Source organism: Eubacterium coprostanoligenes (assembly GCF_900167205.1).
GTDB lineage: Bacteria > Bacillota > Clostridia > Oscillospirales > Acutalibacteraceae > Eubacterium_R > Eubacterium_R coprostanoligenes.
On record NZ_FUWW01000006.1, the window covers coordinates 1 to 56,902 of the forward strand.

68 protein-coding genes and 1 other annotated feature (1 of these 69 cut by a window edge) are annotated in these 56,902 nt (G+C 41.5%); of the genes, 3 read left to right on the top strand and 65 right to left on the bottom strand.

From position 1 onward, the window contains the following. Positions 1-167: 167 nt before the first annotated feature. The 11 genes from leuB to B5D29_RS03495 all read right to left on the bottom strand — a co-directional run bounded on the left by leuB (position 168) and on the right by B5D29_RS03495 (position 13,491). Entirely contained in the window at positions 168-1,238 is a 1,071-nt protein-coding gene (gene leuB / locus B5D29_RS03450) for a 3-isopropylmalate dehydrogenase (protein ID WP_078768186.1), read from the bottom strand. 28 nt (positions 1,239-1,266) lie between these two features. Beyond that, positions 1,267-3,003: a 2-isopropylmalate synthase gene (gene leuA, locus B5D29_RS03455; RefSeq protein ID WP_078768187.1), complete on the bottom strand. Its 1,737-nt coding sequence runs from the start codon at positions 3,001-3,003 to the stop codon at positions 1,267-1,269. A 59-nt stretch (positions 3,004-3,062) separates the two neighbouring features. Next, positions 3,063-3,291: a binding site (T-box leader), on the bottom strand. Positions 3,292-3,421: 130 nt separating this feature from the next. Then, positions 3,422-4,063 (bottom strand): type I phosphoribosyltransferase, encoded by a 642-nt coding sequence (locus B5D29_RS03460; protein ID WP_078768188.1) that lies wholly within the window; start codon positions 4,061-4,063, stop codon positions 3,422-3,424. A 310-nt stretch (positions 4,064-4,373) separates the two neighbouring features. Then, positions 4,374-4,532 carry a hypothetical protein gene (locus B5D29_RS08680; protein ID WP_159443388.1) on the bottom strand — a complete coding sequence of 53 codons (159 nt, stop codon included), beginning with the start codon at positions 4,530-4,532 and terminating at the stop codon, positions 4,374-4,376. Between the two features lie 19 nt (positions 4,533-4,551). Then, the gene (locus tag B5D29_RS03465; protein WP_078768189.1) at positions 4,552-6,801 is read right to left on the bottom strand and encodes an alpha-crystallin domain-containing protein; all 2,250 of its coding nucleotides are present in this window, start codon (positions 6,799-6,801) and stop codon (positions 4,552-4,554) included. Positions 6,802-7,355: 554 nt separating this feature from the next. Next, on the bottom strand, positions 7,356-7,712 hold the full coding sequence (locus tag B5D29_RS03470; RefSeq protein ID WP_078768190.1) for an endonuclease domain-containing protein: 357 nt from the start codon (positions 7,710-7,712) through the stop codon (positions 7,356-7,358). 206 nt (positions 7,713-7,918) lie between these two features. After that, positions 7,919-9,451 (bottom strand): 2,3-bisphosphoglycerate-independent phosphoglycerate mutase, encoded by a 1,533-nt coding sequence (gene gpmI, locus B5D29_RS03475; RefSeq protein ID WP_078768191.1) that lies wholly within the window; start codon positions 9,449-9,451, stop codon positions 7,919-7,921. A gap of 143 nt (positions 9,452-9,594) precedes the next feature. After that, positions 9,595-10,362 (bottom strand): triose-phosphate isomerase, encoded by a 768-nt coding sequence (gene tpiA, locus B5D29_RS03480; protein WP_078768192.1) that lies wholly within the window; start codon positions 10,360-10,362, stop codon positions 9,595-9,597. A gap of 73 nt (positions 10,363-10,435) precedes the next feature. Beyond that, positions 10,436-11,632, bottom strand: coding sequence for a phosphoglycerate kinase (locus B5D29_RS03485; protein WP_078768193.1), 1,197 nt, complete (start codon positions 11,630-11,632; stop codon positions 10,436-10,438). 75 nt (positions 11,633-11,707) lie between these two features. Next, entirely contained in the window at positions 11,708-12,649 is a 942-nt protein-coding gene (locus tag B5D29_RS03490; RefSeq protein WP_078768194.1) for a transketolase family protein, read from the bottom strand. A 2-nt stretch (positions 12,650-12,651) separates the two neighbouring features. After that, on the bottom strand, positions 12,652-13,491 hold the full coding sequence (locus B5D29_RS03495) for a transketolase (protein ID WP_078768195.1): 840 nt from the start codon (positions 13,489-13,491) through the stop codon (positions 12,652-12,654). A gap of 204 nt (positions 13,492-13,695) precedes the next feature. On the opposite strand from B5D29_RS03495, the gene B5D29_RS03500 reads away from it, so the two are divergent. After that, entirely contained in the window at positions 13,696-15,276 is a 1,581-nt protein-coding gene (locus B5D29_RS03500) for a hypothetical protein (protein WP_078768196.1), read from the top strand. 10 nt (positions 15,277-15,286) lie between these two features. Further along, on the top strand, positions 15,287-16,219 hold the full coding sequence (locus B5D29_RS03505; RefSeq protein ID WP_078768197.1) for a glycosyltransferase family 2 protein: 933 nt from the start codon (positions 15,287-15,289) through the stop codon (positions 16,217-16,219). 116 nt (positions 16,220-16,335) lie between these two features. On the opposite strand, the gene B5D29_RS03510 is transcribed toward B5D29_RS03505, so the two are convergent. From B5D29_RS03510 to B5D29_RS03760, 51 genes are all read right to left on the bottom strand, one after another. Next, positions 16,336-18,117, bottom strand: a complete 1,782-nt coding sequence (locus B5D29_RS03510) for a phosphoenolpyruvate carboxykinase (GTP) (RefSeq protein ID WP_078768198.1) — start codon at positions 18,115-18,117, stop codon at positions 16,336-16,338. 179 nt (positions 18,118-18,296) lie between these two features. Next, positions 18,297-19,310 (bottom strand): tRNA (adenosine(37)-N6)-threonylcarbamoyltransferase complex transferase subunit TsaD, encoded by a 1,014-nt coding sequence (gene tsaD, locus B5D29_RS03515; protein WP_078768199.1) that lies wholly within the window; start codon positions 19,308-19,310, stop codon positions 18,297-18,299. 16 nt (positions 19,311-19,326) lie between these two features. Then, positions 19,327-19,749, bottom strand: a complete 423-nt coding sequence (gene rimI / locus B5D29_RS03520) for a ribosomal protein S18-alanine N-acetyltransferase (RefSeq protein ID WP_078768200.1) — start codon at positions 19,747-19,749, stop codon at positions 19,327-19,329. 2 nt (positions 19,750-19,751) lie between these two features. Beyond that, positions 19,752-22,343, bottom strand: a complete 2,592-nt coding sequence (gene polA / locus B5D29_RS03525; RefSeq protein ID WP_078768201.1) for a DNA polymerase I — start codon at positions 22,341-22,343, stop codon at positions 19,752-19,754. Between the two features lie 107 nt (positions 22,344-22,450). Beyond that, positions 22,451-22,792, bottom strand: a complete 342-nt coding sequence (gene rplQ / locus B5D29_RS03530; RefSeq protein ID WP_078768202.1) for a 50S ribosomal protein L17 — start codon at positions 22,790-22,792, stop codon at positions 22,451-22,453. A gap of 14 nt (positions 22,793-22,806) precedes the next feature. Further along, positions 22,807-23,763 (bottom strand): DNA-directed RNA polymerase subunit alpha, encoded by a 957-nt coding sequence (locus B5D29_RS03535; RefSeq protein WP_078768203.1) that lies wholly within the window; start codon positions 23,761-23,763, stop codon positions 22,807-22,809. Between the two features lie 63 nt (positions 23,764-23,826). Then, entirely contained in the window at positions 23,827-24,453 is a 627-nt protein-coding gene (rpsD, locus tag B5D29_RS03540) for a 30S ribosomal protein S4 (RefSeq protein WP_078768204.1), read from the bottom strand. A 20-nt stretch (positions 24,454-24,473) separates the two neighbouring features. Continuing rightward, on the bottom strand, positions 24,474-24,869 hold the full coding sequence (gene rpsK, locus B5D29_RS03545; RefSeq protein ID WP_078768205.1) for a 30S ribosomal protein S11: 396 nt from the start codon (positions 24,867-24,869) through the stop codon (positions 24,474-24,476). Between the two features lie 19 nt (positions 24,870-24,888). Continuing rightward, a complete protein-coding gene (gene rpsM, locus B5D29_RS03550; RefSeq protein ID WP_078768206.1) occupies positions 24,889-25,257 on the bottom strand; it encodes a 30S ribosomal protein S13 in 369 nt (122 codons plus the stop codon). A 32-nt stretch (positions 25,258-25,289) separates the two neighbouring features. Next, positions 25,290-25,403 (bottom strand): 50S ribosomal protein L36, encoded by a 114-nt coding sequence (gene rpmJ / locus B5D29_RS03555; RefSeq protein WP_021951166.1) that lies wholly within the window; start codon positions 25,401-25,403, stop codon positions 25,290-25,292. 19 nt (positions 25,404-25,422) lie between these two features. Further along, positions 25,423-25,641: a translation initiation factor IF-1 gene (gene infA / locus B5D29_RS03560; RefSeq protein WP_078768207.1), complete on the bottom strand. Its 219-nt coding sequence runs from the start codon at positions 25,639-25,641 to the stop codon at positions 25,423-25,425. 90 nt (positions 25,642-25,731) lie between these two features. Further along, entirely contained in the window at positions 25,732-26,481 is a 750-nt protein-coding gene (gene map, locus B5D29_RS03565; RefSeq protein ID WP_078768208.1) for a type I methionyl aminopeptidase, read from the bottom strand. 1 nt (position 26,482) lies between these two features. Beyond that, on the bottom strand, positions 26,483-27,115 hold the full coding sequence (locus B5D29_RS03570) for an adenylate kinase (RefSeq protein ID WP_078768209.1): 633 nt from the start codon (positions 27,113-27,115) through the stop codon (positions 26,483-26,485). 17 nt (positions 27,116-27,132) lie between these two features. Continuing rightward, positions 27,133-28,485 carry a preprotein translocase subunit SecY gene (secY, locus tag B5D29_RS03575; RefSeq protein ID WP_078768210.1) on the bottom strand — a complete coding sequence of 451 codons (1,353 nt, stop codon included), beginning with the start codon at positions 28,483-28,485 and terminating at the stop codon, positions 27,133-27,135. Then, complete coding sequence (rplO, locus tag B5D29_RS03580; RefSeq protein WP_078768211.1) at positions 28,486-28,929, bottom strand: 50S ribosomal protein L15; 444 nt, start codon at positions 28,927-28,929, stop codon at positions 28,486-28,488. It lies immediately after the preceding gene. 14 nt (positions 28,930-28,943) lie between these two features. Continuing rightward, positions 28,944-29,114 carry a 50S ribosomal protein L30 gene (gene rpmD, locus B5D29_RS03585; RefSeq protein ID WP_078768212.1) on the bottom strand — a complete coding sequence of 57 codons (171 nt, stop codon included), beginning with the start codon at positions 29,112-29,114 and terminating at the stop codon, positions 28,944-28,946. 15 nt (positions 29,115-29,129) lie between these two features. Beyond that, positions 29,130-29,633, bottom strand: a complete 504-nt coding sequence (rpsE, locus tag B5D29_RS03590; protein ID WP_078768213.1) for a 30S ribosomal protein S5 — start codon at positions 29,631-29,633, stop codon at positions 29,130-29,132. A 19-nt stretch (positions 29,634-29,652) separates the two neighbouring features. Beyond that, entirely contained in the window at positions 29,653-30,012 is a 360-nt protein-coding gene (gene rplR, locus B5D29_RS03595) for a 50S ribosomal protein L18 (protein ID WP_078768214.1), read from the bottom strand. A gap of 18 nt (positions 30,013-30,030) precedes the next feature. After that, complete coding sequence (gene rplF / locus B5D29_RS03600) at positions 30,031-30,573, bottom strand: 50S ribosomal protein L6 (protein ID WP_078768215.1); 543 nt, start codon at positions 30,571-30,573, stop codon at positions 30,031-30,033. Positions 30,574-30,588: 15 nt separating this feature from the next. Then, the gene (gene rpsH, locus B5D29_RS03605) at positions 30,589-30,987 is read right to left on the bottom strand and encodes a 30S ribosomal protein S8 (protein WP_078768216.1); all 399 of its coding nucleotides are present in this window, start codon (positions 30,985-30,987) and stop codon (positions 30,589-30,591) included. Between the two features lie 36 nt (positions 30,988-31,023). Next, positions 31,024-31,209 (bottom strand): type Z 30S ribosomal protein S14, encoded by a 186-nt coding sequence (locus B5D29_RS03610; RefSeq protein ID WP_078768217.1) that lies wholly within the window; start codon positions 31,207-31,209, stop codon positions 31,024-31,026. Positions 31,210-31,221: 12 nt separating this feature from the next. Continuing rightward, complete coding sequence (rplE, locus tag B5D29_RS03615) at positions 31,222-31,764, bottom strand: 50S ribosomal protein L5 (RefSeq protein ID WP_078768218.1); 543 nt, start codon at positions 31,762-31,764, stop codon at positions 31,222-31,224. A 19-nt stretch (positions 31,765-31,783) separates the two neighbouring features. Then, positions 31,784-32,089: a 50S ribosomal protein L24 gene (gene rplX, locus B5D29_RS03620; RefSeq protein WP_078768282.1), complete on the bottom strand. Its 306-nt coding sequence runs from the start codon at positions 32,087-32,089 to the stop codon at positions 31,784-31,786. Between the two features lie 14 nt (positions 32,090-32,103). Continuing rightward, the gene (rplN, locus tag B5D29_RS03625; RefSeq protein WP_078768219.1) at positions 32,104-32,472 is read right to left on the bottom strand and encodes a 50S ribosomal protein L14; all 369 of its coding nucleotides are present in this window, start codon (positions 32,470-32,472) and stop codon (positions 32,104-32,106) included. Positions 32,473-32,584: 112 nt separating this feature from the next. After that, complete coding sequence (gene rpsQ / locus B5D29_RS03630; RefSeq protein WP_078768220.1) at positions 32,585-32,839, bottom strand: 30S ribosomal protein S17; 255 nt, start codon at positions 32,837-32,839, stop codon at positions 32,585-32,587. A gap of 18 nt (positions 32,840-32,857) precedes the next feature. Next, positions 32,858-33,061 (bottom strand): 50S ribosomal protein L29, encoded by a 204-nt coding sequence (gene rpmC, locus B5D29_RS03635; RefSeq protein WP_078768221.1) that lies wholly within the window; start codon positions 33,059-33,061, stop codon positions 32,858-32,860. Then, positions 33,061-33,483: a 50S ribosomal protein L16 gene (rplP, locus tag B5D29_RS03640; RefSeq protein ID WP_078768222.1), complete on the bottom strand. Its 423-nt coding sequence runs from the start codon at positions 33,481-33,483 to the stop codon at positions 33,061-33,063. Before rplP ends, rpmC begins: the two co-directional genes overlap by 1 nt. Next, complete coding sequence (rpsC, locus tag B5D29_RS03645; protein WP_078768223.1) at positions 33,483-34,172, bottom strand: 30S ribosomal protein S3; 690 nt, start codon at positions 34,170-34,172, stop codon at positions 33,483-33,485. Before rpsC ends, rplP begins: the two co-directional genes overlap by 1 nt. Positions 34,173-34,190: 18 nt before the next feature. After that, entirely contained in the window at positions 34,191-34,529 is a 339-nt protein-coding gene (gene rplV / locus B5D29_RS03650) for a 50S ribosomal protein L22 (protein WP_078768224.1), read from the bottom strand. Between the two features lie 17 nt (positions 34,530-34,546). After that, positions 34,547-34,819 (bottom strand): 30S ribosomal protein S19, encoded by a 273-nt coding sequence (gene rpsS / locus B5D29_RS03655; RefSeq protein WP_078768225.1) that lies wholly within the window; start codon positions 34,817-34,819, stop codon positions 34,547-34,549. Between the two features lie 19 nt (positions 34,820-34,838). Continuing rightward, a complete protein-coding gene (rplB, locus tag B5D29_RS03660; RefSeq protein WP_078768226.1) occupies positions 34,839-35,672 on the bottom strand; it encodes a 50S ribosomal protein L2 in 834 nt (277 codons plus the stop codon). Positions 35,673-35,784: 112 nt separating this feature from the next. Continuing rightward, positions 35,785-36,081 carry a 50S ribosomal protein L23 gene (rplW, locus tag B5D29_RS03665; RefSeq protein WP_078768227.1) on the bottom strand — a complete coding sequence of 99 codons (297 nt, stop codon included), beginning with the start codon at positions 36,079-36,081 and terminating at the stop codon, positions 35,785-35,787. Further along, positions 36,081-36,704 (bottom strand): 50S ribosomal protein L4, encoded by a 624-nt coding sequence (rplD, locus tag B5D29_RS03670; RefSeq protein WP_078768228.1) that lies wholly within the window; start codon positions 36,702-36,704, stop codon positions 36,081-36,083. The genes rplW and rplD overlap by 1 nt, the downstream gene beginning before the upstream one ends. A gap of 17 nt (positions 36,705-36,721) precedes the next feature. Then, complete coding sequence (rplC, locus tag B5D29_RS03675; protein ID WP_078768229.1) at positions 36,722-37,354, bottom strand: 50S ribosomal protein L3; 633 nt, start codon at positions 37,352-37,354, stop codon at positions 36,722-36,724. Between the two features lie 66 nt (positions 37,355-37,420). Further along, positions 37,421-37,738, bottom strand: a complete 318-nt coding sequence (gene rpsJ / locus B5D29_RS03680; RefSeq protein WP_078768230.1) for a 30S ribosomal protein S10 — start codon at positions 37,736-37,738, stop codon at positions 37,421-37,423. A gap of 518 nt (positions 37,739-38,256) precedes the next feature. Further along, positions 38,257-39,072, bottom strand: coding sequence for an ABC transporter ATP-binding protein (locus B5D29_RS03685; RefSeq protein ID WP_078768231.1), 816 nt, complete (start codon positions 39,070-39,072; stop codon positions 38,257-38,259). A 66-nt stretch (positions 39,073-39,138) separates the two neighbouring features. Beyond that, positions 39,139-39,999: a hypothetical protein gene (locus B5D29_RS03690; protein ID WP_078768232.1), complete on the bottom strand. Its 861-nt coding sequence runs from the start codon at positions 39,997-39,999 to the stop codon at positions 39,139-39,141. A gap of 1 nt (position 40,000) precedes the next feature. Further along, positions 40,001-40,639: a sortase family protein gene (locus B5D29_RS03695; protein ID WP_078768233.1), complete on the bottom strand. Its 639-nt coding sequence runs from the start codon at positions 40,637-40,639 to the stop codon at positions 40,001-40,003. A 19-nt stretch (positions 40,640-40,658) separates the two neighbouring features. Then, positions 40,659-42,323 carry a dihydroxy-acid dehydratase gene (ilvD, locus tag B5D29_RS03700; protein WP_078768234.1) on the bottom strand — a complete coding sequence of 555 codons (1,665 nt, stop codon included), beginning with the start codon at positions 42,321-42,323 and terminating at the stop codon, positions 40,659-40,661. Positions 42,324-42,449: 126 nt separating this feature from the next. Then, positions 42,450-43,214 carry an EFR1 family ferrodoxin gene (locus B5D29_RS03705; protein ID WP_078768235.1) on the bottom strand — a complete coding sequence of 255 codons (765 nt, stop codon included), beginning with the start codon at positions 43,212-43,214 and terminating at the stop codon, positions 42,450-42,452. 47 nt (positions 43,215-43,261) lie between these two features. Continuing rightward, positions 43,262-43,627: a fluoride efflux transporter CrcB gene (gene crcB / locus B5D29_RS03710; RefSeq protein ID WP_078768236.1), complete on the bottom strand. Its 366-nt coding sequence runs from the start codon at positions 43,625-43,627 to the stop codon at positions 43,262-43,264. Between the two features lie 322 nt (positions 43,628-43,949). Next, the gene (locus B5D29_RS03715; protein ID WP_242941737.1) at positions 43,950-44,627 is read right to left on the bottom strand and encodes a zinc ribbon domain-containing protein; all 678 of its coding nucleotides are present in this window, start codon (positions 44,625-44,627) and stop codon (positions 43,950-43,952) included. Beyond that, the gene (locus B5D29_RS03720; RefSeq protein ID WP_242941738.1) at positions 44,599-45,585 is read right to left on the bottom strand and encodes a zinc-ribbon domain-containing protein; all 987 of its coding nucleotides are present in this window, start codon (positions 45,583-45,585) and stop codon (positions 44,599-44,601) included. The genes B5D29_RS03715 and B5D29_RS03720 overlap by 29 nt, the downstream gene beginning before the upstream one ends. Before the next feature lie 150 nt (positions 45,586-45,735). Then, positions 45,736-46,230 (bottom strand): lincosamide nucleotidyltransferase Lnu(C), encoded by a 495-nt coding sequence (lnu(C), locus tag B5D29_RS03725; RefSeq protein WP_044761252.1) that lies wholly within the window; start codon positions 46,228-46,230, stop codon positions 45,736-45,738. 215 nt (positions 46,231-46,445) lie between these two features. After that, positions 46,446-47,927, bottom strand: coding sequence for a lysine--tRNA ligase (gene lysS / locus B5D29_RS03730; protein WP_078768284.1), 1,482 nt, complete (start codon positions 47,925-47,927; stop codon positions 46,446-46,448). A gap of 372 nt (positions 47,928-48,299) precedes the next feature. Further along, positions 48,300-48,767 (bottom strand): transcription elongation factor GreA, encoded by a 468-nt coding sequence (gene greA, locus B5D29_RS03735; RefSeq protein WP_078768237.1) that lies wholly within the window; start codon positions 48,765-48,767, stop codon positions 48,300-48,302. Between the two features lie 147 nt (positions 48,768-48,914). After that, the gene (locus tag B5D29_RS03740; RefSeq protein WP_078768238.1) at positions 48,915-49,160 is read right to left on the bottom strand and encodes a PspC domain-containing protein; all 246 of its coding nucleotides are present in this window, start codon (positions 49,158-49,160) and stop codon (positions 48,915-48,917) included. A 24-nt stretch (positions 49,161-49,184) separates the two neighbouring features. Further along, a complete protein-coding gene (locus B5D29_RS03745; RefSeq protein WP_159443389.1) occupies positions 49,185-49,898 on the bottom strand; it encodes a LiaF transmembrane domain-containing protein in 714 nt (237 codons plus the stop codon). 259 nt (positions 49,899-50,157) lie between these two features. Further along, positions 50,158-51,366, bottom strand: a complete 1,209-nt coding sequence (locus B5D29_RS03750; protein WP_078768240.1) for an aspartate kinase — start codon at positions 51,364-51,366, stop codon at positions 50,158-50,160. 55 nt (positions 51,367-51,421) lie between these two features. After that, positions 51,422-52,639 carry a homoserine dehydrogenase gene (locus B5D29_RS03755; protein ID WP_078768241.1) on the bottom strand — a complete coding sequence of 406 codons (1,218 nt, stop codon included), beginning with the start codon at positions 52,637-52,639 and terminating at the stop codon, positions 51,422-51,424. Positions 52,640-52,650: 11 nt separating this feature from the next. After that, the gene (locus B5D29_RS03760) at positions 52,651-53,079 is read right to left on the bottom strand and encodes an ACT domain-containing protein (protein ID WP_078768242.1); all 429 of its coding nucleotides are present in this window, start codon (positions 53,077-53,079) and stop codon (positions 52,651-52,653) included. A 266-nt stretch (positions 53,080-53,345) separates the two neighbouring features. Here B5D29_RS03760 and B5D29_RS08895 point away from each other — a divergent pair, with 266 nt between their 5' ends. Next, complete coding sequence (locus tag B5D29_RS08895; protein WP_143406721.1) at positions 53,346-53,501, top strand: helix-turn-helix domain-containing protein; 156 nt, start codon at positions 53,346-53,348, stop codon at positions 53,499-53,501. A 106-nt stretch (positions 53,502-53,607) separates the two neighbouring features. On the opposite strand, the gene ytvI is transcribed toward B5D29_RS08895, so the two are convergent. The 3 genes from ytvI to B5D29_RS03780 all read right to left on the bottom strand — a co-directional run. Continuing rightward, on the bottom strand, positions 53,608-54,822 hold the full coding sequence (ytvI, locus tag B5D29_RS03770) for a sporulation integral membrane protein YtvI (RefSeq protein ID WP_078768244.1): 1,215 nt from the start codon (positions 54,820-54,822) through the stop codon (positions 53,608-53,610). Positions 54,823-54,935: 113 nt separating this feature from the next. After that, on the bottom strand, positions 54,936-56,831 hold the full coding sequence (locus B5D29_RS03775; RefSeq protein WP_078768245.1) for a heavy metal translocating P-type ATPase: 1,896 nt from the start codon (positions 56,829-56,831) through the stop codon (positions 54,936-54,938). 21 nt (positions 56,832-56,852) lie between these two features. Next, positions 56,853-56,902, bottom strand: the end of a protein-coding gene (locus B5D29_RS03780) for a cation transporter (RefSeq protein WP_078768246.1). Its footprint extends 169 nt past the window's final position; only the last 50 of its 219 coding nucleotides appear in the window; its start codon lies beyond the right edge, outside the window; its stop codon occupies positions 56,853-56,855.

Consider the following 56,902-nt stretch of genomic DNA (forward strand, 5'->3'; position numbering starts at 1 on the left):
AACATATGTAGTATACTTACAAAACTTTGTTTTGTTCTATACGGAATATGTTTTGACGAGGTACAGCAAAGTTCGCAAGAAAACGAAATTCAGAAACTTTCTCAACAGCCTATAACGTGTCAAAAATACTTTTTCGACAAAGTCAACTCTCTTGAAACAACTATATTTTATAATAGTTCTGCAACCTTATCGCCCATTTGCGAGGTTGTTACATGAGCGAAACCGTCCTCGAAAATGTCCGGAGTTCTGACAAGAGTGAGCGCTGTGTCAACCGCCTTTTCGATTGCATCGGCAGCTTCAGCCTCGCCAAATGTGTAGCGAAGCATCATAGCACCCGAAAGAATGGTTGCAAGCGGATTTGCCTTGCCCTGACCTGCAATGTCAGGAGCAGAACCATGGATTGGCTCGTACAAACCGAAAGTGCCCTCTGCGAGAGATGCAGAAGCAAGCATTCCGATTGAGCCTGAAATCATTGAAGCCTCGTCAGAAAGAATGTCGCCGAAAATGTTTGATGTAACGATAGTGTCAAACTGATTCGGATTGCGTACAAGTTGCATTGCGCAGTTGTCAACATACATATACGAAACCTCAACCTCCGGATAATCAACCGCAGTTTCCTCCATAACCTTTCTCCAAAGACGAGAGGAATCAAGCACATTTGCCTTGTCAACGCAGGTCAATCTCTTTTCACGCTTCATTGCATATTCAAAGCCGGCTTTGACAATTCGCTTAATTTCAGGATAAGTATATCTTTCGGTATCATAAGCACCTACAACGCCGTTTTCCTCATAAGTTCCACGGTCGCCGAAATAAATACCGCCTGTAAGTTCACGAACAATGAGAATATCCAAGCCGTCACCGATGATTTCTTCTTTAATCGGAGAAGCACTCTTGAGCGGAGCAAAAATCTTTGCAGGGCGAAGATTTGCAAAAAGTCCCAAATCCTCTCTGATTGCAAGAAGTCCCTTTTCAGGGCGATTACTGCCCGGTTGGTCATCCCACTTCGGACCGCCGACAGCACCCAAAAGCACTGCCTGCGAAGCCTTGCACGCATCTGCTGTTTCCTGCGGATAAGGAACACCTGTTGCATCAATAGCGCAACCGCCCAAAAGCTGATAGTTATAATTGAACTTGAAGCCGAATTTTTCACCTGCCCTGTTCAAAACCTTGATTGCCTCATCAACGATTTCAGGGCCGATTCCGTCGCCCTTCAACACGGTAATATTGTATTCTTTCATAGCATTGTCCTCCAAAATATTATATCAATCAGCAAACATCAAAGATGCCGGGCATGGTATCGTCACGCATTGTATCAGGCTGGTCACGGTTGATTGCACAAATAACGCCTTTCATACAAGCGTAGCCGATATTGTGACTGACACCGATACCGAAAATTGTTTTGCCCTGCGGAGTTTTGAGTTGAATATAGCTGATAGCCTTTGAATCCGAGCCGACTGCAATTGCGTGCTCATCATAATCAATAAACTCATACTCACGAAGCGGTGTTTTGTTCATAGCATCGCAGAACGCACCTACAGGACCGTTGCCGAAGCCGTCAATCTGCACAGGTGCTTCATCTTTGTATTTAAGAGTACCGGTGAAATGAACTGTTGTAAGAGCATCGTCCTCGTTTTTCTCTTCTGAAATTTTATAATTAACAAGTCTGTAAGGACCATTGACATTTCTGTATTCCTTTTGGAAAAGGTCGAAAACCTCGTCTGCGGTAAGCTCCTTGCCCTTTTCCTCGCAAGCGTTTTGAACAACTGCGCCAAATTCAGGATGCATAGCCTTTGGCATTTTGATGCCGTAATTGTTGGCAAGAATAAAGGCTGTTCCACCTTTGCCCGACTGCGAATTTATGCGGATAATCGGCTCGTATTCTCTGCCGACATCTGCCGGGTCGATAGGAAGATAAGGCACTTCCCACATATCGCTGTGGCTCTCTTCCATATACATTTTGCCCTTGTTGATTGCGTCCTGATGCGAACCCGAAAACGCAGTGAACACAAGCTCGCCTGCATACGGATGACGAGGCGGAACACTCATCTTTGTGCAACGCTCGTAAACCTCTTTTATCTTTTTGATGTCGTGAAAATCAAGTTGCGGGTCAACGCCCTGTGTCCACATATTAAGTGCAAGAGTGACAATGTCAACATTGCCTGTTCTCTCACCGTTGCCAAACAATGTGCCCTCGATTCTGTCTGCACCGGCAAGCAAGCCAAGTTCGGCAGCCGCGACGCCTGTGCCTCGGTCGTTGTGAGGATGAAGCGAGATGATAGCCGATTCTCTGTTTGGCAAATGACGGCAAAAATACTCGATTTGGTCAGCGTAGCCGTTTGGTGTTGAGCCCTCAACAGTTGACGGAAGATTGAGGATAATCGGATTTTCTTTTGTGATGTGAAGTTCCTCCATCACTCGTCTGCAAATCTCAACCGCATTGTCCATCTCTGTTCCGCTGAACGATTCAGGCGAATACTCAAAGCGAATATTTGTTTCGGGATTTTTCTTCTTTTCCTCCTCGGTCAATTCATAAATAAGTTGCGCACCCTTGACAGCAATATCAATTACGCCATCCATATCGGTTTTGAAAACAACCTTTCTCTGCAAGGTTGATGTTGAATTGTAGAAGTGAACGATTACATTTTTTGCGCCGTGGATAGCCTCAAAAGTCTTTTTGATGAGGTGAGGTCTTGCCTGAACAAGTACCTGAATCGTCACATCATCAGGAATGTATCCACCGTCAATGAGTGTGCGCAAAATCTCGTATTCTGTTTCGCTTGCTGATGGGAATCCGACTTCTATTTCCTTGATTCCGACACCAAGAATTGTCTTGAAGAATTCGAGTTTTTCCTCCAAATTCATTGGATCAACAAGCGCCTGATTGCCGTCTCGCATATCAACCGAACACCAAATCGGTGCTTTTGTGATTTGCTTGCTTGGCCAAGTTCTGTCAGGAATGTCAATCGGCTTGAAGCCAAAATACTTTTCGTAACCTTTTTTCATAATAAAAATCTCCTTTCATTTGGTGCAAAGGAATATAAAAAAGCCCCTACACTCAAAAGTATAGGGGCGTAAAATACGCGGTACCACCCTATTTCAGCAGTGAAAAACTGCCCTTTAGCATCAAACAATGCCTCAGCCTATAACGAAGCTACTCGGACAACCCTATTGATTTCTATTCAGGTCGTCGACTCCACAGAGAGCTATACATCATTTGCCATCCGCCGATTCACACCAACCATCGACTCTCTGAAGCAAGCAAACAATCTTTTTCTGCTTCCACATCTTTAAGGGTACTGTTAAGTTTTCAGTAATTTTATTATAACAAAAAGATATGATTTGTCAAGATTTTTTGAAAATAAAATTCAAACAAAATAAATCAGGCTCCCCAAACCATTAGGGGAGCCGATTATGTTTGCTGTTAAATTTTTGAATAGCCGTAGCCGTTGCTGATTGCGTCAACAGGGATACCCTTTTGACAGAATGGGCAATCGTGTGACGGATAAGATATATAACCCGGGATGTCTTTTTCGGTAAACAATGCGTTTACAGGAACATTGGCAATGCGTGCTTGCATTGAGAACGCAGCGGAAATGCCTGCAACCTTGCCACCGTAATATGCCACGCTTTCCATGGCACGCTCAATGGTTCTGCCCGAAGTGATACAAGAAATGAGGAGCAAAACATTTTTGCCAAAAATCATTCTGCGAAGATTGTCTCTGAAAATCAAGTTGCCTGCGGCATCGTATTCACTGCCGACAACAAAGATTGTTTGGTCCGGGTTCGGTGACATCATAGTTGGGCTTGAAAGTTCCATTGCCAAATATGCGCCGAGCGCCTGTGTTTCGTACAAACAGAGAACTGTGTCAACCTGAATGGCGTTTGTGTTGTAGTACTCTGCCATAAGTTTTGCCGCATCAACAGAGACATTGAGATTATGCTTGATGTCGGATGTGCCGACATAATAATTTATATGATTGTTTGCAGAGATGAAGTGTCCCGGCATAACATGAATAAACACATTTTCATTTTTAGGATTAGTTATTGTGTAGACATTGTTCATAAAAAGATCCCCTTTTTTCTTTCATTTTACACTAAATTGCTATATATTGCAAGGGGAAAACAAGATTTTTTATGCAAAATAGATAATTATTTATCAGTAAAACCCCACCGTCTGCATATAAAATGCAGACACCTTTACTGCGTAGACGCCCCCTTTTGTCTGCTTCGCAGACATTTCCCCCGATTAACGGGGGAATCACCTTACCATAAGAGGAGGCTATGTTGGTTGTGCCTCCCCTTGTTGTAAGGAGAGGCAAACATCAAAAACAAAAAGCTCCTCAATTAAGAGGAGCTGATTTTGTATTGAAATATTAGAATTCGACTTCGTCATCTACAGGTGCTGCTGAATGAGGAGCAAACAAATCGTCGAAATTAGAATCTGTAATATTTCCATAACCGCTTGATGTTGTAATCACATCATCATTCATAAACTTTACCACATTAATTTGAGGTGATTCAAACTTTTTCATTATTCAATTCCTCCTTAAATTAAGCGTTCAAGTTGACTGTTACATATTCAGGAGAGTAAATTGTTGTCTTTACTCCGTTTTGTACATATACAAGATATGCACGACCTGTGATTGATGGAACTGATGAGCTACTTGTGCCAAATCTTACAGTATATTCTTTTCTCTCTGACAATTTTTCAGCCTTTACTTTAGCTGTTCTTGTGCCATCAGGGGAGAGAACTTCAACACCCCATTCAATAGCATTTGCACCGGCAGGGAGATAGAACTTACAGTTGAAGTTAGCATACTTCTTTCCTTTTTCTTCATCTTTTTCAGCGAATGAACCTGTTACGGCAATTCTTGCTTCTGCTTCAGCATCATAAGCCTTAACATAAATGTCGCTTGTCTTTGGTGCATAGAAATCTACACCGTCAAGAACAGTGAGAAATTTTGTGTATTGTTCATCAGAATAAAGAGCATACTTTGTGCCTGCTTCTGTGTTTGGAAGATATACATAGCTGTCGTATGCATAAGCCTTGCTCCACTCACCAAAGTGAACTGTGCAGAAATCTGATGATTCTTGATTGCAAGTGTAAGTTGCCTTTACGGTGTATTCGTTGCCGTCGCCCTTTACAGAAGCAAGATCCCAATTTTCAAAATGATAGAAAGGAATACTTGGAGCGTCAACAGTTTTTGTGTCAAGTGTCATATCTTTGGCAACATATCTGATTGCAACAACCTGATTGTGTCTGCCGAGGAAAGTAACCTTTGATGAACTCTTTGAACTGTCTTCGCCTGAAAGATAAGCATAAATCTTTGCGTCCTTTGTGATTACAAAAGAAGCCTTTTGATCAAAGTTATCAATAACAGTAGATGTGTTGCCGTTGTCGGTTGTTACAACCCACTTCTTTACATTTGCCCCAGCATCGGCATCATAGGTTTTGCCATATTCAATATAGTCATTAAACTTTCCATTTTCAGTGGTTGAATCAAGATCTACTGTAACAAATACTACATTGAATTTTGCCTGAACGAGATTGCTGATTGCTGTCAAAAGTCTTGTTGTTAAGGCTTCAAGTTCTTCGTTATTCTTAACAGAATCTCTTGCAGTCTTTACAGAAGCGATTTCAACGTTCAAAGCATTGATTGAATCTGCTGTATATCTGTCAGGATACAAAGCCTTTGCTTCTGCTTCGGTAAGAGCATTGTTATACGAATCTATATAAGATTGTTCAATTTGAGGAAGTTTTTTAAGATTTTCTTTTGCAGTATTATAATTGCTAATCAAAGTTTTCATTTTGTTAGCCTTTGTTGCAACTGTGCCAACTGTAAGACCATCTGTAAGATTAAATCTGTAAAGTTCCGCAAGAGCAGAATAGTATGCCGAAACAGTTGACGCATCATATTCACTCTCATTAGCAGATACGGTGTTGAAAGTATTCTTTAAATCACCATCAACATCGTCCAAAAGATCTTTAAGCGGTTTATAATTGATAACTTTGTAATCAACTGTATAATCGGAAGTGTCAGCAGCGATGTTTTGCTTATTACCTTTACCACCTGTCCATTCCGCAAATATATCAGCTTGACACTTATATGTAAGAGTTGTTAACGAAGCATAATAGGTTTCGTCAAATGATGAGTCCGGTGTAAAAGTAATATAATTCTTCCATTGTTTAGGAGTATTTGTACCACCACCAAATAAATTCTTTTTAAAAACTTGAAAATATCCCGTAGCACTGTTTCCTCTTTCTTTATTGACAGTATCATCAGTTGAAAAATCGTGAGATGTATCACTATTGTCTCCATAATCAACCCAACTGTTTGCTCTAATCCATGTACGATTACCTAAAGAGAACTGACCACCGTTTTTCAAAGCAACATGGTCGATACCTGCATAAACTGTTATATTAGCTCCACAATAGCCATCTTTCCCTTCTACAGCTACAGGAATTTTTACATCATTAGTTCCATCGTAAACTGCAACAGCTTTATCAAGAGCGTGTGCAACAATAGAATATCCAACACTATTATCTAATGCGAATTGTGCGCTGGCTCTTTGGTCATAATTACCGGAAACCAAAATATTATTCATATAACCTGTATGGTTAGAAAGCGCATTGCCTGATATTGAGGTTGTAGTTGCATATGTCGGTGCACCGCTATTGATTTTACTTTGAATAAATGCCTTATCAGAAGCGGTATCAGCCAATGCTGTGAACGGCATTGATGAAATCGCCATTACGCCTGCGATTAAGCCCGCAATTGTTTTTTTGATAAACTTTTTCATAATCATCCTCCATTTTTTATAGATTTGAAGCAAATGCTTCCTCTGTATAATTAATGAAAAATAAAACAATTATTCATTCTGCACAACCGCAACTGCACAGAATTTTCAATTATAAATAGTTTACCATAAATATACATACATTTCAACCATTTTTTGTTGGAATAAATCATAAAATATGACAAAAAAGCGTTATGTTTTTTGTTTATATTAACAAACGATTAATATTTCGACAAGAAGTGGAGTTTTGGTTGCCTTTGTTTTTTGCAAACAATATGCAATTTGCGTTATCGTTCAAACATTCTGTTATTATATTGAACCCCTCCGTTGTTTGACCCCTCAGTCGTGCAAAAGCACGACAGCTCCCCTAACCATTAGGGGAGCCTTGACATTTGCCTCCCCTTGAAGCAAGGGGAGGTGCCGAGTGTAACGAGGCGGTGGGGTTTTACAATTTCTTGACCTCGATTTGTTTAACCCTTATAATATCTTGACCCCTCAGTCGTGCAAAGCACGACAGCTCCCCTAACCATTAGGGGAGCCTTATAGTGCTCTGTAGATTAAAGTCTTGATTGAACAACCGCATCAATATATTCACAAACATTATCAAAATTTGTATTTATTTCAATATTAGGGATACGAAGAATATGCAGACCGAATTCTTCAAGATATTCTGTTCGACTATTGTCATACTCAATTGCTTCGTCCTCAAAATGCTGTGAACCGTCAAGTTCAATAACAAGACTTGCACTTGCACAATAAAAATCAACAATATATTTTCCTATAATCTTCTGCCTTTTAAAACGAACAGAATAGTCTTTTAAAAAATCATACCAAAGGTGTCGTTCTTCCTTTGTCAAATTCTTTCGCAATTCTCTTGAATTTTCGACAAGGTTACTATTGAACTTTCTATCCATAACACTTTCTTTCCGATTTTGCCTCCCCTTGAAGCAAGGGGAGGTGGATTTTTGCGAAGCAAAAAGACGGTGGGGTTTTATCTTTTAACCCCTCAGTCGTGCAAAAGCACGACAGCTTTACTGCGTAGACGCCCCCTTTTGTCTGCGTTGCAGACATTTCCCCCGGTTAACGGGGAAATCGCCTTGCAACAAGGGGAGCCTATTAATTATTCAATAATTGACTTGCCTGTCATTTCTTCAGGTTGAGGCATAGACATAACCTTGAGCATAGTTGGAACTATATCTGAAAGTTTGCCACCCTCACGGAGTTTTACATCACCGCAGTTGCAAACGATGAAAGGAACCTCATTTGTTGTGTGAGCTGTGAACGGTGAGCCGTCAGCTTCTTTCATTTGGTCTGCGTTGCCATGGTCGGCAGTGATGAAAAGAGTTCCGCCATTGTCCATAACAGCCTGATAGAGAGAGCCAACGCACTCATCAACAGCCTCAACAGCCTTTACTGCTGCATCGAACACGCCTGTGTGGCCAACCATATCGCAGTTTGCAAAGTTGACGATGACAACATCATATTTGCCCGAACGAACAGCCTCGTTAAGTTTTTCAGAAACGAGATAAGCAGACATTTCAGGCTGTAAATCATAAGTTGCAACCTTTGGTGACGGAATAAGAATTCTGTCCTCTCCCTCGTTAACGGCTTCAACACCGCCGTTGAAGAAGAAAGTTACATGAGCGTACTTCTCTGTTTCGGCAATACGGAGCTGGGTCATACCGTTATTTGCAAGATATTCGCCGAATGTATTTTTAAGCGTCTCAGGCTTGAAAGCAACATCAACATTTGGCATTGTTGCATCGTACTGAGTCATACATACATAGTTAACCGGGAAATACTTTCTTTCAAATCCTGAAAAATCAGGGTCAACAAAAGTACGAGTAATTTCTCTTGCACGGTCAGGGCGGAAGTTGAAGAACACAACGGAGTCGCCGTCTGAAATTCTGCCCTCATTTTCAAGAGTTACAGTTGGAAGAATGAACTCATCAGTGAGGTTTTTGCCATCGCCGTCAACAGTTGCGTATGAAGCCTCGATAGCGGCAACAGGGTCTGTATTCTTGATGCCCTCGCCTAAAACGACTGCGTCATAAGCCTTTTTAACTCTATCCCAGTTATTATCTCTATCCATAGCGTAATATCTGCCCATTACAGTAGCAACCTTGCCCACGCCGATTTCGTTCATTTTTTCGATAGCTTCCGCAACATAATCCTTGCCTGAAGTCGGAGGAACATCTCTGCCGTCCATAATGCAGTGAAGATAAACCTTATCTTGACCCATTCTCTTTGCAAGTTCAACAAGTGCATAAATGTGCTTGTTGTGGCTATGAACACCGCCGTCGGAAACAAGACCCATAAGGTGAAGTGCCTTGCCTGCATCAATCGACTTTTGAACTGCGTTTTTGAGTGCTTCATTTTCGAAGAACTCGCCGTCATCAATAGCCTTTGTAATTCTTGTAAGTTCCTGATAAACAACTCTGCCGGCACCCATATTTGTGTGGCCTACTTCAGAGTTGCCCATTTGACCGTCAGGCAAACCTACGTCCATACCCGAAGCACCGATATAGGTGTAAGGATATTTTTCCATAAGCATATCGAGATTTGGCTTTTTAGCCGCCGCAACAGCGTTGCCAAAATCACTTTTATTGTGGCCGAAGCCGTCCATTATACAAAGCACATTGGTTTTTTTCATAAATAATCTCCTTGGTTTGAAATTTGAGGCGTTAGGAAACAAACCCCTCGGTCGTGCAAAAACACGACAGTTTACCTTATAAATAAGGGGCGCCTAATTAAAGGTCGCCCCTACGATTAGGCGATACCGCCTGCAAAAATATTTTATTTTGAAGCTGCCTTTACGATTACAGAGAAATCGTGAGCCTTAAGTGAAGCGCCACCGATAAGACCGCCGTCAACATTCTCCTTTGATGTAAGTTCATCGGCATTGCCTGCGTTCATTGAACCGCCGTACTGAATTGTAACACCCTGTGCGGCATCGTCGCCATAAGCCTCTGCGATAGCTGCACGAACAAAGCCGTTGCCCTCATCAGCCTGGTCAGCAGTTGCTGTTACGCCTGTGCCGATTGCCCATACAGGCTCGTAAGCGATAACAACATTCTTGAGTTGTTCTGCTGTTACATTTGTGAGAGCCATCTTTGTTTGGAACTTCAAGAGAGTTTCTGTGTAGCCAAGTTCTCTCTGCTCAAGAGTTTCACCAACGCAAACGATTGGCTTGAGGCCTTTTTCAAGAGCCTTGAGTGTGCGGAGGTTAACAGTTTGGTCTGTTTCGCCAAAGTATGTTCTTCTTTCGCTATGACCGATAACAACATATTCAACACCGAGTTCGTTGAGCATATCTGCCGAAACTTCACCTGTGAAAGCACCGCTGTCCTTAAAGTGAACATTCTCTGCACCGATTTTGATATTTGAACCCTTTGCTGCCTCAACTGCTGCAGGGATGTCTACGAATGGTACGCAAAGTACAACTTCGCAATCTGCATCTGCAACAAGTGGTTTCATTTCGTTAATCAAAGCTGTTGTCTGTGCCGGAGTGTTGTTCATCTTCCAGTTGCCGGCAATGATAGCTTTTCTCTTTGCTTTATTCATTATAATTACCTCTTATTTATTACAATTGTATTATAGGCAACCCGCCTCCCAAAAGGAGGCAGATTGTTGTTTATTATTTATCCTGAAGTGCTGCGATACCAGGAAGTTCTTTACCTTCAAGGAATTCAAGTGAAGCGCCACCGCCTGTTGAGATGTGGCTCATCTTGTCAGCGAAGCCGAGCTTTGTTACAGCTGCAACCGAGTCGCCGCCGCCGATGATTGAAACTGCGCCTGACTCTGCAACAGCGTTTGCTACTGCGATTGTACCTGCTGCAAAGTTATCCCATTCGGATACGCCCATAGGACCGTTCCAAATTACTGTACCTGCACCCTTGATAGCGTCAACGAAAACTTCCATTGACTTCGGACCGATATCAAGACCCATCCAGCCGTCAGGGATTTCATCAGAGCTAACAATCTTTGCTTCTGTGTCAGCAGCATACTCTCTGCCAACCTTGTTATCAACAGGGATAAGGAACTTAACGCCCTTTGCCTCTGCGTCAGCCATCATTTGACCTGCTTTTTCAACCCAGTCAGCCTCAAGAATAGAGTCGCCGATTGAGTGACCGAGGTACTTCATAAATGTATAAGCCATACCACCGCCGATGATGATAGTATCGCACTTGTCGATAAGGTTTGAAATTACGCCGATCTTATCAGAAACCTTTGCACCGCCGAGGATTGCAACGAGAGGTCTCTTTGGATTTGCGAGAGCGCCACCCATAAACTTGATTTCCTTTTGGATGAGGAAACCGCAAACAGCAGGAAGATAAGCCGCAACGCCTGTTGTTGAGCAGTGTGCTCTGTGAGCTGTACCGAATGCGTCGTTAACAAAGATGTCTGCAAGAGAAGCAAGCTCTTTTGAGAAGTTCTCTTCGTTCTTTGTTTCTTCTTTTCTGTATCTTACATTTTCAAGAAGCATAACCTCGCCGTCTTTAAGCTCTGATGCAATTCTCTTTGCATTTTCGCCTACAACTTCAGGGTCTTCTGCAAGTTTAACCTCTGTGCCGAGATACTCGGAGAGCTTCTTTGCAACAGGAGCAAGGCTGAACTCAGGCTTGTATTCTCCCTTTGGTCTGCCAAGGTGTGAGCAAAGGATAACCTTTGCACCGTGCTCCATCAAATACTTGATTGTTGGCAAAGCTGCAACAATTCTCTTATCATTTGTGATTTCGCCGTCCATAAGAGGAACATTGAAGTCACAACGGGCAAGAACTCTTTTGCCCTTTACATCAATATCTTCAATAGTCTTTTTGTTAAGTGCTTCCATAATAAATCTCCTTTATGAATTTTTAACAATAACATTATACAGTATCTTAATTGATAAATCAATAATAAATGTTAATTATTTAACAAATTCTGTTGTAACCTTTACAATGTTCTCGGCTGAAAGACCAAACTGCTTGAGAAGATCCTTTGCAGGGCCTGAATGACCGAATTCGTCATTAACACCGATACGCTTTACAGGAGTTGGACATTTTTCCGAAAGGCATGAGCAAACAGCCTCGCCCAAACCGCCGATAATGTTATGCTCTTCAACTGTTACAACCTTGCCTGTCTTCTTTGCAGAAGCAACGATGAGTTCGTCATCAAGAGGCTTGATTGTGGCAATGTTGATGATTTCTGCATCAATGCCGTTTTCTGCAAGAGTTTTGCCTGCTTCGATAGCCTCGGCAACCATAAGACCGTTTGCAATGATTGTTACATCCTTGCCCTCTTTAATGATTTCGCCCTTACCGATTTCAAACTTATAGCTGTCATCGTGGAACACAGGAACAGCAAGTCTGCCAAATCTCAAATATACAGGACCTTCGTATTCATAAGCAGCCTTAACAGCCTGCTTTGCTTCAACATCATCAGCCGGACAAATAACAACCATACCCGGAATAGAACGCATAAGAGCGAAATCCTCGCAACACTGATGGCTTGCGCCGTCCTCACCAACAGAAATACCTGCGTGAGTTGCACCGATTTTTACATTAAGATGCGGATAGCCGATTGAGTTGCGAACCTGCTCAAAGGCTCTGCCTGCTGCGAACATGGCAAATGATGAAGCAAACGGAACAAGTCCCATAGTGCTCATACCTGCTGCGGCACAAATCATATTTGCTTCTGCGATACCGCAGTTGAAGTGTCTGTCAGGATATTCCTTTTTGAAAATTCCTGTTTTTGTAGCAGCCGCAAGGTCGGCGTCAAGAACAACGAGTTTATCTGCTCCGCCTGCTGCAAGCTCTTTAAGTGCGTTACCGTAGCTGTCACGGGTAGCAATACATTTTACTTCGCTCATACTTACGCCTCCAATTCTGCCAACTTGGCATTCAATTCTGCCATTGCAATGTTATATTCTTCTTCGTTTGGAGCTTTGCCGTGCCAACCAACTTGATTTTCCATATAAGAAACGCCTTTGCCCTTAACAGTTTTCATAATAATTGCAAAAGGCTTGTTTGACTTGTGGAAAGCGTCAAATGCTTTTTCAAGATCGTCAAAATCGTTGCCGTCAATAGTGATAACATCAAAGCCGAAAGCCTTAACCTTTTCGTCAATAGGCTCTGCCGACATAACCTCACTGCAAGGACCGTCAATTTGAAGTCCGTTGCAGTCAATAATGATGCAGAGATTATCAAGCTTGTACTGATGAGCAAACATCATAGCTTCCCAAACCTGACCTTCTTCGATTTCACCGTCACCAAGAACAGAATAAACATTGACATCCTTGCCGAGGAACTTTGCGCCCTTTGCCATACCGACAGCAACGCTGATACCCTGACCGAGAGAGCCTGTGCTCATATCAATACCGGGAACAGTATTCATATTTGGGTGACCCTGAAGATAAGAATCAATGTGACGGAGAGTTTTTAAATCTTCAACCGGGAAAAAGCCTTTGTATGCAAGTGCGGCATACAAGCCCGGTGCACAGTGACCCTTTGAAAGAACTAGCCTGTCTCTATCGTCCCACTTTGGTTCTTTAGGGTTAACTCTCATCTCTTTTTCATAAAGATAAGCAAAAACATCTGCCGCTGAAAGCGAACCGCCCGGATGTCCTGCTTTTGCATTGTAAGTGCCTTCGATTATGCCCATACGGATTTTTGTGGCATAAATCTCAAGCTCTTTTTTACATAATGAATCCATAAAAAAGCTCCTTTGCTAATTATCTGATTTTATTTTCCCTTTTATTGTAACAAATAATTGTTAAATGTGCAAGAGAAAAGCGACGGATGGTAACCATATTGTAATCTTTTATATAACGATGTTAATTTTGTACAAATATCATATTGATTTATACTCCTAATATGTGTATAATTAACATTAAAGACATATATGCAAGGAGATAACATGGGACAGCAGTTAACCGAAGCGAAAGACAAGCAACTTTCCGAAAAGATTTTAAAAATAATAAACAAGGTCGTAATGTTTTTGCCTTTTTTATCATTGTTTATGATGAACTGGAGAACAGACTCTGACACATACTGGATTATCAAAACAGGTGAATACATCTGTAAAAACGGAATTCCGACAAAAGATTTTCTCACATTCCACACAAATATGGACCTTGTTGTTCAACAATGGCTTTCGGATATAATATTCTACAAGCTATACAGCCTTATGGGCTTTTTAGGTCCGATATTGCTTGTGTTGGTAATGTACACGGTTTTTCTTCTTTTGTTCAGAAAGCTGTGCCTTGAAATTTCCAACAAGCCAATAGTGGCAAGCGTTGCAACCTTTATTGCAGGAACTGCTATGCCGGCTTTTATGGTTACAAGACCGCAGATTTTTACATACTCAATTATCCTAATTGAGCTTATCTGTCTTGAAAAATTTATCAAAGACGGAAAATACAAGCACTTGTGCGTATTGCCTATCCTGTCCGTACTTGTTGTAAATTTGCACGCATCTATGTGGACAATGCTGTTCATTGTGCTTTTGCCGTTTTTAGCAAATGCACTGCCTATAAAAATCAAAGGCAAGTCCATAGCTTGTTGCAAGATTATGCCTCTTCTCATCACAGCAGTTATTATGGCAGTTTTCGGTCTTATAACACCTTATGGAGTAAAGGGCTTAACCTTTATTTTCACAACATCTGTTGGTGATAAAGTAAACAATTTGATAGGCGAACTCAATCCGCTCACTTTCTCATTTGACATTTCTGCTATTTCGGACTGGATGGAATTATTTGCAATTCTCTGCATTTATCTATTCTACAAAAAAGGCAAAACAAACATCAGATATGTTTTGCTTACTGCGGGCACTGCGATTATGATGCTTATGTACATCAAATTGACACCTTATTTCATCATTTGTGCTATACCTTCAACCCTCAAATATATTGACAACATCGACTTCCGTGGTATTTTTGAAAACTTAATAAAAAAAGACCAAGAAGCAAACAAAAACAAAAATAAGAAAGAATCAAAAGGACTTATCAAAGCCACAGTCGCACTTATATTTGTATTCATAGTTTTAATTGTGGGCACTCTTGGAAGCGGAATGTACAACGAAGCATCAAATTATGTAAAATATAACGGAACAAACAAATCAATGCAACGACTTGACACTGCAATTGATGCAATGCAAAATGACATTGACGAAAACAATGTTACCGATTTAAGATTATTTAACGGTTTCAATGTCGGTGGCTATCTTGAATTCAAAGGCTACACCACATATATAGATGCCCGTGCAGATTCGTTTATAGAAGAAGCCAATCACGATTTTGACTATCTTACAGAATATTTTAAAGTTGTTGACGGTAAAAAGAATTACAAAAAAGTGTTTAACAAATACAATTTCAATTATGCTTTGATTGAAAAGAAATCCGAAAAGCCGTTATATGTCAATCTCAAAAATGACAATAATTACGAACTTATATTCAAAAACAAAGAATATGCGGTGTTCAAAAAAATAAATCAGAATTAGGAAATAAACAATGAAAACAGCAGTAATTATACCATGCTACAACGAAGCAAAAACAATTGAAAGAGTAATAAAGGACTTTCGTGAACACTTGCCACACGCAGATATATATGTCTATGACAACAACTCAACTGACGGCACATATGAAATTGCAAAAAATGCCGGTGCAATAGTCAGGAAAGAAGTTCGTCAAGGCAAGGGTAATGTTGTGCGCTCAATGTTCAGAGATATTGAGGCAGATTGCTACATTATGGCAGACGGCGACAACACCTACCCTGCATCGTTTGCACCTGTTCTTGAAAAAGAGGTTCTCGAGGGCAGAGCCGATATGGCAGTCGGCGACCGATTGAGTTCTACATATTTTGAAATGAACAAGCGCCGTTTTCACAATTTCGGAAATGTTCTTGTTAAAGATATGATCAACTTCCTTTTCCACTCGAAAATCAACGATGTAATGAGCGGAGCAAGAGCGTTCAGCCGTGACTTTGCAAAGTCATTCCCTGTTCTGTGCAAAGGCTTTGAAATTGAAACAGAAATGACAATATTTGCACTTGATAACAATTTCAGAATTGTTGAAATTCCTATTGATTACCAAGACCGTGAGGAAGGCAGTGAAAGCAAACTCAACACATACTCGGACGGTTTCAAGGTGCTCAAAACCATCGGCATGCTGTTCAGAGATACAAAGCCTCTCACATTTTTCTCAATCATTTCTGCGATACTTATGGCAGTTGCAATCGCTTTCTTCATCCCTGTCTTTGTGGAATATATCGAAACAGGATTAGTTCCGAGAATTCCGACTTTCCTTGCGTCCGTTACATTAGGCATTGTGTCGGGAATGAATTTCTTTGCGGGAATTGTGCTGTCGGTTCTCCGAAAACAACACAGACAAGTATTCGAAACAAACCTCAATATAATCAGAATGCTTGACAAAAACGATAAATAAAAAACAAAACAAATTAAGGTCACAACCGAGGCGCACTTCGATTGTGACCCTTTTTATTATACAAAAAGAGGATAAGCCAAAACTTATCCTCTAATTATTAAATCAACTAATGATAATTAGTCCTTGAGTGCAGCCTTTACAGATGCAAGTTCGTCTGCAAGCTCCTTAGGAAGCCTATCGCCAAACTTAGCGTAAAGTTCATCAACACCCTTGAGTTCTTCTTCCCAAGCGTCCTTATCAACATCAAGAATCTTGTCAACTTCTTCTTCAGTCATATCAAGACCTTCAAGGTTGATATCCTTAGCATAAGGAATATAACCGATAGCTGTTTCCTGAGCGTCAACCTTACCTTCACAACGGTCGATAATCCAGTCAAGAACTCTGAAGTTATCACCGAATCCAGGCCACAAGAAGTTGCCGTCTTCGTCCTTACGGAACCAGTTAACATTGAAGATTTTTGGAGCCTTATCCTCATCGAGAGTTTTGCCGATTTCAATCCAGTGCTTCCAGTAGTCACCCATATTGTAGCCACAGAATGGGAGCATAGCCATAGGGTCACGACGAACTACACCAACTGCACCTGTTGCAGCAGCAGTTGTTTCAGAGCCCATGATTGAGCCTACGAATACACCGTTGTTCCAGCTCTTTGACTGATATACAAGCGGAGTGAGCTTCTCACGACGACCGCCGAATACGAATGCAGAAATCGGAACACCATTTGGATTATCGAATTCTGATGAAAGGCAAGGGCAGTTTGCTGTAGGAGCAGTAAATCTTGAGTTTGGATGAGCGCCCTTTTCTGTTGATGTTTGACCGTTCCAAGGATTACCCTTCCAGTCAACAGCATTTGCAGGCGGATTCTTATCAAGACCTTCCCACCAAACAGTGTTGTTGTCAAGGTTGTGAGCAACATTTGTAAAGATTGTACCCTTCATTGTTGACTTAAGAGCGTTAGGATTTGACTTCATATTTGTACCCGGAGCAACGCCGAAGAAGCCGTTTTCAGGGTTGATAGCATAAAGTCTTCCGTCCGGACCCTTCTTAATCCAAGCGATATCATCGCCTACTGTCCAAATCTTGTAGCCCTTATTTCTGTATCCTTCAGGTGGGATAAGCATTGCAAGGTTTGTCTTACCGCAAGCTGACGGGAATGCTGCACAGATGTACTTGATTTCGCCGTTTGGCTTTTGAAGACCGAGGATGAGCATATGCTCTGCCTGCCAGCCTTCGTTCTTACCAAGATATGAAGCAATACGGAGAGCAAAGCACTTCTTACCGAGAAGTACGTTTCCGCCGTATGCAGAGTTAACAGAGATAATAGTATTGTCTTCAGGGAACTGAACAATCCATCTGTTTTCAGGGTCTACATTGCATTTGCAGTGCATACCACGAACCCAGTCGTTGCTGTCGCCCAAAACATCGAGTACCTTTGCGCCGACTCTTGTCATAATGTTCATATTAAGAACAACATAGATAGAGTCTGTGATTTCGATACCGATTTTAGCAAGAGGAGAACCTACAGGACCCATTGAATAAGGGATGATGTACATTGTTCTGCCTTCGTAAGAACCTGCTGCAATTTTATAAAGCATATCGTATGCTTTGTCAGGAGCCATCCAATGGTTTGTAGGACCGGCATCCTCTTCCTTTGTTGTACAGATAAGAGTACGATCCTCTACACGGGCAACATCGTTCTCTGCTGTTCTGTGAAGATAGCAATCAGGAAGAAGCTCTTCGTTGAGCTTAATCATTTCGCCTGTTTCAACAGCTTCAGCCTTAAGAGCGTCGATTTGCTCCTTTGAACCGTCAATCCATACAATCTTTGAAGGTTTCAAAAGTTCAACTTTTTCGTCGAGCCAAGCAAGTAAAGATGGATTCTTTGTGAGTTTTGATTCCATAATCTATTCTCCTTTATATATTTTACATTTGGTCTATGGCTTTTCAGCCTAAAATCAGTTACAGTAACGCATACTGATTTGTTAGTATGATTATACTTATTATTAAGTAAAATTTCAATAGAAAAAAGCAAAATTCATTAATTTGTCACATTAATGTGTTTCAAATTGACAATTTTTTGTCAATAATGCAAATCATCAAGCGGCATAGTGGCATAAGCATTCAAATTTTCTCCTGCAACAGTGCCTGCCTTGTATTCATAACAGCCTTGTGACGCAATCATTGCAGCATTGTCACCGCAATATTTAAGTTCAGGCAAATAAAGACTCCAGCCGTGCTTTTTGCACATTTTTTCAGCCTCGCTTCTCAATTTGCTGTTTGCCGAAACTCCGCCTGCAATCACAAGTTTATTATATCCAAAATTCTCCGCCGCACTCTCAAAATGCGAAAGCAAAAGGTCAACAACACTTTTCTGAAAAGACGCTGCCAAATCGGCAATATTAATTTTCTCATTTTTCTGCTTTGAATTGTGAATAGTGTTTATAACAGCGGTTTTTAACCCCGAAAATGAATAATCATACGGCGCATCGTGAATTTTCGGCACAGGAAACTTAAAAGCGTTTTCGTCACCGCTTGGCGAAAGCCTGTCAATGCTGATACCGCCCGGATATTCAAGTCCCATGGTTCTGCCTGCCTTGTCAAGCGCCTCACCTGCTGCATCGTCACGGGTTTTGCCGATAACTTCAAAATCCGTATAAGACTTAACGGCAACAATATGACTGTGACCGCCACTGACAACAAGGCACAAAAACGGCGGTTCAATATCGCTTGAAATATAATTTGATGCAATGTGACCTCTCAAATGATGAACAGGAACAATAGGGGTGTTTGTTGCAACAGAAAGTCCCTTTGCAAAATTCACTCCGACAAGAAGTGAACCGATAAGACCCGGTGCATAGGTAACAGCTATTACGTCAATGTCATCCATAGTGCACTGTGCCTGTGCAAGTGCTTCTTCAACAACACCGCTGATGCTCTCTGCGTGTCTGCGAGATGCGATTTCCGGCACAACACCGCCATACAGTTTGTGCTCCTCCAAAGAGGTTGCTATTACATTTGACAGCACCCTGCGACCATCTTCGACAACGGCTGCCGCCGTTTCGTCACAGGAGCTTTCTATACCTAAAATTTTCATTTGTTTATCCTCAATGTCAAAATTCATATGTCATTATTATTGCGTTTTCGGTTGGGGCGGAATAGAAATTGGGGCGGATGCCGACATTTTTAAATCCGCATTTTGTGTAAAGTGAGATTGCAGGGAGGTTGCTTTCTCGCACCTCAAGGGTGATGAACGACATCTTGTTTTTCATCTGTTCCCTAATCAGTGATTCGGCGATACCCTGTTTGCGATATTCGGGCAAAACGGCAACATTTGTTACATATCCCTCACCGCCGAAAATCTGAAGTCCCATATATCCCGCAACATTTCCGTCAACCGTTGCAACAAGAAAATGTGATGTATCAAGACCGATTTGATTTTTCAAATTTTCCCTGCTCCACGGATGTGCGAAGCAGGTTTTTTCTATTTTTTCAACACCGTCAAGGTGCTTTTCTTCAAACTTTTCTATATTCATAATCAATGAGCGGTGTACCAATCCTTGCCGATTGCACCGTCTGCACGGAGCTTCACCTTCATTTGGCAAGCGTTTTCCATTTCCTCGGTTACGATTTCAAGCACTTTTTTTGAATCGGCTTCGCTTGATTCAACGATAAGTTCATCGTGCACCTGCAAAATTAGACGAGCGTCAAGTTTTTCGTCATCAAGTCGCTTGTCAACCTTAATCATTGCGATTTTTATTATATCGGCAGCTGTACCCTGAATCGGCATATTTCTTGCGATTCGCTCACCTGCCGCCTTAACCATATGGTTGGTTGCGTTGAGTTCAGGCAAATATCTGCGGCGCTTAAACAAAGTTTCGCTATATCCTTTTTCTCTTGCAAGGTCAATCACATGGGTCATATACTTGTTTACTCCGCTGTATGTCGCAAGATAATTGTCGATATATTCCTGCGCTTCCTTGCGTGAAACTCCGATATCTTTTGCAAGGCTGAACGCACCGATGCCATAAACGATACCGAAGTTGACAGCCTTTGCAGAAGAACGCATTTGTTTTGTGACAAACTCCTCAGGCATATTGAACACCTGTGCAGCGGTTGAAGTGTGAATATCCGCTCCGCTGTTGAAAGCGTTAATCATATTTTCATCATTTGCAAGATCGGCAAGAACACGAAGTTCAATCTGGCTGTAATCGGCATCAACAAGCACATCACCGTCTTTGGCAATGAAAAACTTTCGCATTTCTCTGCCGAGTTCGGTGCGAATCGGAATATTTTGCAAATTCGGTTCAAGTGACGAAATTCTGCCTGTTCGAGTTTCCACCTGATTAAATGAAGTGTGAATTCTGCCGTCCGATTGAATAGCTTTTAGCAAGCCCTCGCAATAGGTTGACTTCAATTTTGTGAGAGTTCTGTATTCCAAAATACAGTTGACAACAGGGTTTTCGTTACGCAATCCTTCGAGAACTTCTGCATTTGTTGAATAACCGCTCTTTGTTTTTTTCTTGCACGGCAAGCCTAAATCCTCAAAAAGTGCAACTCCCAACTGCTTTGGTGAATTGATATTGAATTCGTGACCAACAAAGCCGTAAATCATCTCTGTAAGTTCATCAATTCGTGTTGACAACCTTTTGCCGAAATTCTCAATGCCCTGCTTATCAACAGCAAAGCCCTCAATTTCCATTTTTGCAAGAACTCGTGCAAGAGGAAGCTCGATTGTGTTGAGAAGTTCCGTTTGATTTGCCTCTTGAAGAAGCGAATTTGTCTTTTCAAAAAGTGGCATAAGAACCGAAGCGTTGACTACTCTTTCGTCACTTCCGCCAAGAGAATTTTTATATTCGGGAATTGCAACGCCGTACTCCATGCAAAGATGGTCGATTGAATAATTGTTATCCGACGGCTTGAGAAGATACGCCGAAAGCATAAGGTCACCACATACATTTTTGCACTCAACGCCTAATTCTTTTGCAAGTCGGTGAGAATATTTTGAATTATAGGTGTATTTTTTGCAATTCTCATTTTCAAAAAACTTGCGAACAAAATACTTGAATTCGGGAGTTTCGCTCGGCATAACGATAATTTGGTCACCAAATGCAAAATACAAATCAGTTACCGAATTGTCAACAATTTCTGGATAATAATAAGCGTCATTATCGCCGATTTTTTCAAGAAGATAATCGGCGTCAACGCAGGTTAATCGTTCAAGCTCACGAGGTACAACTTCCTCCTCGGCAGCTACAACAACTGCGTCATTTGCGTTGAGGTTAAATCTGTCCATAAGGCTGAACAACTCAAGTCTTGCGAACTCGGCAGCCGCACCTTTTTTGTCACCGTCATTAAGTTTGTATTCGTTAATGTCGGTATTAATCGGTGCATCGGATACAATTTCGCCGAGTTTTAGTGAAAGATAGGCATTGTCTTTGTCATTTTTAAGTTTGTTACGAACGCCCTCTTTTATGTCGATTGTATCGATATTTTCATAGATATAATCAATAGTTTTGAAGCGAGAAATGAGGTCAAGTGCAGTCTTTGGACCTACGCCCTGAACGCCGGGAATGTTATCGGAACTGTCGCCCTGCAAAGCCTTGACTTGAATGAGGTCAGTCGGTTCAACTCCGTACTCTTCCAATATTGCCTTTTCATCCATAATATCAGTGCTTTTTGTTCTTGCAAGGAGCACCTTAACACCGTCGTGAGCAAGTTGCAGACTGTCTCTGTCGCCTGTTGCAAGATAGCAAGCGTTACCGTTTTCTCTGCAAACCTTTGCAAAAGTGCCAAGAATATCATCAGCCTCCCAGCCCTCACATTCAACGGTTTTAATGCCTAAAAGATGCAAAATATTCTTGAGCACAGGCATTTGAGAACGAAGTTCATCAGGCATAGCGTGTCTGCCTGCTTTATAAGCATCGTACATCTTATGTCTGAATGTCGGTGCGTGCAAATCAAAAGCAACTGCAACCGCATCAGGCTTGCACATATCTTCAAATCGGAGCATCATATTCAAAAATCCATATATAGCATTGGTATAATCACCCTGCTTTGTTGTGAGAAGTTTTATTCCGTAAAACGCACGGTTGATAATACTATTACCGTCAAGAACCAATAAAGTCATAGCCATACCTCAAAAAATTAATTCATAATATTATACCACAATACTGCACTTAATACAAGAAAAAGCACCCAAGTAAATTAATACTTGAGTGCCTGTATGCTTTTTAATTAAACAAGTTCAATGATGCACATTTCAGCAGCATCGCCTCTACGAGGACCTGTTTTAATTATACGAGTGTAACCACCGTTTTTATCTTCGTACTTTGGAGCAATTTCATCAAAAAGCTTTTTAACAACATCTTCCTTAGTAACATAAGCAAGAGCCTGTCTTCTTGAGTGAAGTGTGTTCTCCTTGCCGAGAGTAATCATTCTGTCGGCCATAGCACGAACTTCTTTAGCTCTAGTAACGGTTGTTTCAATTTTGCCGTTTTCAAGAAGATAAGTAACCAATCCTCTAAGCATAGCCTGTCTGTGGTCGGTTGGACGACCGAGTTTTCTGCTACCTGGCATTGAAATTCCCTCCTTTAGTCTTCTTCCTTGCTAAGTTTGAAACCAAGAGAAGCAAGCTTACCAATTACTTCATCAAGTGACTTACGACCAAGGTTTCTGACTTTCATCATATCGTCTTCAGATTTGCCAATCAAATCCCCTACAGTGTTGATGCCTGCTCTCTTCAAGCAGTTGAATGAACGAACCGAAAGGTCAAGTTCTTCAATAGTCATCTCAAGAACCTTTTCTTTTCCGTCATCGTCTTTTTCAACCATAATTTCAGCGTTGCCCATTTCTTCAGAAAGGTCAACAAAAAGGTTAAGATGCTCATTGAGAATCTTTGCAGCAAGCGAAACGGCTTCGTCTGCCGGAATAGTTCCATCAGTTTCAACATCAAGGATAAGTTTGTCAAAATCAGTTTGTTGTCCTACACGAGTATTCTCTACTGTGTAATTAACCTTTAATACAGGTGTATAGATAGAGTCAATTGCAATAGTGCCGATCGGAAGTTCCATAATCTGCTTGTTTCTATCGCAAGGAACATATCCTCTACCATTATCTGCTGTGAGTTCCATAACAACATCGGCGCCGTCATCAAGATAAGCAAGATGAAGCTCCGGATTCAAGATTTCCACGCTGCCGTCATGCTGAATGTCGCCGGCAGTGATTTCGCCCTCGCCCTTTGCATTGATGTAAAGAGTTTTAGGTTCTTCGTCGTGAATCTTAAGAATTACATTTTTGAGGTTAAGAACAATTTCAGTTACATCCTCTTTAACATGAGGAATTGTTGAAAATTCGTGTTGTACACCGTCAATCTTTACAGAAGTAATAGCGTAACCCGGAAGTGATGAGAGAAGAACTCTTCTCATTGAATTTCCGAGAGTTGTGCCGAAGCCTCTCTCGAGAGGTTCAACAACAAATCTGCCTACGCTTCTGCTTCCCTGAGTAGATAAATCTACTATTTCGATATTAGGCTTATCAATTTCAATCATCTAAAAGCCTCCTAAATATATAGCTTTGTTTTCGCTAAATAACAAACCAATATAATCAGCTTATTATTTAGAGTAGAACTCAACGATTAAGTGCTCTTCAACAGGTGTTGCAATTTCTTCTCTTTCAGGAACAGCAACAACCTTTGCTGTCATAGCGGCTGAATCTGCATCAATCCACTTTGGAACAGTACGAGAAGCATTTGATTCAACAAGAGTCTTGAACTCATCTGTTGACTTGCTTGTATCCTTAACAGCAATAACATCACCAACTTTAACGAGGTATGACGGAATATCAACCTTTGAACCGTTAACGGTGAAGTGAGCATGATTTACGAGCTGACGAGCCTGTGCTCTTGAGCTTGCAAAACCGGCTGTATAAACGATATTGTCAAGACGGCTTTCGCAAAGTTGAAGAAGGTTTGTACCTGTAACGCCTTCCTTACGCTCAGCCATAAGGAAATACTTATGGAACTGACCTTCGCTTACGCCATAATATCTACGAGCAGACTGCTTTGCACGAAGCTGCAAACCATATTCTGAAGTCTTTTTACGATTTTGACCATGTTGGCCAGGTGCATATGAGCGGCGCTCTAATGCACATTTGCCTGTATAACATCTGTCGCCCTTGAGGAAAAGCTTCTTTCCTTCACGACGGCAAAGCTTACAAGCAGGTCCTGTATATCTTGCCATATCAAGTAACCTCCAATAAATTATACACGACGTCTCTTTGGCGGACGACATCCATTATGTGGGATAGGAGTAACATCTTTAATAAGACTTACATCGAGGCCTGCTGACTGAAGTGCTCTGATAGCTGCTTCACGACCTGCGCCCGGACCCTTAACATAAACTTCAACAGTTTTCATACCATGCTCTGTTGCAATCTTAGCTGCAGTTTCTGCTGCTGTCTGTGCTGCGAACGGAGTTGATTTCTTTGAACCACGGAAACCCATTTCACCGGCTGAAGCCCATGATACTGCGTTGCCCTGTGTGTCGCTGATTGTTACGATAGTATTGTTGAAGGTTGACTGAATATGAGCAACACCACGCTCAATATTCTTCTTCTCACGTCTTTTGCGCGGAGAAGCTGTCTTTTTAGTAGCCATACTGAATATTCCTCCTACTTTACTTCTTCTTGTTTGCTACAGTTCTCTTTGGACCCTTGCGTGTTCTTGCGTTATTCTTTGAAGTCTGTCCTCTTACAGGAAGACCCTTAATGTGACGCATACCACGGTAGCAACCGATTTCTTTAAGTCTCTTAATATCGAACGCAACTTTTCTTCTCAAGTCACCTTCAACATCAAGGTTATGAGTGATGTAATCGCTAAGCTTCTTTACATCTTCTTCTGTTAAATCTCTGCAACGTGTGTCTGGATTAACGCCTGTTGCTTCGATGATCTTGTCTGAGGTTGTTTTGCCTATACCATAAATATAGGTAAGACCGATTTCAACTCTCTTGTCATTAGGTAAGTCAACACCTGAAATACGTGCCATACTACAGTTTACCTCCGATTATTAGTTCAGGATTAGCCCTGACGCTGTTTGTGCTTTGGATTTTCACAGATAACCATTACTTTTCCATTGCGCTTAATAACTTTGCATTTATCGCAAATTTTCTTTACAGAAGGTCTAACTTTCATTTGAATATCCTCCTTAAATTTACTTTGAACGCCAAATGATACGACCTTTAGTTAAGTCGTACGGTGACATTTCCATTGTTACCTTATCACCGGGAAGAATGCGAATGTTGTTCATTCTGAGCTTTCCGCTGATATGGGCTGTAATAATGTGGTCGTTTTGCAACGCTACCTTGAAAGTTGTGTTAGGTAACAATTCAACCACAGTACCTTCAACTTCTATCATATCTGACTTAGACATCATTTTACCTCGCTAATTATATTAGTATGATGTTGTTTCTATCTGGAATCACATTACGGCGTAATCGCCTGCAATTCAACTCGCCTACCGTTAAGCCCTTGTCAAGATAACCGGACCGTTTGATGTGATTGCAATGGTGTGCTCAAAGTGAGCTGCCGGTTTGCCGTCACAAGTTTTTACAGTCCATCCGTCAGAGAGCTGTTTAACCTTATAGGTTCCCAGATTTATCATCGGTTCAATTGCCAATGTCATTCCGGGTGATAGTCGGATACCACGACCTGCGTGTCCGAAGTTCGGTACGCTTGGTTCTTCATGAAGTTTTGTGCCTACGCCGTGACCGACAAAGTCACGAACCACACCGTATCCACGCTCTTCACAATATGATTGCACTGCGTGACCGATATCGCCGATTCTGTTGCCCGGAACAGCAGCCTCGATTCCCTTATACAGAGATTCTCTGGTTGTTTCCACCAGCCGCTTTACCTCGGGAGAGCAAGTCCCGCAGATAAAAGTAGCAGCATTATCGCCGTTATATCCGTGCTTTGCAGCACCCAAGTCGATAGAAACGATGTCGCCATCTTTTATAACTCTATCTTTACTTGGGATACCGTGGATTACTTCATCGTTTATAGATATACATGCGGTAGCAGGATATCCGCCATAGTTCAGGAAATTAGGGGTAGCCCCACATTTCTTTATAAAATCATAAGCGATTTTATCAATCTCCCATGTTGTGACACCGGGTTTAACGGCTTCACCTGCCACCTGTAATGCCTGAGCCGAAATTATACAAGCTTCTTTCATAAGCTCGAGTTCACGACTGCTTTTTAGCACTATCATGTTAATCCTCCAATGCGGCAAAAACGAGCTTTGTTGTATCAGCTACATCTTCCTGACCTTCAACAACCTTAAGCTTACCGAGATTCTCATAAAATCCCTTAAGCGGTTCTGTCATCTTGTGATATTCAACAAGACGGTCAAGAACAGTCTGAGGAGCGTCGTCTTTACGCTGAATTAATTCGCCGCCGCAAGCATCGCAAATGCCTTCTACCTTTGGCTTTTTGTACTCAATATGGTAGGAGTTTGCACACTTTGAGCAAACACGGCGACCTGACATTCTCTTTGTGATAGCTTCATCCGGTACTTCGATATCAATAACTTTATCAATATCTACACCGCTGTCAAGCAAAGCCTGAGCCTGCGGAATTGTACGAGGGAATCCGTCGAGAATAAATCCATTTTTACAATCGTCATCATTAAGACGATCCTTGATAATTCCGATAACAACTTCATCAGGAACGAGCTGACCGGCATCCATATAACTTTTTGCCTTAAGACCCATCTCTGTGCCGTCCTTAACAGCCGCACGTAGAATGTTACCTGTTGAAATTGCAGGAATATTTAATTTTTCACAAATCTTTTCTGCTTGAGTACCTTTGCCGGCACCCGGAGCTCCTAAAAGAATAAGTTTCATATCATAAATCCTTTCGATTAATCAAGGAAGCCTTTGTAATGACGCATTACCATTTGTGACTCTAATTGACGAACTGTTTCAAGAGCTACACCAACCAAGATGATGAGTGATGTACCACCCATTGTAATGGACATACCGCCTGTGGTGTCCGGAGCGTCGGTGAGAGGCTTGATAGCAGCATCGCAAATGAGTGACCAAATGATTGGGAACAACGCAACTACTGAAATCATCAACGCACCGATGAGGGTGAGTCTTGAGATGATTCTCAAGATGTAGTCTGATGTTGGTCTACCCGGACGAATACCAGGGATAACACCGTTGTTCTTACGAAGATTATTTGCCATTTCAATTGGGTTGTACTGAATTGTACTGTAGAAATAAGCAAAGAAAATAATCAAAATGAAGTACATTCCAGCATACCACCATGAGTCACTCTGGAAAGCTTTGAAGAACTTTTCCCAGAAAGTGCCTTCATACTTACTGCTTGAAAGGAACATTTGAACTGTACCCGGAAGAGAAAGTATTGATGATGCAAAGATGATTGGAAGTACGCCTGACATATTAACCTTGATAGGCATATGTGTGTTTTGACCGCCATACATCTTTCTGCCGACAACACGCTTTGCGTATTGAATAGGAACTCTTCTTTCAGCATTGTCGAGCAATACGATATACGCAATCATAAGAACGAAGACTACGCATACAACAGGAACGAGAACTTTATAAACAGTTCTGCCTGTTGAGATGTATTGGAACAATTGCTTGATAATTGTTGGGAAACGAGATGCAATTCCGGCAAAGAGGATGATGGAAATACCATTACCGATGCCCTGAATTGAAATCTGCTCACCGAGCCACATAATAACAGCTGTGCCGGCTGTAAGAACAGCAATAATTACTACTGCTTGGAATACAGCGTCAAAGCCTGTGTATGCAGCACCGCTTGCGTCAGTTGCAAGCAAGCTGTTGGCACGGAGATAGAAGAAATATGCAAGTGATTGAAGCAAACCAAGTGCGACAGTCAAGAATCTTGTGATTGCAGTAATCTTCTTTCTGCCTTCTTCGCCTTCCTTTTGGAGATTTTCCAAAGCAGGAATGGCAACTGCCAAAAGCTGAATGATGATTGATGAGTTGATGTACGGAGTGATTGACATAGCGAAGATAGTTCCGTATGTGAAAGCACTACCTGTCATCAAGCTCAAGTAAGTCATAATTGTGTTGCCTTTACCAACATCGATTTCGTCAACGATATTTACGAACGGAACAGGGATAACTGAACCGATTCTGAAAATAAGAATGATAAAAGCTGTAAACAGAAGCTTTTTTCTGATTTCTTGGATTTTGAATGCATTAATGATGGTTTTAATCATTTACTGCACCTCCACCGTTCCACCAGCTGCTTCAATTTTTGCCTTTGCGGACTCAGAAATTGCGTCAACCTTTACAGTCAAAGACTTTGTGATTTCGCCCTTACCGAGAACCTTTACGCCGTCAAGTGTCTTCTTAAGAAGACCACAAGCTATAAGGCTTTCTGCATCAACAGTTGCGCCTGCTTCAAATCTCTTTTCAAGGTCTGAAACATTTACGATAGCGTATTCTGTTGCAAAGATGTTATTAAAACCTCTTTTTGGAACACGTCTTTGAAGTGGCATCTGACCGCCTTCAAATCCAGGTCTTCTGCTGTAGCCTGAACGTGCCTTTTGACCTTTGTGACCCTTACCGGCTGTCTTGCCTTGGCCTGAACCTGCGCCACGACCAATTCTCTTAACTGCCTTCTTTGAGCCCTCTGCAGGAGAAAGTTCATGTAATTTCATTTGAGCACCTCCCCTTATTCTTCTACGATTGTAACAAGGTGAGAAATCTTCTTGATTTTACCTTGTGTTTGTGCGTTATCAGGTTGTTCTGTAACGTTACCGATCTTGCGTAGACCAAGTGAGTGAGCGGTAGCAATTTGATCTTTCTTGCAACCAATTAAGCTCTTTGTAAGCTTGATTTTCATAAATCAAATTCCTCCTTAACCTACTATTTCCTTAACGCTCTTGCCACGTACAGCTGCAACTTCTTCAGCAGTTCTGAGCTGGCTGAGGCCGTTGATTGTAGCTCTTACTACGTTGCAAGGATTATTTGAACGGATAGCCTTTGTACGAATATCCTTGATACCTACTGTTTCAACAACAGCACGAACAGGTCCACCTGCGATAACTCCGGTACCCTTTGGAGCCGGCATAAGGAGAACCTCGCCTGCGCCAAACTTACCTTTGATTTCGTGAGGAATTGTTGTTCCTCTAAGTGAAACCTTAATTACATTCTTCTTTGCATCCTCGATACCCTTACGGATTGCATCAGGAACTTCGCCTGACTTACCGATACCGAAGCCTACAAGTCCGTTACCGTCACCAACAACTACGAGAGCTGCGAACTTAAAAATTCTACCGCCCTTTACAGTCTTTGATACACGATTGATAGTAACTACTCTTTCTTCAAGTTCCATTGAAGATACATCAATTTTATTGTTCATAATAATTAATCTCCCTTCCTTAGAACTCAAGTCCGCCTTCACGAGCGCCTTCTGCAACAGCAGCTACACGACCGTGATATACGTAACCGCCACGATCGAATACGCATTCCTTGATGCCCTTCTCTGTGGCTCTTTCTGCTAATTTTTTACCAACAGCCTTAGCTGCTTCAACGTTACCGCCGTATTGTGCAAAGTCCTTTTCAACTGTTGAAGCCTGTGCAAGTGTTACACCTGCAACATCGTCAATAAGCTGAACATAGATATTTGCAAGGGAGCGATATACGTTAAGTCTTGGACACTCAGCAGTACCGCTGATCTTACCGCGTACACGAACGTGACGCTTCTTTCTTGCGATGTTAGAATCTTGTCTTGAAACCATTGTAATTCACTCCTTCCTTTATTTCTTACCTGCTTTACCTTCTTTACGGCGAATATGCTCTTCAGCATATTTAATGCCCTTGCCCTTATATGGCTCCGGTGGTCTCTTTTCACGAATTTGTGCTGCGAACTGACCAACAGCCTGCTTGTCTGCACCGCTAATGATGATAGCGTTTGCACTTGGGCATTCTACCTTAACTCCTTCCGGAGCTTCCATAATAACCTGGTGTGAGAAACCGAGGTTCATTGTAAGAGTATTGCCTGAAGCCGATACTCTGTAACCAACGCCGTTAACTTCAAGGTTCTTCTTGAAGCCCTCTGTTACACCTGCAACCATATTTGCAACAAGTGCTCTGTACAAGCCATGCATAGCTCTGTGCTCCTTGTTGTCTGATGGTCTTGAAAATGTAATCTCGCTGCCTTCGATTGTAACTGTGATGTCCTTGTTAACATCCTGAGTAAGAGTACCGTTTGGTCCCTTAACGGTTACAGTATTTTCTGCGTCTACTGATACTTCAACGCCGGCAGGAATTACGATAGGCTTTAAACCGATACGTGACATCCTAACTGCACCTCCTTACCAAACAAATGCTAATACTTCGCCGCCAACGTTTTGCTTGCGAGCTTCTCTGTCTGTCATTATACCTTTTGATGTTGAAACGATTGCAATACCGAGTCCCTTCATAACCTTTGGCATATCCTCTACATTTGAGTAGATTCTAAGGCCCGGCTTAGAAACTCTGCGCAAGCCGGTGATAACCTGTGATTTGTTCTCACCGTACTTGAGTGTTACACGAATAACACCCTGCTTTTCGTCTTCGATTACTTTATATGATGCGATATAGCCTTCATCAAGAAGAATCTGAGCGATTGCCTTCTTCATATTTGATGCAGGAATATCTACTGTTTCGTGTTTTGCTGAGTTCGCGTTACGAATTCTTGTAAGCATATCAGCGATTGGGTCTGTAATATGCATTGATATTTCCTCCTTATAAATTTAGCAATTCTCGATTTACCAAGATGATTTTTTAACTCCAGGAATCTCACCCTTGTGAGCAAGCTCTCTGAAGCAGATACGGCATATACCGTACTTACGAAGATAAGCATGAGGTCTACCGCAGATCTTGCATCTGTTGTATTCTCTTGTTGAATACTTTGCAGGCTTTTGCTGCTTAACTTTCATTGATGTCTTTGCCACGATAATCCCTCCTTACTCTGCAAATGGAGCGCCCATAAGTTTGAGGAGCTCTCTTGCTTCTTCGTCTGTGTTTGCTGTGGTAACCATAATGATGTCCATACCACGAACCTTGTCAATCTTGTCGTAATCGATTTCAGGGAAAATCAACTGCTCCTTGATACCCATAGCATAGTTGCCACGGCCGTCAAATGAGTTTGGATTGATACCTCTGAAGTCACGAACTCTTGGAAGTGAGAGATTGAAAAATCTGTCAAGGAATTCATACATTCTGTCGCCTCTGAGAGTTACCTTTACGCCGATTGGCATACCTTCACGGAGCTTAAAGTTAGCTACCGACTTTTTAGCCTTACATACGATAGGCTTTTGACCTGCGATTTGTGTGAGGTCATTAATGATAGAATCAACTACCTTTGAATTTTCACGAGCTTCGCCGCATCCAACATTGATTACAATCTTGTCAAGCTTTGGGATTTGCATAACAGAATCGTATTCGAACTTCTTCATCAATGCAGGAGCAACTTCAGAACTATATACTTCTTTAAGTCTTGCTGCCATTTGTTATGTCCTCCCTTTCTTAAAACTCGTTTCCGCATTTCTTGCAAACACGGATGCCGCCCTTTTTGTGGCCTACTCTTGTAGCTTCATTGCACTTAGGGCAAACTAATTGAACTTTTGAAGCGTAGAGAGCAGATTCAACCTCTACAAGTCCGCCGGTCTCGCCAACCTTTGATGGCTTGATGTGCTTTGTAACAATGTTAACCTTCTTAACGATAACCTTGTCTTCAGCCGGACTTACAGCGATAACTTCGCCCTGAACGCCCTTTGACTTACCGGAAAGTACCTGAACGGTATCTCCTGTCTTAACAAACATTTTCTTCATCTTGTGCACCTCCATTAAAGTACTTCCGGAGCGAGAGAAAGAATCTTCATGTAATCTTTTTCACGAAGCTCTCTTGCTACGGGGCCAAAAATACGGGTGCCTTTAGGAGTTTTGTCCTCCTTAATAATTACGGCAGCATTTTCGTCAAAACGAATATACTGACCATCATCACGACGTACACCTTTAGTTGTACGAACGATGACTGCTTTAACAACTTCGCCCTTCTTAACGATACCACCCGGAGCAGCCTTTTTAACAGATGCTACGATGACATCACCAATGTTGGCGTATCTTCTGCCTGAACCGCCAAGTACACGGATGCAAAGGATTTCCTTAGCGCCTGTGTTGTCGGCAACCTTCAAACGACTTTCTTGTTGTATCACAGTGTTTACCTCCTTCGTACTGCAAAATAACACTTTGCTAAGTTGCAGTTATTATTTTTTTGACTAAATTAATAGACTTTCTAATATTCTTAAAAGCTGTAAATCGTAACGATTATTTAGCCTTCTCAATGATTTCAACTACACGCCAATTCTTATCCTTGCTCATTGGACGACATTCCATAATCTGAACCTTATCGCCAACGCCGCATTCGTTTTTCTCGTCGTGCGCCTTATACTTAACAGACTTATCAACAATCTTATTGTAAAGAGGGTGCTTAACTCTGTCTTTGATAGTAACAACTACTGTCTTGTCCATCTTATCAGATGTAACAACACCAACCATAGTTTTTCTGAGGTTTCTTTCCATTAATCAGTTACCTCCTTATCAGGAATTAGCATTTTCAAGTTCGATAGCTCTCTCAACTGTCTTGATACGAGCGATATCTTTCTTGACTGCTTTAATTCTCATAGGGTTTTCGAGCTGATTGATAGCCTGCTGGAAATGAAGATTGAAAAGTTCTTCTTTAAGCTCAACGAGCTTCTTTGCTCTCTGCTCTGCAGAAAGTTCTCTGATTTCTGATGCTTTCATTACTGCTCTCCTCCCTCTTCTTTTTTAACAAACTTACATTTTACAGGAAGCTTGTTTGCTGCAAGTCTCATAGCTTCACGAGCAACATCCTCGCTAACGCCTGCAAGTTCAAACATAACCTTTCCCGGCTTAACTACTGCTACCCAGTAGTCAACATTACCTTTACCTTTACCCATACGAGTATCGGCAGGTCTTGCTGTGATTGGCTTGTCTGGGAAAATCTTAATCCAAACTTTACCACCACGCTTTGTGTAACGGGTCATAGCGATACGGGCTGCTTCAATTTGAGCTGCTGTGATCCATGCAGGTTCTGTTGTTGCAAGACCGTACTCACCGTATGATACCTTATTGCCTCTTGTAGCCACACCTGTCATACGACCTCTGTGTTGCTTTCTGTGTTTTACACGCTTAGGTAAGAGCATTATTTATTTCCCCCTTCCTTGCGATTTGTTCTTCTTCTCTTATTGCGAGATTCTCTGAGAACTTCGCCCTGATAGATCCATACCTTAACACCGAGTCTGCCGTATGTTGTAGCAGCTTCTGCTGTGCCGTAGTCGATGTCTGCACGGATTGTTTGTAGAGGAATTGTACCCTCCTTGTAAGTTTCAGATCTTGCGATTTCAGCACCGCCGATTCTGCCTGAAACCATAACCTTGATACCACGAGCACCAAGTCTCATTGTGTTTCTGATTGCACCCTTAACTGCTCTTCTGAATGCAACTCTGCGTTCGAGCTGTTGAGCAATTGACTGTGCTACCAATGTAGCATTGAGGTCCGGTTGTTTAATCTCAACAATGTTGATGAATACTTCTGAAGGATCCTTGCCGAGCTTCTTTGCACAAGTTGCCTTGAGCTTTTCAATCTCTGCACCCTGCTTACCGATAACCATACCAGGCTTTGCACAGTGAATGTTGATTCTTACTCTCTTAGTATCTCTTTCGATTTCTACCTTTGGAACACCTGCGCTGTAAAGTGACTTCAACAAATACTGACGAAGATTATAATCTTCAACAAGAATGTCGCCGAATTCGCCTTTCTTTGCATACCAGCGAGAGTCCCAGTCTTTAATAACGCCGATTCTTAAACCGGTTGGATTACATTTCTGTCCCATTTAACTTTTCCTCCTCGCTTAGTCTTCCATTTCCTTGAGTACAAGGGTAATGTGTGATGTTCTTTTATTAATTCTGTATGCTCTGCCATGTGATCTTGGCTGAACTCTCTTAAGAATTGGACCCGGAGCAACATGTGCTTCGCTTACATACAATCTTGTTACGTCCATATTGTAGTTATTCTCTGCGTTTGCCATTGCTGACTTGAGAACCTTTGATACAGGCTCTGTTGCAGCTTTTGGTGTGAACTTAAGAATAGCCATAGCCTTGTCTGCAGGTTGGTTTCTGATAAGATCAAGAACGATCTGAACCTTTCTCGGAGACATACGAACATAAGTTGCTTTTGCTTTTGCTTCCATCATAAATCTCCTTTCAATTACTTACCGGTTTTTGTGCCTGCGTGGCCTCTGAATGTTCTTGTCGGTGCGAATTCACCGAGCTTGTGTCCAACCATATCCTCTGTAACATATACAGGAACATGCTTTCTTCCATCGTGTACAGCAAATGTGTGACCTACGAATTCAGGGAAGATTGTTGAACTTCTTGACCAAGTCTTGATAACTTGCTTGTCGCCTTTTTCGTTAAGAGCTTCAACCTTCTTGTAAAGACTGTCTTCAACGAATGCGCCTTTTTTAGTACTTCTACTCATTTAATCTTCTCCTTTCCTCTTACTTGCTGTTTCTACGACGAACGATCATCTTGTTAGAAGCCTTCTTCTTGTTACGAGTCTTGTAACCAAGAGCAGGCTTGCCCCATGGAGTACATGGACCCGGACGACCGATAGGTGACTTACCTTCACCACCACCGTGAGGGTGATCGTTAGGGTTCATTACAGAACCACGAACTGTTGGTCTCCAACCCATGTTACGCTTACGACCGGCTTTACCGATTTTAACATTTGCGTGATCTGAGTTGCCTACTGCACCGATTGTTGCGATACACTGCTTTGGAACATTTCTCAACTCGCCTGAAGGAAGTCTGAGAAGTGCATATGGGCCTTCGAGAGCCATAAGCTGTGCGCTGTTACCTGCTGAACGAGCAAGCTGTGCACCGTTACCAGGATAAAGCTCTACATTGTGTACGATTGTACCAACAGGGATATTTTCAAGTGGAAGAGCGTTACCAACTACGATATCTACATCAGTACCTGCAACTACTGTTGCACCTACCTTAAGACCTTCAGGAGCTGTGATGTAGCTCTTTACACCGTCCTCATATTGAATAAGAGCAATATGAGCTGATCTGTTTGGATCGTATTCGATAGTCTTAACTTCTGCAGGAACATTGAACTTGTTTCTCTTGAAGTCAATTACACGATACTTTCTTCTGTTTCCGCCACCACGATGACGAACAGTGATTCTTCCGTATGAGTTACGACCTGACTTCTTGTTTAATGGTTCAAGAAGTGATTTCTCAGGAGCAACTTTTGAGAGAGAAGAATAATCAATAACCGACATATTTCTTCTTGAAGGTGTAGTCGGCTTATAATTTCTAACTGCCATTATAATCTCCTTACCATGAATAACTTTGCGAAAGGATGGCACCTTTCATACCTCATCATTCATTTGTTTCTGTTGCTTATATATAATAGGTATATTACTTATTATATTGTGATTACATCATATCACTGAAGAATTCGATTTCCTTTGAATCTTCTGTCAAGGTTACGATAGCCTTCTTCCAAGATGGAGTGTAGCCAACATTGTAGCCTTGTCTGCGCTTGCGACCACGAACGTTCATTGTGTTTACCTTTGCAACCTTTGTGCCAGGGAAAACTTCCTCAACTGCCTTAGCAATTTCGATCTTGTTTGCAGTCTTTGCTACCTTGAAGGTATATTTCTTTTCCATAATGCCCATCATTGAGTTTTCAGTGATGATTGGCTTAAGGATAATATCCTGTGCTGCTTTCATTATGCGTATACCTCCTCAATTTTCTTTGCTGCGTCCTTAAGAACAACGAATGAATCGCAGTTAAGAATGTCGTATACACAAAGTGTGTTTACTGTAACAACCTTAACGCCTTCGATGTTACGAGCACTCTTGTAGATTACTTCATCTACACCGTCAGTAACGATGAGTGTCTTCTTTGCAGCCTTAAGCTTTGCAAGCATTTCAACAATAGCCTTTGTCTTGATGCCTTCAAGCTCAACCTTATTTACTACCATCATTTCTTCGTCAGCAACCTTTGTTGACAAAGCTGACTTCATAGCAAGTCTTCTTACTTTCTTGTTAAGCTCAACCTTATACTTTCTTGGCTTTGGACCAAGAGCGATACCACCGTGTGTCCACTGTGGAGATCTTGTTGAACCCTGACGAGCACGACCTGTGCCCTTTTGTCTCCAAGGTTTTGCACCGCCACCGCTTACTTCTGAACGAGTGAGAGTTGACTGTGTTCCTTGTCTTTGGTTAGCAAGATAGCTAACTACTGCTAAGTGCATTGCGTCAGCATTTGGTTCGATACCGAAAACTGAATCAGCAAGCTCTAATTTGGAAGTTTTTCTTCCTTCTTGGTTATAAACCTGAACCTGTGCCATTTATACCTCTCCTTTCGTTAAGCTTTTACTGCGTCAGCAATAACAACGATTCCGCCCTTTGGACCAGGGATTGCACCCTTGATTGCGATAAGGTTTGATTCTGCATCAACCTTAACAACCTTGAGGTTTTGAACTGTTACTGCTTCGTGACCGTAGTGACCTGCCATCTTCTTGCCCTTGAATACTCTTGAAGGGCTTGAACAAGCACCAAGTGAACCTGCGTGACGGTGGTTAGGACCTGTACCGTGGCTCATACGGAGTCTTGCGAAGTTCCAACGCTTGATTGCGCCGGCTGTTCCGTGACCCTTGCTTGTTCCCTTAACATCTACAACATCGCCTGCAGCAAAAACGTCTGCTTTGAGAATGTCGCCGACATTCATTGCTGAGATGTCATCAAGACGGAATTCTTTGAGTGTTTTCTTTGGAGCAACGTTTGCTTTGTCGAAGTGACCCTTCATAGGCTTGTTTACTCTTGCAACTTTTACATCGCCGAAACCAACCTGGATTGCTTCGTAGCCATCGTTTTCCATTGTCTTCTTCTGGGTAATCACACATGGACCGGCTTCAACTACTGTTACAGGAACTGCGTTGCCTGCTTCGTCGAAGATCTGAGTCATGCCGATTTTCTTACCGATAAGACCTTTCTTCATTTGTATTTCCTCCTTTGGTTATTGGTTGGGTACCCCCAACATGACCTCAACCGTTTTTGATTTGAATTATTTTGTTTTGATTTCCAAATCTACGCCGGCTGGGAGCTCAAGACCCTGAAGAGCTTCAATTGTTTTATTTGAAGGTCTAAGGATGTCAATGAGTCTTTTGTGTGTTCTTTGTTCAAACTGCTCACGGCTGTCCTTATACTTGTGAGTAGCACGAAGGATTGTAACCTTTTCAATCTCTGTTGGAAGAGGGATAGGACCGCTTACCTGAGCGCCTGTTCTCTTTGCAGTTTCAACAATCTTTTCTGCAGCCTGATCAACAATACTGTGATCATAGCCCTTAAGTCTAATTCTAATCTTGACTTTACTTGCTGCCATTTTAATTCCTCCATTGAAATTTAGTGGTGCGAGTTCTAATCCTTAACCACGAAGCCGTGTGTTCCCACCCCTTCATTTTTAAAAGCCGAATGAAATATTCATCCGGGCGCAGAATGAGCCTACACACGCAGGCATTCGCAAGTTACCTGTCGTAGTCATAGCTTAGATTAGTTTCGCCCGTGTTTAAAACTCGGACATACTCCGTTGAAATTACCGCCGGGTTCAGCGCAACCTCCAACATCATCGCATATCATGTTGTGCAGTCAAACTGTATTAATATATAACTTCTATATATGCAGTTCACCACACGTGCGACTATTATAATATATAGGGGGTACCAATGTCAAGACTTTTTTGAAACTTTTTTAAATATTTTTCGGCTGTTTTTACAAATTTTAAATTTAAAGTTTGTTAGATTTGCACAAGGCAAATATCAACATATATATTGTAGTTAGTCAGCAGCGAAACACAATATATAGAAAAAGAAGCAGTAGAATGCCCTACCGCTTCTGTTAATCTTATTTTTTTGGACCTTTGCCGGTTTTCTCTTCGTAAACAACAGCAACTTCTTCTGCTGTGCCTTCTGCAATAATTTTGCCCTTTTGAAGAAGAATTGCACGGTCGCAGATTGCAAGAACCTGGTCAATGCTGTGAGATACGAACAACACGGTTACACCGTGGTCGAACATTGACTGAACCTTTGCAAGAGATTTGCGTCTAAATTTTGCGTCACCAACTGACAAAACTTCGTCAAGGATAAGGATATCAGGTTCAACTGCTGTTGCAATTGAGAAACCAAGACGAGATTTCATACCTGATGAATAGTTCTTAAGTGGAACATTGATGAAATCGCCAAGCTCGGAGAAATCAATAATATCCTGAATCTTTGTGTCGAGGAACTCTCTGCTATATCCGAGAATTGCACCGTAAAGATATATATTCTCCTTGCCCGTGTATTCAGGGTCGAAGCCTGCGCCAAGCTCGATGAGAGGAGCCATAACGCCGTGCTTTGTTACTTTGCCGGCTGTCGGCTTATAAACACCAACGATTGCCTTAAGGAGTGTACTCTTGCCGGCACCGTTAAGTCCCATAATAGCAAGACGCTCACCTTTTCTAACCTGAAATGTAATATCATCAAGTGCCTTAAACTTTGCGACTTCAATATTGCCCTTTATTTTGCGGATAACGAATTCCTTGAGATTATCAACCTTTTGCTTGTTGAGGATAAACTCCATATCAATGTGGTCAACATCAATAAGAACAGGACGATCATCAATCTTCTCTTCTGCCGGCTTATTATCCTGCGTAGCAGTATTGTCAATATTCTTTTCCATATTCAAACCTCTTTCTGCAAGGCTATACAGCATAGCTTTATGATAGTTTTATATTATATATAAGTATTACTGTTGACTGTCACGCTTCAGCTTTAGTGTGAAGCAGGCAAACGCAACAAAGATTATAGCGAGTATTCCCGCACATGTCAATACAGAGTTAAGCGAATCATCAACCCATCTGATAAATACATCAACAAGATAGGTAGGATAAATCACCAAATTCTTTGTTGCTTTTACTATACATACAGCCGCTGCAACAATCAAATTCATAACAGCCGCCGAGCCAAACGAATACGATATAGACCTCATTACACGATACTTGCGAGAAGTTCGCAAAGTTATTGCAACAATAAGTCCTATGCTTCCTGCCAAGCAAATGCTCAATATTATGCTGCAAACAGTTTTAGACAATTCGCAAAAACTCTTGACCTGCCTGATATATCCAAAACTTGTAGCTTTAGCAGTGTAATCAGTCACCTGCTGTGCAAAAGTTTCAACAGCGGTGTCTTTTACGGATTGCTCTATTTCAATATTCTGTGATTGAACCATCTCATTTACGCTTTCAAACACATCTTCCTTGAACTGATTGAGCAAGTTTTTATAGCTTTCCGTTGTAAATTCCAACGAAGTGCCAAACTCACCTTGAATATAGGCATTTTCTATATTATATATTTTATCATAAGTAATAGTAGATTCTATGAAATCGTCAGGCAAAGAATTATTCAGGCACATATCACGAGTATATTGCACAACATCCTCTTTGACATTTGCAACATAAGACGGCTGAGTAAATTCCTTTACAAATGTATTGGGATTTGCTGTGACCGACAAGAACACAATGCACAACGATGATAATGCAATGCACAAATACAAGAAAAACGAAAGCACCGATCTTTTTTTGCTACGAGAAACTGCATCCTTATTCATATCACTGCACCTCCCCGTCAATCAAAGAAGCATAAACATAATAATACTCATCGGCAAGGCTTGAAAACGCCTTGTTTGACTTTGTCGTTCCGAGAATCAAGGTGTCTTTATCTGCATCTTCAACCGTTGCGGACAAACCCGTTTTGTAAACCTTATACTTAAAGTTGCCAAGGTTGGACTCAACCTCAATAATATCGCCTTTTTTGATATTGTAGAGCGAGCCGAAATTAGACGAATAGCCTGCAATTTTTGTTACGCCACCCATACCAAAAAGATACGACCTGCTGTCAAGTCCTCCGCCGTTTCGCATAGAAACACGGTTATAGCCATAATAAACTTCCTCGTTTAAGCCGATTCTTTCACAACTTACATTGCCGATATAAGAGCCGATTTCGACATCATCAAGAAAATCCTCGCCGATTTTATCGCTGGTATCCTTGCCTATTTTCAGATCGTTATAGTCCATTTTAAGATAGCTTTGTGCGTCCTTGACAGTGGCTTTGGCTTCATCAAGACCAATCATCATAAGCGGAGCGAACAACAGCATGGACAAAAGGACGAACGAAGCAATGCGGTATAAATACGGATACACCGCTCCTTTAGGCTTTTTCTTATTGTTCTGTGCCTTTGACTTTTTCATAGAAGGAAATCACCCAATCTTAATCGTCCTCAAAAACAGCACCACGAGAACCCGAGGTTACATGCTGTGCATATCTCTTGAGATAACCTGTCAAATTCTGCTTAGGAGCAGTCCAATTTTTCTTTCTTTCTGCCAACACTTCATCCGATACATTTACACGAAGAACTCTTGCAGGAATGTCAATTTCTATTTCATCGCCGTCTTCAACAAGTGCGATAGTACCGCCTACCGCAGCTTCAGGGCTGACATGACCGATTGAAGCACCTCTTGTTGCACCCGAAAAACGACCGTCGGTCAAGAGTGCAACCTTTGAACCGAGTCCCATACCGATAATTGCGGAAGTAGGAGAAAGCATTTCTCTCATACCCGGACCACCCTTTGGACCTTCGTATCTGATAACAACAACATCACCGGCAACAACCTTACCGCCTGTGATAGCCGCAATAGCCTCCTCCTCGGAGTTATAGCACTTTGCAGGGCCTTTGTGTTGCATCATTTCAGGAGCAACAGCGCCTTTCTTTACAACAGCACCCTCTTCAGCAAGGTTGCCCTTAAGAACAGCAATACCGCCGTCCTTTGAGAATGGGTCATCAAGTTTACGGATAACAACGCCGTCTGCATCAGGAGCTTTTGAAATTCTGTCTGCAACAGTGCCGTTAACAGTAAGACAATCTGTGTTGATAAGTCCTCCTGAAGCAAGTTCTTTGATTACAGCCTGCATACCGCCGACATCGTTAAGGTCTGTGATAAATACAGATGAAGCCGGATTGAGCTTGCAAATCTGCGGAGTGGTGTTGCCCATTTCGTTGAGGTCTGACAAATCAATGTCGTGACCTGCTGCATGAGCAATAGCTGTAAGGTGGAGAATTGTATTTGTTGAGCAACCGATTGCCATATCGGTACGCATAGCATTTTGGATTGCTTTTTCTGTAATAATATCTGACGGCTTAATGTCCTCTTTAAGAAGGTCCATAACTCTTTCGCCTGCCATTTTTGCAAGACGAAGTCGAGCAGAATAAACCGCAGGAATTGTGCCTGAACCCGGAAGTGACATACCGATAGACTCTGTGAGGCAGTTCATAGAATTGGCTGTGTACATACCTGAACAAGAGCCACAAGTCGGGCAAGCGGTGAATGCTGTTTGCTCAAGATTTTCAAGTGACATCTTGCCTACTGCATTTGCACCGACATATTCAAACTGTTCGGAAAGTCCGATAGGATTCTTTGTTTCTGTGCTTTTACCCGGAAGCATTGGACCACCGTTGATGAATATGCAAGGCAAATTAAGTCTGCAAGCCGCAAGGAGCATACCAGGAACGATTTTGTCACAGTTAGGAATAAAAACAATAGCATCAAGAGGATGCGCAGTAAGCATAACCTCAATGCTGTCTGCAATAAGTTCACGGGAACAAAGCGAATACTTCATACCCTTGTGATTCATTGCAATGCCGTCGCAAACGCCGATTGTGTTGAATTCAAACGGAACACCACCTGCGTTACGAATACCTGCCTTAACCTGTTCTGCGATTTTGTCAAGGTGCATATGACCCGGAATATAATCGCTCTTTGAGTTAACAACAGCTACGAACGGTCTTTTCATTTCGAGTTCGTCAATACCGAGAGCTCGCAACAGAGAACGGTGAGGGGCTCTTGACGGTCCCTCTTTGATTAAATCTGACCTCATTTTTTTACCTCTTTGTTATTTGTTATAGAATAAATTATAAATGCTTATTATGTATATTATATTATTTATAAAGATTAATTTCAATATATTTTTATTATTTAATAAATTAGCAATTTCCTAAAGCGGTTAATTTCTGTTATCAAAAACATTTTCTATATGATAGCGTGGCTTGCCTTGGCTCTTGCGTCCATATTCTATTGCTTCCTTTGGGCAATAGCAAATGCACGCCATACAGTGGGTGCAATTGTTTCCCCACACAGGCTTGCCGTCAACAAGTTTGACATTGTTGAGCGGACAAAGTTTGACGCACTTACCACAGCCTATGCAATCATCGGTTACATAAAAAGCCTTTGATTTTACGAACACAGGATAAAACGCATCGTTTACAATTCCGCTGTACAGCTTGTCAATCAATGAAGTTTTCAAAGTTTTAAACGGCTTTTCGTTTTTGATTTGCTCTGCCGCTTTTTCAATGTCACGAATTGAATTTGCCACAATCTGCTTTGCCTCGTCAATCTGCGGTGCGTCAAACATTGCAATGTAATTTTCAGGCATAACAATTTGAGCGGTGCCTTTGTAATCAAAGCCCTTTTGAGCACAAAGGAGCTTATTGAATTTTTCGGCATTGCCGACTTCACCGCCACAGGTCATAACAAACCAAACGCCATTGGTGGCGGTTATATCGGTTTTTTCAATCCATTCGGTAACGACACGGGGAATTCTCCACGCATAGGTAGGTGTGGCAATAACCAGCTTGCCGTTCACAGCAATTGGGGAATGGTCGCTGTTCTTTATTTTTTCGTTCAAATCAACAACGGTATCACCGAGCTTGTCGGCAATGAATTCGGCAACATATCGGCTGTTGCCCGTACCTGAAAAGCATAAAATCATATGATGCTCCTATCTATGTAAAAATAATAACGATTAAATATATTCAGCTATGCAACAACACTTGCAAGCCGTTTTCCGCAAAACACACCAAGCAAACAAAAAGCCACGCTCAACGCAACATACAATCCGCCGAGGCAATACATTTTATTTTCAAACAAGTTGACAGCCTCAAGCGAAAAGGTTGAAAATGTTGTAAAGCCTCCGCAAACACCGGTTTTCCAAAACAGCACGGTGTTTGGAGATGTGTTTTCTTTTTCGCTGACAATGCCGACAATAAAGCCGATAGCAACCGCACCGACAATGTTTGTGACAAGAGTCAAAATCGGAAAATCCGTTTTAACGGGTATCAAACTTATGGCATAGCGTAAAACCGCACCAAGCGCACCGCCAAGTGCTACAAACAAGAAATTCATTTTAGTCTCCTTAATTATTAACAAATACCATTATACCATAAGAAAAAGTTTTATACAACCGTGACATAATTCGGTTGATTATATTCGTTTTTGATTTCTTGACATAAAAATCCCCTTCTAATGTATATTCTACATCAAGAGGGGGCTTTTTTCTATTGTCCATTTTTACCGGACTTGTTCATATATTTTATATTTTCCTCATAAAACATTCTTATTGTGTACAACAGAACCATTATAGCTATATAAGCATATTAAGTCAAATAAAAAGCGGACACATACCCGCATACATCAATTTGCGGAGAACTGTGTTCGCCTAAACATTTTACCTTTTCTTATATAAAACAAGTTCGGGATTTGTTCCGTTTTCTTCGTAAGTCGAAATCAAAATAAAATCCATATTGGCAAGAACTCCAAAGCACCTGTCGCCTCCGAATTCACATTCAAGCTGATTGCCGAGATAAGTTGCATTGTCATCCAAAAACTTCACCGATTCGCCGTTTGGAAGCCTGTATTCCAAATTAACATAACTTCCGACAAGTGCATTTAGTTTTGTCAACTTCGGCATACCGTCAATATTAAGAGCATTAATTTCATCAATCAAGGCAGATTTGAATTCATCAAAAGCACCGTCATCACCGAGTTCTTCGTAGCGTTTCCAATAATCAAGAGTCGGAAGTATTTGATGCAAATAAGCACGCACATCATCTGCCGAAAACTCATCATTAGCCATATTTTTCACGCAAACTTCAATCAAGTCTTCCGTATTGCTATACATATATTTACCGTCGGCATAACACCACTTGCAATAATTCTCATTCAAAAATCCGTCTTTTTCTCTGCTGATAAACTTATCTTCCAAAGGCATACCGCAACATTGGCAAATCATTTTTCTCGGCGAGCCGAGAAGCGTATTAATTGACACATCAAACAGTTTTGAAAGAAGTTTTAATGTTTCGGTATTAGGAACGGTATCACCGTTTTCCTTTCCAAGAGTGTCCAAGTGAACATTTCCACCACACACTTTTCATTGACTTTCTTGACACTTGTGTCGGGAGCAGAGAGTTTTTTTCGTAATCCCATTCAGCAAGCAGTTTCCTGTCCGTTGTGACTAAATCATTGTATCCTGCAAGAACTGTCCTGTCCGCACAAACCGGGCATACTGTTCCTTTTACACGAGCATTGATAACGGACTTCCACTCATTGCCACAGGTCTTACACTTCCACCAAACATTGTGTCTTGATTTTGCGTTTACCTCATCAGGCATTAGGGGATAATTTCTTTCTGACCACTCAGCCGCAAGTTCAGGGTGCGTAGTCGCCAAGTCATTAAATCCTTTGAGCAATGTATATCCGCTGCAATACGGACATCTGCTCCCACCGGCACGGGTTGAAATAGGAGTGTACCACTCGTTTCCGCAATCTCTGCATTTCCACCAAGCCTTACTGTTTGCAAAGGCTGTTACCATTGTAGGCAGCAACGGAAGATTTCTGTCAGACCATTCAGCAGCAATATCGGGATACTGCGAAGCAAGGTCATTGAATCCGGCAAGGACTTTATTGTGTGAGCAGTATGGACAGCCTGTTTTATTGATTGTTCTGCTTTTGACAGTATCCGTCCACTCGTGACCGTGTTCGCACTTCCATATCACTTTTTTATGAGAACCGGCAGTAACCTCCGTTGGCTTAATCGTGTTTTTCTCAGACCACTCTAATGACAATTTCGGCTTTACCGTAGCCAAATCGTTAATACCCTCAACAACCCTTGCTCCTGAACAAATGGGGCAGCCTTCGCCTTTGGAACGAGCCTTCACGCTCGCCTGCCATTCGTGACCGCAACTGCCTTTCCACCAAACTCTCTTGTTTGAGCCGTAAGTAATATTATCGGGAGTAAGCGGAAAGTTCCTTTCCGACCATTCCGAAACAAGCTCCGGATGTACTTTCGCCAAACTATTACTCATAGCAAAACCGCTCCTTCCTCTCTGTTTGCACTCATTATATTGAGGAAAGAGAAATCGGGGTAGTTTGCGAACATGGGGAGAAATAAAAAAAGCCCCTTGAAAAAGGTTCATCCTCTTTCAAGGGATTATTCGACAAACGGGAAGTTATGATTATCTATACTCTTCAGGAAGTTCCATATGAAATACTTCGCACAACAACTTTACATCATGCATATCATTTTCATCATAATCGTATCCCAAATGGAACAGCAGTTGACTATACGGTTCAATACAAGAAACTTCTATTTCCTCAATTTTTCCTATTCCCGAAAAAATCTCTGATGGAAAACAATCCCCTTCGTAAAGAATTTCACCATTTTTTGTATATTCAAAACAATGTAAATCAATAATTCTTTTCTTCAAATCCTCCCATACTGTATGGTTCGTTGTTGTATACTCCATTTTTATCTCATAGAAACCATTGTTTTTAATTATCTGTATAAATTTATGATAATCTTTCTTTTCTACAAATATATCAATATCGTTATGTCTTCTTGTTTCATATCCAATAAGCGCATCTACACCCCAACCGCCGTCAAGAAATACTTTAATCTCCGCATCCGTTGCAAGTCTGATAATCTGTTTTGCATCTGTTATACTGACCATATTTTCCTCCCCTAAATCCCGATTTGTTTATCTGTCTTTTCAAATAATGGGCGACCTCGAAAGAAAGTCGCCCATTCACACTTTGAAATTATGCGACTTTTTTGCCTCTGCACGTTTTCCTACATCGATTGGTGTAAGTTTGGTGTAAGGCGTAAGGTTTTTCGTTTCCCCTGTGTCCGAAAACCCTTGATATTACGGGCTTTTTCGCGTTTCGGTCAATCTAAGGGCTTCATTGTCGGGAACAAGAGAACATCACGGATTGAATAGCTGTCGGTGAGGAGCATAACAAGTCTGTCGATGCCGATACCGAGACCGCCTGTCGGAGGCATACCGTATTCAAGAGCCATAACGAAGTCGTTATCAATCATATTTGCCTCGTCGTCGCCTGCTTCACGGAGCTTCATTTGAGCCTCAAAACGCTTCATCTGGTCGATTGGGTCGTTAAGCTCGCTGTAAGCGTTGCCGTATTCACCGCCGAGAATGAAGAGCTCAAATCTCTCGGTGAGTTCAGGACAATCAGGCTTTCTCTTTGTAAGCGGGCTAACCTCAACAGGATAATCCATAATGAATGTTGGCTGTGTGAGATTTGCCTCAACAAATTCCTCGAAGAATGAATTGAGAATGTCGCCCCAAGTTGCCTTGCCAGGTGCAATTTCAATATCCTTTTCCTTTGCGATGGCAACAGCCTTTTCGTTGTCGCCCATAAACGAAGCAAAGTCTATACCGCTGAACTCCTTAACAGCGTCAACCATTGTAAGGCGTCTGAACGGACTTTCAAGGTCGATTTCTGTACCGTTGAAAACAATATGGAGGCTGTCGCAAACCTCGTTTGCAGCGTTGCGGATGAGAGCCTCTGCAATGTCCATCATGCCGTGATAATCGGTGAATGCCTGATAAAGTTCAATGCAAGTGAATTCAGGGTTATGACGAACATCCATACCCTCGTTACGGAAGTTTCTGCCGATTTCATATACTCTTTCCATACCGCCAACGATAAGACGCTTGAGATAAAGCTCTGTTGCAATACGGAGATACATATCCATATCAAGAGTGTTGTGGTGAGTGATGAACGGTCTTGCAGCCGCACCGCCCGGAATAGTATTGAGGATAGGTGTTTCTACCTCGATAAAGCCGAGATTATCAAGATATGAACGGATTGAAGAAATAATCTTTGAACGCTTGATGAAAGTATCCTTTACACCGGGATTCATAATCATATCAAGATATCTTCTGCGGTATCTTGTGTCTGTGTCGGTAAGACCGTGGAACTTTTCAGGAAGCGGAAGAAGTGACTTTGAAAGAAGTCGAAGTTCCTTTGCATGAACAGAAACTTCGCCTGTTCTTGTTTTGAAAACAAAGCCCTTGATTTCAACAATATCGCCGATATCCCAAGTCTTGAATTCCTTGAACACTTCCTCGCCGACATCATTCATTCTTACATAAGCCTGAATTCTGCCGTTTCTGTCCTGAATATCAATGAAGTTTGCCTTGCCCATATCACGCCAAGTCATAATTCTGCCGGCGATGGTAACATCTTTTTCCTCAAGCTCGTCAAAATTCTCAATGATTTCGTTTGAGTGATGTGTTTGGGTTGCAATTGTGATTTCGAACGGGTCGTTGCCTGCGTTTTGAAGAGCAGTGAGCTTGTCAATTCTGATTTGCTTTTGCTCGTTTTCGCTGAGGACAACCTCTGCCATTGTCATCTGTGCGGCATTTGCATTATTACCGATTTTTTCGATATTTTCCAAAACCTCGGCTTCGCTGTCGGCACTGCCCTCAAGTGCAACAGCACCTGTTTGCAAAAACAAAGTGAACTTAACCTTGTCGCCGTCAGCCTCTACCAAATACTTTGGATTTGTCTTTTCCTCGTCACCGGCAATAGCGTTTTGGATCTTCATACGAGAGTTCTTCTTTACTGCCTTGACGCCACGCTTGCAAGCATCCTCCTTGTCAAATTCAGGAGAAGTGCCGACAACCTTTTCGTCTACTATAAATTCAAATGTGAAAGCGCTGTCACCGTGCTTGGTGATTTCAAACTTTCCTGCCATAGTTTTTACCTCTTATTTCAATTAGTCGATTGATTTGATTTCAAATTCCAAATTGCCGATAGGAGCTTCAACAACAACTGTTTCGCCTACGCCTGCACCGAGAAGTGCCTTGCCTACCGGGCTTTCGTCAGAAATTTTGCCTGCTGTTGGGTTGCTCTGTGAGAAACCAACGATTTCATAAACAAACTCTTGATTGTCTGTTTTGCGAAGAACTGTTACCTTTGAGCCCATTGAAACCTTGTCGCCTGTTGCCGAATCAACGATAACCGCATTTTCAAGCTGATATTCAAGCTCTTGAATTCTTGCTTCAATCTTTGCCTGCTCTGATTTTGCTTCATCATATTCACTGTTTTCACTAAGGTCACCGTATGAGCGGGCAACTTTAAGTTTTTCTGCAATATCAACTCTGCCTTCGGTTTTAAGTTGTTCAAGTTCTGCCTCAAGCTCTGCCTTGCCTGCTGCGGTCATTGTAAATGTTTTTGCTGCCATATTGAAAACTCCTTAAACAAAATTTATAAAAATATACTTTTTAACTAAATAATTATATATTATATTATGCACAATGTCAACAACAAAAATTTGACGACAAAAATAATCGCCCCCATTTGTGACAAACGGAGGCGAATTTCTAATGTTTTATTGCTGATTGTTTGAATCATCGGTCGGTGCATAATACGGGTCTTGATAATTGTTATTATACGGCTCATCGGGAATAACGAGAGCACACACAACATAGGCAACAACACCTGCACCGCCGAGGAATGTAATAAGCGCCCACAAAAGTCTTACTACCGTCGGGTCAATGTTGAGATAATTTGCAATGCCTGCACAAACACCGCAGAGTTTTCTGTCGGTTGTTGACTTATATAATTTTTTACTCATAATTTTATTCTCCTTTTTTACAGTTCATTTTATGTCAGTTCCGCCAAAAATATTGGTTGCGTTGACAAAAATTGTTTTTGCGTCAGGCGGAAGATTTTTGTTGCTTTCATCCGAAATTCCGCCCAAAAAGCTGTTTGATTTTACAACAACTCTGACATCCTGCGGAACATAAATGTCCATTCCGCCAAAGATAGAATTTGCGTTAATTACGCAGTTATGCACTATGTCCGCATTGCGAATATCCAACTTTATTCCGCCAAAAATCGCACTGAACTTACCACCTGCAAAGCCGTTATCAAAACGATAATCTTCACCCGAAAATACCGCACTGTACTGCTGATTTCCCTGCGGGATATAAACAGGTTCGCCGTATGTATCAGGACCTTGTGCGCCCTGTCCGTCAACCTGCGGATAATCCGTTTTTTTGTCAAAAATATTGCCCACAATCACGCTTGCACCGATAATCACAATGATGAGCGGAAGTAAATATTTTTTATATCTCCAAAGGTCGAAATATTCATTTGCAAACAAAGCCAAACCGACCGCAAGGCAAATCAAACTGCCTTTTTTATTCTTTTCCGTGATAAGACCGATAACCGACGGAATGATGATGAACAAAGTCCACCAGCCGTCAAAATAAAGATTTGAAAGCACGATGACATTCGCTTCTTTAAGTCCCCACAAAATGCCGAGTGCGATGATAAACACGCCCCAAATTATGCCTTTTGTTTTTTTCATAACTATCCCTTCCTTGTGATTTATTAGCATAGCTTCTTTATTACACAATAGCATATTCATCCATAAAATACAACAATATCCGCTAATAGTTAATATAAATTTTTTATATTACGGAATTGTGACCTCTTTATTACAATTTATTCACATTATAAACAGCGGTTTACAAAGCAAAGCAAATCTTAAGATTTGACAAAGAAAGGAGAAATAAAAAACGGCTTCCAAAAATGATGGAAGCCGTGATAAATTTTATTGATTTGAATTAGTCATTAGGGATGAATGCGTTGTGAACTGCTGATACAGCTCTGTCTGCATCCTCTGCATCAATGATAACCGAAATCTTGATTTCTGATGTGGAAATCATCTTGATGTTAATATCTCTTTCGTAAAGAGCTTCGAACATCTTTGTTGCAGTGCCAGGGTGAGATTCCATACCTGCACCTACGATAGAAACCTTGGCAACATTTGTATCGCAAACAATCTTTGCTTCCTGAAGATGTGAAGATTCCTCAAGGAGTTTAACAGCAACAGGACCGTTGTCCTTGCTTACTGTGAAAACGATATCCTTTGTGTTATCTCTGCCGAATGACTGAAGAATAATATCTACATTGATATTCTTTTGTGAAAGCTTTGAGAAAATATTGAACGCAACACCCGGATTGTCCTTAACACCCAAAACCGATACAAGTGCAACATCCTTATCCTTTGTTACGCCTCTGATTAACATTTTTTCCATTTTTGCTACCTCCTTAACAATGGTACCCGGAATCGGGTTAAGTGATGAAAGAACCTCAAGTTCTACTGAATATTTCTTTGCCATTTCTACCGAACGGTTGTTGAGTACCTGTGCACCCAAAGTTGCAAGTTCAAGCATCTCATCATAAGTGATTTCCTTGAGTTTACGAGCATTTTCAACCTTTCTTGGGTCTGCTGTGTAAACACCCTCAACATCGGTAAAGATTTGACATTTATCTGCATGAAGTGCAGCCGCAATGGCAACAGCGGATGTATCCGAACCGCCTCTGCCGAGAGTGGTAAGGTCATCATATCTGTTAATACCCTGGAAGCCTGCAACTACAACGATATTATGTCTTGCAAGTTCTGCCTGCAATCTGTTTGGCTTAATATTCTTAATTCTTGCAGAGCCATATACCGAATTTGTATTAAATCCTGCCTGCCAACCCAAGAGGCTGATAACCGGAAATCCGAGTGACTCGATAGCCATTGCAAGAAGTGAAATTGAAATTTGCTCGCCTGCTGCAAGGAGCTGGTCCATTTCTCTGTTCTTTGCCTTTGGATTGATTTCCTGTGCTTTTGCAATAAGGTCGTCTGTTGTGTCGCCCTGTGCGGATACGACAACAACAACTTCGTTTCCTGCCTTATAAGTATCCGTAACAATCCTTGCAACATTCATTACACGCTCGGCATTTGCTACTGATGAGCCACCGAACTTCTGGACAATAAGTGACATAATATTCCTCCTAAAATCAATTTATTGAAATGCGGAAAACCGCAATAATTACTGATTAATAATTTGTTACCTTAATCTTGTTGATTACATTTACGCCTGCAAGTTTCTTATCAAGAGCATTTTCGGTCATAGAATCGGTGATGAATGCAACTTCATCTGACGGCTGACCTGTTCTTGTGAGGAACTTAACATTGTGGAACAATGCAACAGCCTCGCTCTCGGTTGCCTTTGCTCTGACATAGAACGGCATTTCAAGAGCAGACTTTTCATCAACAACATAATCCTCCGAACCCGGACCCCAGCCGAAGTTCTTTCTTCTGTTAACATGAACAGCGCAATCTACCATATCTGCAACAACAGCGGAAGCTGTTGGAAGTTTTCCTGCGCCTGCACCGTAGAAGCAAACATCTCCTACTGCGTCGCCACGAACAAGAATGGCGTTGAACACACCGTTTACACTTGCAAGCTGTGAGCCGTGGAAAACAACTGCCGGGCTTACAAATGCAGTAATCTTGTCGTCATCAATTTTCTTGATTTGACCAAGAAGCTTGATTACACCGTGAGCCGATGAAATATACTCAACATCTTCAAGAGTAATCTTTGTGATACCCTCTGCTCTAACCTGATTTGGATATACATGCTTGCCAAATGCGAGAGAAGCAAGAATACAAACCTTACGGCAAGCGTCAAAACCTTCAATATCTGCTGTTGGGTCTTTTTCTGCATAACCGTTATCCTGTGCAAGTTTGAGTGCGTCCTCAAAGGTCATACCGTCCTCAATCATCTTTGTGAGTATAAAGTTTGTTGTGCCGTTGAGAATACCTGCAACACCCTCAATATTGTTTGCTGCAAGGCACTGTGCCATAGGTCTGATAATCGGAATACCACCGCCTACGCTTGCCTCGAACAAATAGTTTACACCGTGCTTTTCAGCTGCTTTAAGAAGTTCAAGACCCTTTTGAGCAACAAGTTCTTTGTTTGAAGTAACAACGCTTTTGCCTGCTTCAAGGAGCTTCATTGTAAAATCAAATGCAGGATTAACTCCGCCCATTGTTTCGGCAACTACCTTTGTTTCAGGGTCGTTGAGAATATCGTTGAAATCCTTTGTGAACAAATCCGCATGAGGATCATCCGGAAAATCACGCAAATCAAGAATATGGCTTACCTCAAGCATTTCGCCTGCTGTGCGGTTCTTAATGCTTTTTTCATGAGTTTCGATAACTTCTACTACACCCGAGCCTACTGTTCCGTAGCCCATAACTGCAACCTTCATATTTTATCCTCCTATACTAATTCGGCAGACTTAACACCGCCGACTGATTTTATTTTTTCTAAAACTTCATCTGTCATATGCCCCGACTGAGCAAAACTTACGGTAATTGATACATCTGCAATATTATTTACAGGTATGCTCTGATTAACCGCCAAAATGTTTGCACCTGCCAGATAAAGCTCATTCATAACCGAGCTGAGCACTCCGGCATTGTCCTGAAGTTTGGCATTGATTGTTGTGACATCATCGCCCTGCTCGCTGTACTCAAATATTTTATCCTTATATTTATAGTATGCCGAGCGAGATATTCCTGCCATCTTTGCAGCCTGCGATGCGTTTGCCGCCTCTCCCGACTGCAAATAGCCCTTTGCCTCAATCACTTTTACATAGACCTCCGGCAAGACGGACATATCAACAAGTAAATAATTAACTTTTCCCATAGTGTACACCACCTGTGGACAGTTGTATTACTGTGAAAAACACTTTTCATATATTATCATAAAATCAGCATATAATCAAGGATTATTTTCCAATTTGTGAAAAATAAATAAAAAAGTGGCTCAAATACTGTGCGAACAAGTCCGTAAAAAATGGACAATAGAAAAAACAGACCTCCTATGGTAGAATAAAAGGAAGTGCCATAGGAGGAAATTTTATGCCCATAAGTTACAGACAAATAAGTTAATATGAGAAAGAAATCATACAGTTGTATAATCAAGGAATGACATTAAGAGCAATAGCAGAAAAATTAGGATTCACACATAAGCAAGTACAAGAATTCAAAACAAGATACAACAAATATCGTATTCAAACAAAAACAAAACTGACTCCGCTTGAAAAACGAAATCAGTTTGTTGCTTAAATTTTAATTTTCTACCATTGCTACTCTGTTTTTGTGCTGTCTGCACAACTTGGGGCAGTTCAAACCTCTCCCGAATTCAATGGGAGAGGTTATTTTTATTCATCATTTACTTTTTGATTTTAATCTCTTTTTCTTTTTTTGGAGGCTCGGCTTCCTTTTCAGGTGAGGTTTTCCAAATATTAATTCTGCCTGCATCATTAAACGCTTTAAGCGTCATAACGGTCAACGGCACAAGGAACATACCGATAAAACCGAAAAGTTTAAGTCCAAAATAAAGTCCCATAAGAGTTACAATAGGGTGAACTCCAAGTGAACTGCCAACAATCTTCGGCTCAATATACTGACGAATTACTGTGATAATAACATACAACACGATAAGTCCGACAGCCTGCTTGTAATTGCCGTAAATAAGCGAGAACAATGCCCACGGAATGAGGATACCGCCGGAACCCGCAACAGGCAAAATATCGAACACGGCGATTACAAGTGCGATAACAGCAAAGTAGCTGTTTTTCATAATTCCCATCAAAGAAAGAATTGAGAATCCGAGGAACAATTCACTAAAGGTTATGCACATAATTATGCCATATGCCTTGAACATTGTGAAAATGGTTTTTGAGAAAACTTGCTTAAATTCAACAAGCACATTCTTTTTATCATCAGGGAGCTGTCTTTGTATAAATCTTACAATATAATCGTAATCTTTTGTGAAAAGTATCCAAGCAACAACACCGATAACTACACCGATAAGAATTGACGGAACGCCCTTTACAACCGAGTAAACATTAGACACACCCGAAGTGAGCTTGTTTGTAAGATGACTCAAATCAAGGTTTGAAAGAAGCCCTGCCGAAGAAGCTGCTCCTGCGGCAGCATCAGGTTGAAGTTTATCGAACCATTGGATAATTGTTGTTGACACCGAACTATATACTGTCTTTGGCAAAAACTGCAAAGTGTTGAGCATCCAATTTTCAACCGTTGACAGAAAAGATGAAATGTCACTCAATTGTTTGACAAGATAATTGATGAAATCGGATATTTTTCCGAAAATTGCCGCAAAAATAAATGAAAGAGGCACAATGATAACTGCGATAGATACCACTACCAAAAAAATCGACCAAAAGGTGTGTGCCTTTTTGTTTGTTTTTTTGTCAAGATAGCGAAGCGGTTTTTGAAGAATTACTGCAAAGAAAAACGACAGCAAAAACGGTGCTGTTATCCAAAACAGAAATTTAAAAAACACATAAATAAGTGCCAAAATAACTGCAACAAATGCAAAGTCTATCAAAAACGCCCGTCTTTGTTCAACATGGCTGTTCATAGCAAAAATCCTTTCTGTTATTATATTTATATGATAACCCCAAAACCCGTTTCATTCAAGACTTTTTTAAAAAAATTAAGGATGTGTTAACTAAACACATCCTTAATTTTGTATTAAAGTTTCTTTACCGAAAGTGCTCTGATAGCATTCAGCACTGCAATAACCATTACACCTACATCGGCGAAAATGGCAACCCACATATTTGCAATTCCGACTGCACCGAGAATCAGGCACAATGCTTTGACGCCAAGTGCAAAATAAATATTTTCGTTTACAATTCTAAGGCACTTTGATGAAATCTTGATAGCCTTTGAAATCTTCATCGGGTCATCATCCATAAGAACAATATCGGCAGCCTCAATGGCAGCGTCCGAACCGAGTGCACCCATTGCAATGCCTATATCCGCCCTCGACAAAACAGGCGCATCGTTGATGCCGTCGCCGACAAAGGCAAGTTTTTCCTTTTCGCTTTTATCTGCAAGAAGTCGCTCAACCTGACTAACCTTGTCGGCAGGAAGAAGTTCGCTGTATACCTCGTCTGCACCGAGTTCTTTTGCAACTGCATCGGCAACCTTCTTTGAATCACCTGTGAGCATAACGGTTTTTCTGACTCCGCAGTCTTTCATAGCCTTTACAGCAGAAACCGAAGTCGGCTTGAGTGCATCGGAAATGAGAATATATCCGCAATATTTGCCGTCAACAGCAACATAAACAACTGTTCCGACCTTGTCACAAACGGTGTGTTCCACACCTAATTTATCCATAAGTTTGCTGTTGCCTGCCGCAACCTTTTTGCCGTCCACTACCGCAAGGACACCGTTACCGCTGATTTCGTTTACATCAGAAATTTTTGAAGCGTCAATTTCTTTGCCGTAAGCATCCTTGATTGACCTGCTGATTGGGTGGGATGAATAGCTCTCTGCATACGCTGTCAATCGGATAAGCTCATCCCTGTCAATGCCAATCGGCGCAATTTCCGTCACTTCAAATTTGCCCTTTGTCATTGTGCCCGTTTTGTCAAACACAACGATTTTTGTTTTTGAAAGTGTTTCAAGATAGTTTGAACCTTTTACAAGCACTCCCTCCTTTGAAGCACCGCCGATGCCTGCAAAGAATGAAAGCGGAATAGAAATAACAAGTGCACACGGACAGCTGATTACAAGGAATGTCAACGCACGATAAATCCAAGTGAGCCACATTGCCTCTTTGCCGATAATCAGGCTGACAACAGGCGGAATCAACGCAAGTGCAAGTGCACCGCCGCAAACCGCCGGAGTGTAAATCCTTGCGAACTTTGAAATAAACTGTTCGCTCTTTGATTTTTTTGATGACGAATTTTCAACAAGATCAAGAATTTTTGACACGGTTGACTCGCCAAACGGCTTTGTTGTGCGAATTCTTACAGTACCCGTAAGGTTGATACAACCGCTGATGACCTCGTCATTTTCTTTTGCATTTCTCGGCACGCTCTCGCCGGTGAGAGAAGAAGTGTCAAGAGTTGTTGAGCCTTCAACAATCACGCCGTCAATAGGAATTTTTTCACCTGCCGACACAACAATGATTGAACCAACCTCAACCTCATCAGGGTCAACCTGTTCGATTTTGCCGTCAACCTCGATATTTGCATAATCCGGACGAATGTCCATAAGTTCGGATATACTACGCCTGCTTTTGCCGACAGCATAACTTTGGAACAACTCGCCGATTTGATAAAAAAGCATAACGGCAACAGCTTCGTTATACGAGCCGTTTTCATACACCGCTATTGCAACGGCACCGACAGACGCAACAGCCATAAGGAAGTTTTCATCAAACACCTGACCCTTAATTATTCCCTTAAATGCTTTTTTGAGAATGTCATAAGAAATCACAAGATACGGCACCATATAAACGGCAAGACGCAGAATTCTGCTTGTTATCGGAACAAATTTTTCGAACACAAACAAACCTGCAAACAGCACAGCCGTCACAATAATACGCACAAGCATATTTTTTTGTTTTCTGCTCATAAAGTCACTTCCTAACTTGATTTAGAAGAAAATATCGCAATCATCTTCAACCCTTCTGCAAGCCTTGAGAA

Coding starts and splice junctions, on each gene's coding strand:
- leuB (WP_078768186.1), bottom strand. CDS start 1,238: ATGAAAGAATACAATATTACCGTGTTGAAGGGCGACGGAATCGGCCCT.
- leuA (WP_078768187.1), bottom strand. CDS start 3,003: ATGAAAAAAGGTTACGAAAAGTATTTTGGCTTCAAGCCGATTGACATT.
- B5D29_RS03460 (WP_078768188.1), bottom strand. CDS start 4,063: ATGAACAATGTCTACACAATAACTAATCCTAAAAATGAAAATGTGTTT.
- B5D29_RS08680 (WP_159443388.1), bottom strand. CDS start 4,532: ATGAAAAAGTTTGAATCACCTCAAATTAATGTGGTAAAGTTTATGAAT.
- B5D29_RS03465 (WP_078768189.1), bottom strand. CDS start 6,801: ATGAAAAAGTTTATCAAAAAAACAATTGCGGGCTTAATCGCAGGCGTA.
- B5D29_RS03470 (WP_078768190.1), bottom strand. CDS start 7,712: ATGGATAGAAAGTTCAATAGTAACCTTGTCGAAAATTCAAGAGAATTG.
- gpmI (WP_078768191.1), bottom strand. CDS start 9,451: ATGAAAAAAACCAATGTGCTTTGTATAATGGACGGCTTCGGCCACAAT.
- tpiA (WP_078768192.1), bottom strand. CDS start 10,362: ATGAATAAAGCAAAGAGAAAAGCTATCATTGCCGGCAACTGGAAGATG.
- B5D29_RS03485 (WP_078768193.1), bottom strand. CDS start 11,632: ATGGAAGCACTTAACAAAAAGACTATTGAAGATATTGATGTAAAGGGC.
- B5D29_RS03490 (WP_078768194.1), bottom strand. CDS start 12,649: ATGAGCGAAGTAAAATGTATTGCTACCCGTGACAGCTACGGTAACGCA.
- B5D29_RS03495 (WP_078768195.1), bottom strand. CDS start 13,491: ATGGATTCATTATGTAAAAAAGAGCTTGAGATTTATGCCACAAAAATC.
- B5D29_RS03500 (WP_078768196.1), top strand. CDS start 13,696: ATGGGACAGCAGTTAACCGAAGCGAAAGACAAGCAACTTTCCGAAAAG.
- B5D29_RS03505 (WP_078768197.1), top strand. CDS start 15,287: ATGAAAACAGCAGTAATTATACCATGCTACAACGAAGCAAAAACAATT.
- B5D29_RS03510 (WP_078768198.1), bottom strand. CDS start 18,117: ATGGAATCAAAACTCACAAAGAATCCATCTTTACTTGCTTGGCTCGAC.
- tsaD (WP_078768199.1), bottom strand. CDS start 19,310: ATGAAAATTTTAGGTATAGAAAGCTCCTGTGACGAAACGGCGGCAGCC.
- rimI (WP_078768200.1), bottom strand. CDS start 19,749: ATGAATATAGAAAAGTTTGAAGAAAAGCACCTTGACGGTGTTGAAAAA.
- polA (WP_078768201.1), bottom strand. CDS start 22,343: ATGACTTTATTGGTTCTTGACGGTAATAGTATTATCAACCGTGCGTTT.
- rplQ (WP_078768202.1), bottom strand. CDS start 22,792: ATGCCAGGTAGCAGAAAACTCGGTCGTCCAACCGACCACAGACAGGCT.
- B5D29_RS03535 (WP_078768203.1), bottom strand. CDS start 23,763: ATGATTGAAATTGATAAGCCTAATATCGAAATAGTAGATTTATCTACT.
- rpsD (WP_078768204.1), bottom strand. CDS start 24,453: ATGGCAAGATATACAGGACCTGCTTGTAAGCTTTGCCGTCGTGAAGGA.
- rpsK (WP_078768205.1), bottom strand. CDS start 24,869: ATGGCTACTAAAAAGACAGCTTCTCCGCGCAAAAGACGTGAGAAGAAG.
- rpsM (WP_078768206.1), bottom strand. CDS start 25,257: ATGGCACGTATTTCAGGTGTTGACTTACCTAATGACAAGAGAGTTGAA.
- rpmJ (WP_021951166.1), bottom strand. CDS start 25,403: ATGAAAGTTAGACCTTCTGTAAAGAAAATTTGCGATAAATGCAAAGTT.
- infA (WP_078768207.1), bottom strand. CDS start 25,641: ATGTCTAAGTCAGATATGATAGAAGTTGAAGGTACTGTGGTTGAATTG.
- map (WP_078768208.1), bottom strand. CDS start 26,481: ATGATAGTGCTAAAAAGCAGTCGTGAACTCGAGCTTATGAAAGAAGCT.
- B5D29_RS03570 (WP_078768209.1), bottom strand. CDS start 27,115: ATGAAACTTATTCTTTTAGGAGCTCCGGGTGCCGGCAAAGGTACTCAA.
- secY (WP_078768210.1), bottom strand. CDS start 28,485: ATGATTAAAACCATCATTAATGCATTCAAAATCCAAGAAATCAGAAAA.
- rplO (WP_078768211.1), bottom strand. CDS start 28,929: ATGAAATTACATGAACTTTCTCCTGCAGAGGGCTCAAAGAAGGCAGTT.
- rpmD (WP_078768212.1), bottom strand. CDS start 29,114: ATGAAAATCAAGCTTACAAAGAGCTTAATTGGTTGCAAGAAAGATCAA.
- rpsE (WP_078768213.1), bottom strand. CDS start 29,633: ATGAACAATAAAATTGATGTATCTTCAATGGAACTTGAAGAAAGAGTA.
- rplR (WP_078768214.1), bottom strand. CDS start 30,012: ATGGTTTCAAGACAAGATTCTAACATCGCAAGAAAGAAGCGTCACGTT.
- rplF (WP_078768215.1), bottom strand. CDS start 30,573: ATGTCACGTATCGGTTTAAAGCCTATCGTAATTCCTGCCGGCGTTGAA.
- rpsH (WP_078768216.1), bottom strand. CDS start 30,987: ATGCATATTACAGACCCAATCGCTGATATGCTTACAAGAATTCGTAAC.
- rplE (WP_078768218.1), bottom strand. CDS start 31,764: ATGGCAGCAAGACTTAAAGAAGTATATAGTTCTGAAGTTGCTCCTGCA.
- rplX (WP_078768282.1), bottom strand. CDS start 32,089: ATGAAGAAAATGTTTGTTAAGACAGGAGATACCGTTCAGGTACTTTCC.
- rpsQ (WP_078768220.1), bottom strand. CDS start 32,839: ATGGAAAGAAACCTCAGAAAAACTATGGTTGGTGTTGTTACATCTGAT.
- rpmC (WP_078768221.1), bottom strand. CDS start 33,061: ATGAAAGCATCAGAAATCAGAGAACTTTCTGCAGAGCAGAGAGCAAAG.
- rplP (WP_078768222.1), bottom strand. CDS start 33,483: ATGCTCTTACCTAAGCGTGTAAAACACAGAAAGCAACACAGAGGTCGT.
- rpsC (WP_078768223.1), bottom strand. CDS start 34,172: ATGGGACAGAAATGTAATCCAACCGGTTTAAGAATCGGCGTTATTAAA.
- rplV (WP_078768224.1), bottom strand. CDS start 34,529: ATGGAAGCAAAAGCAAAAGCAACTTATGTTCGTATGTCTCCGAGAAAG.
- rpsS (WP_078768225.1), bottom strand. CDS start 34,819: ATGAGTAGAAGTACTAAAAAAGGCGCATTCGTTGAAGACAGTCTTTAC.
- rplB (WP_078768226.1), bottom strand. CDS start 35,672: ATGGCAGTTAGAAATTATAAGCCGACTACACCTTCAAGAAGAAATATG.
- rplW (WP_078768227.1), bottom strand. CDS start 36,081: ATGAAAGCAGCACAGGATATTATCCTTAAGCCAATCATCACTGAAAAC.
- rplD (WP_078768228.1), bottom strand. CDS start 36,704: ATGGCACAGGTTCAGGTTTATAACCAAGAAGGAAGAAAAACTTCCAAA.
- rplC (WP_078768229.1), bottom strand. CDS start 37,354: ATGAAGAAAGGTCTTATCGGTAAGAAAATCGGCATGACTCAGATCTTC.
- rpsJ (WP_078768230.1), bottom strand. CDS start 37,738: ATGGCAGCAAGTAAAGTCAAGATTAGAATTAGACTTAAGGGCTATGAT.
- B5D29_RS03685 (WP_078768231.1), bottom strand. CDS start 39,072: ATGGAAAAGAATATTGACAATACTGCTACGCAGGATAATAAGCCGGCA.
- B5D29_RS03690 (WP_078768232.1), bottom strand. CDS start 39,999: ATGAATAAGGATGCAGTTTCTCGTAGCAAAAAAAGATCGGTGCTTTCG.
- B5D29_RS03695 (WP_078768233.1), bottom strand. CDS start 40,639: ATGAAAAAGTCAAAGGCACAGAACAATAAGAAAAAGCCTAAAGGAGCG.
- ilvD (WP_078768234.1), bottom strand. CDS start 42,323: ATGAGGTCAGATTTAATCAAAGAGGGACCGTCAAGAGCCCCTCACCGT.
- B5D29_RS03705 (WP_078768235.1), bottom strand. CDS start 43,214: ATGATTTTATGCTTTTCAGGTACGGGCAACAGCCGATATGTTGCCGAA.
- crcB (WP_078768236.1), bottom strand. CDS start 43,627: ATGAATTTCTTGTTTGTAGCACTTGGCGGTGCGCTTGGTGCGGTTTTA.
- B5D29_RS03720 (WP_242941738.1), bottom strand. CDS start 45,585: ATGAGTAATAGTTTGGCGAAAGTACATCCGGAGCTTGTTTCGGAATGG.
- lysS (WP_078768284.1), bottom strand. CDS start 47,927: ATGGCAGAGGTTGTCCTCAGCGAAAACGAGCAAAAGCAAATCAGAATT.
- greA (WP_078768237.1), bottom strand. CDS start 48,767: ATGGCAGCAAAAACATTTACAATGACCGCAGCAGGCAAGGCAGAGCTT.
- B5D29_RS03740 (WP_078768238.1), bottom strand. CDS start 49,160: ATGAGTAAAAAATTATATAAGTCAACAACCGACAGAAAACTCTGCGGT.
- B5D29_RS03745 (WP_159443389.1), bottom strand. CDS start 49,898: ATGAAAAAAACAAAAGGCATAATTTGGGGCGTGTTTATCATCGCACTC.
- B5D29_RS03750 (WP_078768240.1), bottom strand. CDS start 51,366: ATGTCACTTATTGTCCAGAAGTTCGGTGGCTCATCAGTAGCAAATGCC.
- B5D29_RS03755 (WP_078768241.1), bottom strand. CDS start 52,639: ATGAAGGTTGCAGTTATGGGCTACGGAACAGTAGGCTCGGGTGTAGTA.
- B5D29_RS03760 (WP_078768242.1), bottom strand. CDS start 53,079: ATGGGAAAAGTTAATTATTTACTTGTTGATATGTCCGTCTTGCCGGAG.
- ytvI (WP_078768244.1), bottom strand. CDS start 54,822: ATGAACAGCCATGTTGAACAAAGACGGGCGTTTTTGATAGACTTTGCA.
- B5D29_RS03775 (WP_078768245.1), bottom strand. CDS start 56,831: ATGAGCAGAAAACAAAAAAATATGCTTGTGCGTATTATTGTGACGGCT.